The sequence below is a fragment of the Treponema berlinense genome, assembly GCF_900167025.1.
Classification (GTDB): Bacteria; Spirochaetota; Spirochaetia; order Treponematales; family Treponemataceae; genus Treponema_D; species Treponema_D berlinense.
In genome coordinates this window covers 1-57671 of sequence record NZ_FUXC01000014.1, presented here as the reverse complement: position 1 = coordinate 57671, position 57671 = coordinate 1, and the positions used below count along the sequence as shown (strand labels likewise).

Annotated in this window: 51 protein-coding genes; 37 read left to right on the top strand and 14 right to left on the bottom strand. The window is 39.0% G+C overall.

The features are described from left to right. Positions 1 to 385: 385 nt before the first annotated feature. The gene (locus B5D47_RS10315) at positions 386 to 1846 is read right to left on the bottom strand and encodes an MATE family efflux transporter (protein WP_078931768.1); all 1461 of its coding nucleotides are present in this window, start codon (positions 1844 to 1846) and stop codon (positions 386 to 388) included. Positions 1847 to 1974: 128 nt separating this feature from the next. On the opposite strand from B5D47_RS10315, the gene B5D47_RS10310 reads away from it, so the two are divergent. The 5 genes from B5D47_RS10310 to B5D47_RS10290 all read left to right on the top strand — a co-directional run bounded on the left by B5D47_RS10310 (position 1975) and on the right by B5D47_RS10290 (position 9170). Further along, positions 1975 to 3516 (top strand): pallilysin-related adhesin, encoded by a 1542-nt coding sequence (locus tag B5D47_RS10310; protein ID WP_078931767.1) that lies wholly within the window; start codon positions 1975 to 1977, stop codon positions 3514 to 3516. Positions 3517 to 3707: 191 nt separating this feature from the next. Continuing rightward, positions 3708 to 5534, top strand: a complete 1827-nt coding sequence (locus B5D47_RS10305; RefSeq protein ID WP_078931766.1) for an alanine--tRNA ligase — start codon at positions 3708 to 3710, stop codon at positions 5532 to 5534. A 185-nt stretch (positions 5535 to 5719) separates the two neighbouring features. After that, positions 5720 to 6799 (top strand): MOSP complex formation periplasmic protein, TDE1658 family, encoded by a 1080-nt coding sequence (locus B5D47_RS10300; protein WP_078931765.1) that lies wholly within the window; start codon positions 5720 to 5722, stop codon positions 6797 to 6799. A gap of 18 nt (positions 6800 to 6817) precedes the next feature. Continuing rightward, complete coding sequence (nusB, locus tag B5D47_RS10295) at positions 6818 to 7252, top strand: transcription antitermination factor NusB (protein WP_078931764.1); 435 nt, start codon at positions 6818 to 6820, stop codon at positions 7250 to 7252. Next, a complete protein-coding gene (locus B5D47_RS10290; RefSeq protein WP_143592691.1) occupies positions 7197 to 9170 on the top strand; it encodes a tetratricopeptide repeat protein in 1974 nt (657 codons plus the stop codon). Before nusB ends, B5D47_RS10290 begins: the two co-directional genes overlap by 56 nt. Positions 9171 to 9220: 50 nt before the next feature. Here the strand turns inward: B5D47_RS10290 and B5D47_RS10285 are convergent, their stop codons facing one another. Further along, the gene (locus B5D47_RS10285; RefSeq protein ID WP_078931762.1) at positions 9221 to 9493 is read right to left on the bottom strand and encodes a co-chaperone GroES; all 273 of its coding nucleotides are present in this window, start codon (positions 9491 to 9493) and stop codon (positions 9221 to 9223) included. 709 nt (positions 9494 to 10202) lie between these two features. Between B5D47_RS10285 and B5D47_RS10275 the strand changes: the two genes are divergently transcribed. Further along, the gene (locus tag B5D47_RS10275; RefSeq protein WP_078931760.1) at positions 10203 to 11042 is read left to right on the top strand and encodes a sigma-70 family RNA polymerase sigma factor; all 840 of its coding nucleotides are present in this window, start codon (positions 10203 to 10205) and stop codon (positions 11040 to 11042) included. Positions 11043 to 11090: 48 nt separating this feature from the next. Here the strand turns inward: B5D47_RS10275 and recG are convergent, their stop codons facing one another. The 3 genes from recG to dnaE all read right to left on the bottom strand — a co-directional run bounded on the left by recG (position 11091) and on the right by dnaE (position 17978). Further along, complete coding sequence (recG, locus tag B5D47_RS10270; protein ID WP_078931759.1) at positions 11091 to 13304, bottom strand: ATP-dependent DNA helicase RecG; 2214 nt, start codon at positions 13302 to 13304, stop codon at positions 11091 to 11093. A gap of 36 nt (positions 13305 to 13340) precedes the next feature. Continuing rightward, positions 13341 to 13949, bottom strand: a complete 609-nt coding sequence (locus B5D47_RS10265) for a YggT family protein (RefSeq protein ID WP_078931758.1) — start codon at positions 13947 to 13949, stop codon at positions 13341 to 13343. 315 nt (positions 13950 to 14264) lie between these two features. After that, positions 14265 to 17978: a DNA polymerase III subunit alpha gene (gene dnaE / locus B5D47_RS10260; RefSeq protein ID WP_078931757.1), complete on the bottom strand. Its 3714-nt coding sequence runs from the start codon at positions 17976 to 17978 to the stop codon at positions 14265 to 14267. A 234-nt stretch (positions 17979 to 18212) separates the two neighbouring features. On the opposite strand from dnaE, the gene B5D47_RS10255 reads away from it, so the two are divergent. The 11 genes from B5D47_RS10255 to aroA all read left to right on the top strand — a co-directional run bounded on the left by B5D47_RS10255 (position 18213) and on the right by aroA (position 32535). Continuing rightward, entirely contained in the window at positions 18213 to 19649 is a 1437-nt protein-coding gene (locus B5D47_RS10255) for an SH3 domain-containing protein (RefSeq protein ID WP_078931756.1), read from the top strand. Positions 19650 to 19662: 13 nt separating this feature from the next. Beyond that, positions 19663 to 21618, top strand: coding sequence for an ABC-F family ATP-binding cassette domain-containing protein (locus B5D47_RS10250; protein WP_078931755.1), 1956 nt, complete (start codon positions 19663 to 19665; stop codon positions 21616 to 21618). 115 nt (positions 21619 to 21733) lie between these two features. After that, entirely contained in the window at positions 21734 to 23803 is a 2070-nt protein-coding gene (locus tag B5D47_RS10245; protein ID WP_078931754.1) for a methyl-accepting chemotaxis protein, read from the top strand. A 217-nt stretch (positions 23804 to 24020) separates the two neighbouring features. After that, on the top strand, positions 24021 to 25004 hold the full coding sequence (gene galE, locus B5D47_RS10240; RefSeq protein ID WP_078931753.1) for a UDP-glucose 4-epimerase GalE: 984 nt from the start codon (positions 24021 to 24023) through the stop codon (positions 25002 to 25004). 495 nt (positions 25005 to 25499) lie between these two features. Further along, on the top strand, positions 25500 to 27161 hold the full coding sequence (locus B5D47_RS10230) for a class I adenylate-forming enzyme family protein (RefSeq protein WP_078931751.1): 1662 nt from the start codon (positions 25500 to 25502) through the stop codon (positions 27159 to 27161). 58 nt (positions 27162 to 27219) lie between these two features. Next, complete coding sequence (locus B5D47_RS10225; protein WP_078931750.1) at positions 27220 to 27555, top strand: hypothetical protein; 336 nt, start codon at positions 27220 to 27222, stop codon at positions 27553 to 27555. A gap of 20 nt (positions 27556 to 27575) precedes the next feature. Then, positions 27576 to 28160, top strand: coding sequence for an RNA polymerase sigma factor (locus B5D47_RS10220; protein WP_078931749.1), 585 nt, complete (start codon positions 27576 to 27578; stop codon positions 28158 to 28160). After that, on the top strand, positions 28150 to 28605 hold the full coding sequence (locus B5D47_RS10215) for a hypothetical protein (RefSeq protein ID WP_078931748.1): 456 nt from the start codon (positions 28150 to 28152) through the stop codon (positions 28603 to 28605). The genes B5D47_RS10220 and B5D47_RS10215 overlap by 11 nt, the downstream gene beginning before the upstream one ends. A gap of 146 nt (positions 28606 to 28751) precedes the next feature. Further along, positions 28752 to 29993 (top strand): M20 family metallo-hydrolase, encoded by a 1242-nt coding sequence (locus B5D47_RS10210; RefSeq protein ID WP_078931747.1) that lies wholly within the window; start codon positions 28752 to 28754, stop codon positions 29991 to 29993. Positions 29994 to 30105: 112 nt separating this feature from the next. Further along, positions 30106 to 31176 (top strand): MraY family glycosyltransferase, encoded by a 1071-nt coding sequence (locus tag B5D47_RS10205; protein ID WP_078931746.1) that lies wholly within the window; start codon positions 30106 to 30108, stop codon positions 31174 to 31176. Positions 31177 to 31179: 3 nt separating this feature from the next. Then, entirely contained in the window at positions 31180 to 32535 is a 1356-nt protein-coding gene (aroA, locus tag B5D47_RS10200; RefSeq protein WP_078931745.1) for a 3-phosphoshikimate 1-carboxyvinyltransferase, read from the top strand. Positions 32536 to 32731: 196 nt separating this feature from the next. On the opposite strand, the gene B5D47_RS10195 is transcribed toward aroA, so the two are convergent. Beyond that, positions 32732 to 33832: an aminotransferase class IV gene (locus B5D47_RS10195; RefSeq protein ID WP_078931744.1), complete on the bottom strand. Its 1101-nt coding sequence runs from the start codon at positions 33830 to 33832 to the stop codon at positions 32732 to 32734. A 350-nt stretch (positions 33833 to 34182) separates the two neighbouring features. On the opposite strand from B5D47_RS10195, the gene ychF reads away from it, so the two are divergent. Together ychF and B5D47_RS10185 are read left to right on the top strand one after the other, a co-directional pair. Then, complete coding sequence (gene ychF, locus B5D47_RS10190) at positions 34183 to 35313, top strand: redox-regulated ATPase YchF (protein WP_078931743.1); 1131 nt, start codon at positions 34183 to 34185, stop codon at positions 35311 to 35313. A 79-nt stretch (positions 35314 to 35392) separates the two neighbouring features. Beyond that, the gene (locus B5D47_RS10185) at positions 35393 to 36772 is read left to right on the top strand and encodes an MATE family efflux transporter (protein ID WP_078931742.1); all 1380 of its coding nucleotides are present in this window, start codon (positions 35393 to 35395) and stop codon (positions 36770 to 36772) included. A gap of 19 nt (positions 36773 to 36791) precedes the next feature. Here the strand turns inward: B5D47_RS10185 and B5D47_RS10180 are convergent, their stop codons facing one another. From B5D47_RS10180 to B5D47_RS10155, 6 genes are all read right to left on the bottom strand, one after another. Then, positions 36792 to 37091 (bottom strand): type II toxin-antitoxin system YafQ family toxin, encoded by a 300-nt coding sequence (locus tag B5D47_RS10180; RefSeq protein WP_078931741.1) that lies wholly within the window; start codon positions 37089 to 37091, stop codon positions 36792 to 36794. After that, positions 37088 to 37360, bottom strand: a complete 273-nt coding sequence (locus B5D47_RS11320) for a type II toxin-antitoxin system RelB/DinJ family antitoxin (protein ID WP_143592689.1) — start codon at positions 37358 to 37360, stop codon at positions 37088 to 37090. Before B5D47_RS11320 ends, B5D47_RS10180 begins: the two co-directional genes overlap by 4 nt. A 341-nt stretch (positions 37361 to 37701) precedes the next feature. Further along, the gene (locus tag B5D47_RS10170) at positions 37702 to 38400 is read right to left on the bottom strand and encodes a DUF5680 domain-containing protein (RefSeq protein WP_078931739.1); all 699 of its coding nucleotides are present in this window, start codon (positions 38398 to 38400) and stop codon (positions 37702 to 37704) included. A 272-nt stretch (positions 38401 to 38672) separates the two neighbouring features. Next, positions 38673 to 39305 carry a GyrI-like domain-containing protein gene (locus B5D47_RS10165; protein ID WP_078931738.1) on the bottom strand — a complete coding sequence of 211 codons (633 nt, stop codon included), beginning with the start codon at positions 39303 to 39305 and terminating at the stop codon, positions 38673 to 38675. Positions 39306 to 39429: 124 nt separating this feature from the next. After that, on the bottom strand, positions 39430 to 39558 hold the full coding sequence (locus tag B5D47_RS11550) for a cytidine deaminase (RefSeq protein WP_200806579.1): 129 nt from the start codon (positions 39556 to 39558) through the stop codon (positions 39430 to 39432). Then, positions 39555 to 40010: an Rrf2 family transcriptional regulator gene (locus B5D47_RS10155; protein WP_078931737.1), complete on the bottom strand. Its 456-nt coding sequence runs from the start codon at positions 40008 to 40010 to the stop codon at positions 39555 to 39557. Before B5D47_RS10155 ends, B5D47_RS11550 begins: the two co-directional genes overlap by 4 nt. A 471-nt stretch (positions 40011 to 40481) precedes the next feature. Here B5D47_RS10155 and B5D47_RS10145 point away from each other — a divergent pair, with 471 nt between their 5' ends. The 7 genes from B5D47_RS10145 to B5D47_RS10120 all read left to right on the top strand — a co-directional run bounded on the left by B5D47_RS10145 (position 40482) and on the right by B5D47_RS10120 (position 45766). After that, positions 40482 to 41801, top strand: coding sequence for a tyrosine-type recombinase/integrase (locus B5D47_RS10145; protein ID WP_078931736.1), 1320 nt, complete (start codon positions 40482 to 40484; stop codon positions 41799 to 41801). Positions 41802 to 42002: 201 nt separating this feature from the next. After that, on the top strand, positions 42003 to 42227 hold the full coding sequence (locus B5D47_RS10140) for a helix-turn-helix domain-containing protein (protein WP_078931735.1): 225 nt from the start codon (positions 42003 to 42005) through the stop codon (positions 42225 to 42227). Between the two features lies 1 nt (position 42228). Beyond that, the gene (locus B5D47_RS11470) at positions 42229 to 42396 is read left to right on the top strand and encodes a hypothetical protein (protein ID WP_159443527.1); all 168 of its coding nucleotides are present in this window, start codon (positions 42229 to 42231) and stop codon (positions 42394 to 42396) included. Beyond that, positions 42389 to 43009 carry a hypothetical protein gene (locus tag B5D47_RS10135; RefSeq protein WP_078931734.1) on the top strand — a complete coding sequence of 207 codons (621 nt, stop codon included), beginning with the start codon at positions 42389 to 42391 and terminating at the stop codon, positions 43007 to 43009. The genes B5D47_RS11470 and B5D47_RS10135 overlap by 8 nt, the downstream gene beginning before the upstream one ends. Then, positions 42993 to 43961, top strand: a complete 969-nt coding sequence (locus B5D47_RS10130) for a ParB/RepB/Spo0J family partition protein (protein ID WP_078931733.1) — start codon at positions 42993 to 42995, stop codon at positions 43959 to 43961. The genes B5D47_RS10135 and B5D47_RS10130 overlap by 17 nt, the downstream gene beginning before the upstream one ends. A 75-nt stretch (positions 43962 to 44036) precedes the next feature. Then, positions 44037 to 45260, top strand: a complete 1224-nt coding sequence (locus B5D47_RS10125) for a relaxase/mobilization nuclease domain-containing protein (RefSeq protein ID WP_078931732.1) — start codon at positions 44037 to 44039, stop codon at positions 45258 to 45260. After that, entirely contained in the window at positions 45257 to 45766 is a 510-nt protein-coding gene (locus B5D47_RS10120; RefSeq protein WP_078931731.1) for a type 2 periplasmic-binding domain-containing protein, read from the top strand. The genes B5D47_RS10125 and B5D47_RS10120 overlap by 4 nt, the downstream gene beginning before the upstream one ends. Before the next feature lie 181 nt (positions 45767 to 45947). Here B5D47_RS10120 and B5D47_RS10115 read toward each other — a convergent pair whose 3' ends face one another. Then, the gene (locus B5D47_RS10115) at positions 45948 to 46757 is read right to left on the bottom strand and encodes a hypothetical protein (protein WP_078931730.1); all 810 of its coding nucleotides are present in this window, start codon (positions 46755 to 46757) and stop codon (positions 45948 to 45950) included. 161 nt (positions 46758 to 46918) lie between these two features. Here B5D47_RS10115 and B5D47_RS10110 point away from each other — a divergent pair, with 161 nt between their 5' ends. The 11 genes from B5D47_RS10110 to B5D47_RS10055 all read left to right on the top strand — a co-directional run bounded on the left by B5D47_RS10110 (position 46919) and on the right by B5D47_RS10055 (position 56331). Continuing rightward, positions 46919 to 47707: a hypothetical protein gene (locus tag B5D47_RS10110; protein ID WP_078931729.1), complete on the top strand. Its 789-nt coding sequence runs from the start codon at positions 46919 to 46921 to the stop codon at positions 47705 to 47707. Positions 47708 to 47804: 97 nt separating this feature from the next. Next, positions 47805 to 48413 carry a hypothetical protein gene (locus B5D47_RS10105; RefSeq protein WP_143592685.1) on the top strand — a complete coding sequence of 203 codons (609 nt, stop codon included), beginning with the start codon at positions 47805 to 47807 and terminating at the stop codon, positions 48411 to 48413. A 346-nt stretch (positions 48414 to 48759) separates the two neighbouring features. Continuing rightward, complete coding sequence (locus B5D47_RS10100; protein ID WP_078931727.1) at positions 48760 to 49134, top strand: hypothetical protein; 375 nt, start codon at positions 48760 to 48762, stop codon at positions 49132 to 49134. 143 nt (positions 49135 to 49277) lie between these two features. Beyond that, positions 49278 to 49556, top strand: a complete 279-nt coding sequence (locus B5D47_RS10095; protein ID WP_078931726.1) for a hypothetical protein — start codon at positions 49278 to 49280, stop codon at positions 49554 to 49556. 32 nt (positions 49557 to 49588) lie between these two features. Continuing rightward, the gene (locus tag B5D47_RS10090) at positions 49589 to 50122 is read left to right on the top strand and encodes a hypothetical protein (RefSeq protein ID WP_143592683.1); all 534 of its coding nucleotides are present in this window, start codon (positions 49589 to 49591) and stop codon (positions 50120 to 50122) included. A gap of 235 nt (positions 50123 to 50357) precedes the next feature. Then, the gene (locus B5D47_RS10085; protein WP_078931724.1) at positions 50358 to 51194 is read left to right on the top strand and encodes a hypothetical protein; all 837 of its coding nucleotides are present in this window, start codon (positions 50358 to 50360) and stop codon (positions 51192 to 51194) included. Between the two features lie 778 nt (positions 51195 to 51972). Continuing rightward, positions 51973 to 52218 (top strand): hypothetical protein, encoded by a 246-nt coding sequence (locus B5D47_RS11315; RefSeq protein WP_143592681.1) that lies wholly within the window; start codon positions 51973 to 51975, stop codon positions 52216 to 52218. 840 nt (positions 52219 to 53058) lie between these two features. Beyond that, complete coding sequence (locus B5D47_RS11310; protein ID WP_143592679.1) at positions 53059 to 53442, top strand: hypothetical protein; 384 nt, start codon at positions 53059 to 53061, stop codon at positions 53440 to 53442. Between the two features lie 486 nt (positions 53443 to 53928). Continuing rightward, positions 53929 to 54852 (top strand): SLOG family protein, encoded by a 924-nt coding sequence (locus B5D47_RS10065; protein ID WP_078931720.1) that lies wholly within the window; start codon positions 53929 to 53931, stop codon positions 54850 to 54852. Continuing rightward, positions 54852 to 55679 carry a metallophosphoesterase gene (locus B5D47_RS10060; RefSeq protein WP_078931719.1) on the top strand — a complete coding sequence of 276 codons (828 nt, stop codon included), beginning with the start codon at positions 54852 to 54854 and terminating at the stop codon, positions 55677 to 55679. Before B5D47_RS10065 ends, B5D47_RS10060 begins: the two co-directional genes overlap by 1 nt. Before the next feature lie 7 nt (positions 55680 to 55686). Beyond that, complete coding sequence (locus B5D47_RS10055; RefSeq protein WP_078931718.1) at positions 55687 to 56331, top strand: metallophosphoesterase; 645 nt, start codon at positions 55687 to 55689, stop codon at positions 56329 to 56331. Between the two features lie 205 nt (positions 56332 to 56536). On the opposite strand, the gene B5D47_RS10050 is transcribed toward B5D47_RS10055, so the two are convergent. Next, the gene (locus B5D47_RS10050; protein ID WP_078931717.1) at positions 56537 to 57160 is read right to left on the bottom strand and encodes a hypothetical protein; all 624 of its coding nucleotides are present in this window, start codon (positions 57158 to 57160) and stop codon (positions 56537 to 56539) included. Positions 57161 to 57671: the final 511 nt, after the last annotated feature.

Below are 57671 nucleotides of genomic sequence, written 5' to 3'. Positions count from 1 at the left end.
TGCAATGAGAATATGCAGTTTATAATGAAGTTTGCAACGCAAACTTGTAAATAAAAACTTTGACGCTATTTGAGGCAAAGTTTTTATTACATCTTCTGTAAAAAGTCAGACTGTAAATTGTTTTTTTTCGGGCGGTCCGGCAACAAGTTGCCGTCGGGCTTTCCGTGGTTCCGGCTTTCGCCTCCATTGCTTCACTTCGTTCCGCAACAAGCCACTTCAATCCCTACCGCTTTTGTAAAAATATAATTTATTCTACAAAAAACTTAGTATTGCGTAAAGTGAAATAAAATAAATTGAATATTGCGTTTTGTGCAATATAAAAAATACCTTATTTACAAAAAAAAGACTGTCCTTTACGAACAGCCTTTATATTTATTTTTGTATTTTATTCGTTTGTTTGAGAAGAAACTGTTTTTTCTTCAGCTTTTAGGTCTTTGAGCAAAAACAAAAACATTCCTACGGCAATTAAAACCGCAACTGCATCGGCAAAAGGCTGTGCAAAGATAATTCCGGTAAGTCCAAAAAGTTTTTGCATTATAAGGATTGCTGGTAAAAATACAAAACCCTGACGGCTTACGGCAAGAACAAGCGACTGCAAGCCCTTTCCCATTCCCTGGAAAGTAAAATTTAAAACGAACATGATTCCGATAAAAGGAGCCGATGACATAAGCGCGTAAATAATATTTACGCCCATTGCAACAACAGCCGGATCTTCCGAGAAAATATTTATGATTGGTTTTGCAAAAATTATATAAAGCACGGTTAGAGTAACACCAAGCACAACATTTACCAAAATCGAAAAATTGACGATTTTTTTAACGCGCATAGAATTTTTTGCGCCGTAATTGTAGCCGATTAACGGAGCGATTCCGATTCCGAGCCCAAGCTGAATAAAAATTGTGAGCATGTTTGCCTTGAGCGCAACTCCCATTGCGGCAACAGGAATATCGCCGTAAACTGCTGTTCCGTCGATAAATGTCTTTATAAGCGGCAAGAGTTTTTCTGATACGACAGGAACGCTGTAATACGAAGCGAGAAGGTTGTTTGTCAGAATTGAGCTTAAACTCATCAAAATGTTTGTAAGGCTTGCAGGAAGTCCGATTGCAAGAACGCCGAGCAAAATTCCGTTTGAAATTTTAAAATATTTCGGGTTTATTGTGAGAGTTGAATTTTTTGAAAGGACATGCGCAAGATAGATTACAATCGTAATGATGTTTGCAATTACAGTTGCAATTGCGGCTCCTTTTACACCGAGCCCAAGCCCTGGAATTCCTAAGAATGAGTCGAGAATAAAAATCGGATCAAGCACAATGTTTACGGCTGTTCCAGCGATAAGTCCGACCATTGAGTTTTGAGAAGCGCCTTCTCCGCGGATTATGTTTGTGTAGGCTGTCGAAATAACAATTGCAGGTCCGCCGTACGCAATGTATTTTAAGTAATCGCATGCAAACTGTGCGGTTGTCTGAGTTGTTCCAATCATTTTGAGAATTCCTTCCATATTAAAAAGAATCAGGAACAAACCTAGAAAACCTGTAAAAATTCCCGCGTAAAAACAAAAAGAAGCAATGTTTTTTACTTTTTCGTAGTTTTTTTCGCCAAGCGCGCGGCTTATAAACGAAGAGCCGCCCATACCGAAGATGTTTCCTGCCGCCATAAGAAACAGAAAAATCGGGGTTGCAACGTTTACCGCCGCAAATTGACTCGGATCTCCAGTTTGACCGACAAAGAAAGCGTCAACCATGTTGTACAAAACTGTAACAATCATGCTTAGCACTGTTGGAAGTGCAAATTTAAAAACCGCCTTTGGAACCGGCGTGTGTTCAAAAATTTCAATATTTTTTATCATAGTACAGGAATTTTATAGAAAACAGAAAAAATGTCAATAAATGGTATTATATGGAAGAGTTTGTAACTATTTGCAGAGAATTTTGTTTTATTGAGCGAAATTAACTGATTTGGTAAACTTTACAGATTATGAAAAAACTTATTCCAGTGATTTTTATTATTGTTGCCGCAGGACTTGCATTCTTTTTTCTCGGAAAAAATCTTTTTATAAAAGACAATTCATATTCGCGTGCAAAAATTGTAAAACCGGTTGTTGAGACAGAAGCAACGGAAGAAGAAAATTTGGAAAATGAATACGAAGATTATGAGCAGACTTCGTTTATTGAACTTGCCAACGACGAAACTCTCCTGAACATCGTTACTATGGATATTGACGATGACGGTTATGATGATCAGATAAATATTGTAAAAACGTCAAGAAGTCCTTTCTTGGCGCTGATTGTCGGTCTTTATAATCCTTCGACTTCTTCTTATGTCAGGGCGGCTTGGATTGCAACTACGGTAAGCCAGATTCGTACTTTTGCCTGTACTGCGCTGGATGTAATAGGAAATCACAAAAATTCACTTGTTTATCAGGGAATTACGGACGAAGGTCATTCTGTTTTGTGTATTTTTAACGGAAGCCGCACCAAAAAAGGCGACTTTGTTTTGACAAAAATCGGAGACTTTGAGTCTGACGGAACAGTTTTTATTCAGCAGACAGAACGAAACGAAGCGTACGAATTGAGCCAGACAAAGGCTAGCAGTTTTCCTGTTTGGGTCTATGCTTCGGATTCGGCGGAAGACAGCGCCCGGCTTGACCAGATTCAGACAATGTACGATTGGAACGAAAAAGAAGGAGTTTATACTCAGGTTAAGCAGGTTCGTGTTACCGGAAACCGCATCGCCGCAAAAGAACTTGCCAGAATTCAGGATGGAACTGTCGCGACTTTTTCTAAATTTCTGGAAGGCTTGTGGTATAAGACCGAAAATTCTGGCGGAAACGTACGTTATATCTTTTTTGACCCTCAGACGCACGAAATTATTTTTCATTATCAAGACAGCGAGGAAGTTTATTCGTGGCTGGATGCAAAACTCCGCAGAAACGGAATGTATTTTACTTCGATAAACCAGTCAATCGAAAATCTTCAGAGGCGTTTTGATATTTCGCTTGTAAATGTTGATGAAATAAGAATCCGAATTCAAGATGACGTCCGGATGATTATCAGCGAAAGCACTCTCTGGGACGGAAATTATAAAAAAGTTTCGGCAAAATTAAATCAAAAAACTGTTGCAGGCGAATCTGAAAAAGCGCTAAAAAGGCTTGTCGAAGGACCTGCATGGACTTCTTCCGATGGAAAGTATTTTGTTTTTGCAAACGGCGAGTATCTGGTTGAATCTGAAAATTTTTCCGACAAGGGCCGTTTTGTATTGAACAGCATTTCTGACACAAAATTGATTCAGTTTAGAAGCGACACCGCCGTAAAATTTTTTAACGGATATTATTCTGCAAGTTTTGGCAAAATTAAAAAAACTGAAAGAAATAAGCGTGGAAAAACAACAGAAATTGTTGTGGATGACAACGACACAATAATTTTGCAGTCGGTTGATGTGACTCCGAACGGATTTTTTCAGAATGAAGTATTGCCTTTGACTCTCAAAAAAACAGAGCTTAAAAAGACCGAAGAATAGAAAACGTGCTGATAAAAGGGCGCGTAAAAAGTAGCTTGAAAGAACCGGAAATCTTAACCCGGATTGCGCGGAAAGACCGGACGAGCGGAGCGAAGGAGGACTTGCAGCAAAAGCCGGTCGCGGTAAGGCTTTGTGCTCCTTGGGTTTAAGATATTGAAATTCTGCGGTCAAATCTATAGAATGATTTAATTATGACTGCAAATGAATTACGTTCGAAGTATATCGAATTTTTTAAATCAAAAAATCACGTTGAAATTTCTGGCCAGTCTTTGATTCCGGAAAATGACCCTTCTGTTTTGTTTACAACTGCCGGAATGCATCCGCTGGTTCCTTATCTTCTTGGCGAAAAACATCCTGCTGGAACTCGTCTTACTGATTATCAGAAATGTGTACGCACTGGCGATATTGACGAAGTTGGAGATCCGAGCCACCTTACATGTTTTGAAATGCTCGGAAACTGGTCTTTGGGCGACTATTTTAAGAAAGAATCCATTGCCTTTTCTTATGAATTTTTGACAAGTCCGAAATGGCTTGGTCTTGATCCGCGCAAAATTTCTGTGACTGTTTTTGCCGGCGACGAAAATGCTCCTCGCGACGAAGAAGCTGCGGAAGCATGGAAAGCTAATGGAATGCCTGAGGACAAAATTGCTTATCTTCCTGCCGAAGACAACTGGTGGGCTGCCGGTCCGACAGGTCCTTGCGGTCCTGATACTGAGATTTTTTATTGGGTTGGCGAAGGTTTGCCTCCTGAAGGTTCTAATAAGGGAACTGACAGCGAAAACTGGCTTGAAATCTGGAATAACGTTTTTATGCAGTTTAACCGCGTTGACGAAAAAACTCTTGAGCCTCTTCCAAAAAAGAATGTTGATACTGGAATGGGACTTGAACGCACAAACTGCATCTTGCAGGGAAAGACTTCTGTTTATTTGACCGAAGTTTTCCAGCCGATTATTAAAAAAATCGATGAGCTTGCTGATTATGTTTATGGAACGGACGAAGAAAAAGACCGTTCTGTCAGAATTATTGCTGATCACAGCCGTGCTTCTGTATTTATAATCGGCGATCCAAAAGGCGTTTCTCCGTCGAATGTTGGCGCAGGTTATGTTTTGCGTCGTTTGATTCGCCGTGCTGTTCGTCATGGAATGAAGCTTGGAATCGAAAGAGCTTTCCTTGCAGAAATTGCTGATTCTGTAATTGATAATTTTAAAATCGCTTATCCTGAGCTTGAACAGAATGCTGATAAAATTAAGGGTGAATTGACTGCTGAAGAAGAAAAATTCCGTCAGACACTCAAAAAAGGCGAGGCTGAATTCCAGAAACTTCTGCCGAATTTGATGAAAAATCCTAAAAAAGTTATTTCTGGAAAAGTTGCTTATAACCTTTACGAAACTTATGGCTATCCGCTTGAGCTTACTCAGGAACTTGGTGCTGAGCATGGTTTTACGGTTGATGTTGAAGGATTTAAGGAAGCAGAAAAAAAACATCAGGAAGCTTCTAAGACTTTGGATGCAGGAAAAGCAAAGGGCGGTCTGGCAGAGCAGTCTGACGTTGCAACAAAATACCACACTGCGACACACCTTTTGCAGCAGGCTCTGGTAGAAGTTCTTGGCGACAAAATTGCGCAAAAGGGCTCGAATATTAACAACGAACGCATGCGCTTTGACTTTACTTTTGACAGGCCAATGACAAAAGAAGAAGTTCAGAAAGTTGAAGACATTGTAAACGAAAAAATCAAGGAAGATTTGCCTGTTACAATGGAAATTATGACTTTGGACGAAGCTAAAAAACAGGGCGCCCGTGCTCTTTTTGCAAGCAAATACGGCGAACAGGTAAAAGTTTATACGATCGGACGCGATTCAAAAAGTGACTGGTTCTCGAAGGAAGTTTGTGGCGGACCTCATGTTCAGCACACTGCTCAAATCGGCGAATTCAAGATTGTAAAAGAGCAGTCCTCGTCTGCCGGTGTAAGAAGAATCCGTGCTGTGATTTCTGGCGGACTTCCGCTCGATCCTCAGTAAATTGCACAAAAAATAAAAACCTCTGAAAACGTCTATTTTTGGAGGTGATTTTTTTTATTTGAATGTAACTGACTGGTTTGACAGTTGTTTATATTCGTTAAGGGGTTTTGGAACTTTTTAAGTTTTTACAAAACCTCTGCATGTTCTCGTTTTACGGAACTAAAAAGACAAGTTAAGGAAAGTTTATGAAACGTTTTGCACTTTGCGTATCTTTGATTTTAATGGCAGGTACAGGAATCTTTGCTCAGGCGGATTTACAGCCTCTTGCTACTGTAAAACTCAATAAATCAGAGACAATCACCTTAAAGCAGCTCAAAAACAGAGTTGAAATTTATGGAAAACAGAATGGAATTTCTTCTTTTACTGTTGAGCAGAAAAAAGAAATCCTTAATGCGATGATTGATGAAAAACTGGTTGTACAGGCTGCGACAAAAGCTGGAATGGTTCTTACTGATTCTCAGGTTAATCAGTATTTTATGCAGAACGTAAGCCAGCAGTTTGGAAGAAACGTTACAGAAGCAGAATTTGAGGAAATCATAAAAAAACAGACTGGAAAATCTTTTGAAGATTACATGAAAAATACTGTAGGAATGGGAGTTGCTGAATACAAATCTTATTTGAAGAATCAGTTGATTGCCCAGCAGTATGTTTTGCAGCAAAAACAGGAAGAAATTCAAAAAGCCGCTCCGAGCGATGAAGAAATCCGTGCTTTTTATGAATTGAATAAGGCAAGTTTTGTTCAGAACGATATGCTTAAACTTTTCCTTGTGCTTTTCCCTAAAAAAGATGATCCTGCCGCTGCAAAAACAAAGGCGGCAGCCATGCTAAAAGATTTTAAAGATAAAAAAATTACTACTGAAAAAATCAAGGCAGATGCCGCAAATTCAAAAGACTATCAGGGCGGTGATTTATTCATAAGCAAAACCGCTCAGCATGCTCAGCAGCTTGGCGTTTCATACAATGAGCTTCTCGAACTTTTTGGAAAAGAAAAAGGATATATTTCTTCACTTACAGAAACAGAAAACGATTTTCAGTTTTATGCGGTTCGTGCAAAGTACAGCGCAAAAATGCTTGGTTTGAGCGATTTAGTTCAGCCGGAAACGACAATTACTGTCTATGATTACATTAAATCTAATCTTACACAGCAGAAACAGAGCCAGGCAATGATTGCGGCAGTTCAGGACGTGACAAAAGCGCTTGATACTCCAGAAAATGTAGAAAGAAAGAAGACGGGTGCAGCTTTAGACAAGTTGCTTAATTGGTAGTTTTACAGGAAAGATAAAGTGTCAAGAAGAAGAGGAAGAATTTTGGCTTTTCAGGGACTTTATTCCTGGGAAGTAGGCGGAATGCCTAAAGAAGATGTTCTTGAATTGTCTTGGGCGGATGGAGATTCTGAAAAAGACGCGGTTGATATGGAAACTGCAACTTTTGCAAGAGTTTTGATTGCCGGCGCGATTGAAAATCAGTCTCAGATTGATGAACGTATAAAAGAAAATCTAAAAGGCTGGGATTTTGCCCGCCTTAATAAGGTTACTCTTTCGATTTTGCGTATGAGCGTTTATTCTCTGCTTTTCCAGAAAGACGTTCCTGCTTCTATCGTAATTGATGAAGCCGTTGATATTGCAAAAGAATATGGACAGGATGATTCGTTTAAATTTATAAATGCGGTTTTGGACAGCATTGGAAAATCCTGCAATTCTCAATCGTCAGAAAAATAATTTTGGTCTGCGTATGAAGAAAAACTGGAAAATTTTGTCCAGCCGTAAGAATCTGGCAGTGATTTTTTTAATTGCCGGATTTTTGTTTTTTTCGTGTTCGCAGAATTCAAAGCAGTCGTCTTTTTTGTCTGCCCTTGATACAGTTGATTCTTTTATTCAGCTTGGGCAGACTGACGATGCTTTAAAACTCTTAAAAAAAACTTCAAAATCAGCATACAGCGCTTATGCAAGGATTGGAATTTACCGGCGTTTTATGACGCTTGGAGAAAAAAGCCTTGCAGAAAAAATACTTTCCGACAGTTTAAAAAAAATTCCCGGCAATATTGAAATTTCCGCAGTCTATTCTCATTTTTTGTTGCGGGAAGGGCAGTTTGACGAAGCCTTAAAAATTGGTTCCGTTTTGGAAGGCTCAAAATATGGTTCGATTTATGCGGAAGCGGTTTTAAAATCTCAAAAAGAAAAAAATCTTCTTTTACCTCAGTTTTCCAGAATTTACGAAGCCTGTTATTCTTCAACTGGAAACGAAAAATGGCTTGTAAACGCGGCTCTTCCGTTTGTAAAAAATGGAAACTATTCTGCGGCGGCCGCCTTGCAAAAATCGGTTCAGAGTGATTTTAATTTATTTTGGGCTCAGGTTCAGTTTGACGCAAAAAATTATGATTTGTGCGTTGAAAATTACGAGAATGCGCAGTTAAAAGGCTTTTCTTCTGAAAATTTTGAACTGACAGATCTTGCAAGCGACGCTTTTTTTATGCTTGGAGATTACGATTCTGCGGAAAAAGAGCGCGAACGTTTGATTTTGCAGTCGAAAACTGAAAAAAATGCGGATATTCCAGAACTTATTTATGTAAACAGCGCGCTTTGGGCTTATAACGCTGCCCAGTATTCAAAAGCATACGATTTATTGATGACAGTTATAATGCGTGATTCAAAAAATATTCCTGCACTAATAACTTATGGAAAATTTGCACGCGCAGATTCTGTTTTGGAAAAACAGGATTTGTTTGAGCGGGAATTGCGAAAGACTTCTTTGCGCACATATTCGATGAGGCAGAAAGATGAGCGGCCGAAATTTTTGATAAGAGATGCGATTTTTAGAATTGGGCAAATGCTTGAGTGGCAGAAAAAAAATGCGCAGGCTTTAAGCGATGAGCTTTTGGTAGAAAAACTTTCGTTGTGGCTGGCTGAAAATTCTTCTTTGCCGCAAAAAAAAGTTGAAAGCGAAATTTGGAAAAATCTCGAGATTAACGAAATTGAAAAAAATATGTATCCTCCAGCGCTTTTGCACTTTGCTGTAAACGAATTTTTAAATTTCGGAAAAAAAGAAGATGCCCGGCTTTTGTTTGAAAAATATTTAGACGCCCGTTATAAAATGAAAAAAACGGATATTCAGGACGAAAAAGTTGAATATGATATTTTTGGCGGTGAGAAAACATATTCTGCTCCGACGGTTCCTGAGTTTGTAACAAGAGCGGCTTTTGGCGACAGGGCGGCGGATTATGCAAACACAATGGAAACCTGGGAAATTGAAACTGCCGCGTATTTTGCTCTTCTCGACAATAATATTTCCGCCGCCCGCCGTCTGTACGAATATGCGCTTTTTGAAACCGGAGGCGCTCGCACGGTTGAAGCTGACGGACAGATTGTCTCTTTTAGCAGGCTTTGTGCTGTAAATTCGGCTGTTAATCTTGCTGTGATTTATGCTTCTGACGGTGAGTTAAAAAGAGCTCTGAACCTTTACGGACTTGCTTCCGGCAGAACTAAAGATAAAAAATTAAAATCAAAGATTCTTTACAGGACTGCTCTTGTCCAAAGCGATTTGCAGAATAAGGAAGGTGCGATTCTTTCGCTTGAATATGCCTTAAGCTTAAATCCAATGAATGCTGATGCAAGGCTTATGCTCAGAAAACTAAAGTGACATAAAAAAACGGTCATTGAGTTTTTCTCGAAATGACCGTCTAAAATAAATTATTCTACTACAGCGATGATGTCTGAGTTTTTAACGATTAAATAATCTTCGCCGTCCATTTTTACCTGAACGCCTGAATATTTATCGTACATTACACGGTCGCCCACTTTTACAGTGATTTTTTCTTTTTCTGTGCCAGGTCCAACAGCCTCTACTTTTGCAGTCTGTGTTTTTTCCTGGGCAGATTCTGGAAGAAGAATGCCTGATTTTGTTGTTGTTTCTGCTTTTTCTTCCTTGAGAAGAACTCTGTCTGCTAATGGTCTGAGTTTCATATATATAACCTCCAAAAATTTTTTAATTCCTACTTTAAATATATAAATTTTAGTTCTTAATCGTCAACAAAAATCGTTTTAATTTGATTTTTTTTCAAAAAACAAAAAAATGTGTCAAAAAGACGCAGTGCCAGCTTGAGTAGTTGAAACTGTGTCAAAAAGAAACAATGGAAAATTAAAAAGAGGAGTTTTTTACCCGAAAAAAATGCGCCCAGGGCCGGAAGGGAACGCAAGTTCGTCCGCAGGACCGAGGGTTACCGAGCCTGTAGGCACTGTTTTGAAGAAAAAAAAGGAAAATAACCGGAAAATGGGCGTCTTTTTTGGCAAGTTGTGGCGCAAAAAGTAAAAAAGATTGAAAAAAGTTGGCATAGTTCTTGCTTATATATAAGTGTAAAAATTAAAAATAAGCACCGTTTCGGCGATTTTAAGGAGGCATGATAAAAATTACATCCCTGTAATTTTTATCATTACAGTTTGTTCAAGCGTTGCTTTCACAAACTGTGATTCTCGCCATCCGTGGCTCGCCGCTAACGCGGTGTTTTATGGGAGTGTAAGATAAAAACAGCCGAAAATGGCGTCTGTTTTTATCTTTAAAAGTTTGCGTTGCAAACTTTTTTATAATAAGTTGTTTCTCACTTCGTTGCGGAACAACTTAAAAAGTCAATCCTAAAACTGAAGTTTTAATCTTGACTTTTTATGGGAGCATTTTATGACAAATTACGACGAAAACTTGGGAATTTACCTGAAAGAAATAAACAAAATTCCGCTCTTGAATCATGAAGAAGAAACAGAACTTGCAATTAAGGCTAAAAATGGCGACAAGGCTGCAAAAGATAAGATTGTGAATGCGAATCTTCGGTTTGTCATAAATGTTGCAAAAAAATACCAGAATCGCGGACTGGAACTTGGCGATTTAATCAGTGAAGGAAATATCGGTCTTTTGACTGCGATTGAAAAATTTGACGTTACAAAAGGCTATCACTTTATTTCGTATGCTGTCTGGTGGATTCGTCAGACAATTTTGAAGGCAATTTGCGAAAAAGGACGTGCAATCCGCATTCCGATGAACCGCATGAACGAACTTGTTCAGATTGAAAAGGCTAAAAAGCTTGTTCACGGCAAAAAATCTGAAAATGAAGAAATTGAAACGATTGCGAAAATGCTTGGAATGGAAAAACAGCACGTAAACGAAATGCTGGAAATCAACCGCGATATGATTAGTCTTGATGCTCAGGTTGAAAATAAAGACGGCGATATTGGAACTGTCGGCGACTTTGTTAAAGATGAAAAGTATTCGAATGTTGATGAAAAGGTTATAACGGAAAATCTTCAGAAAGACATTGCGAATGTTCTTGGAACTCTTAAGCCGGCGGAAGAAAAGGTTATTCGCCTTCGCTACGGTCTTGACGGTGAAAAACCTATGTCTTTGGCTCAGGTTGGCGAAGAATGCAATCTTACTAAGGAAAGAATCCGTCAGATTGAAAAAACTGCAATCTGCCGTATGCAGCATCCTGTTCGTGCAAGACGGCTTGAGGCCTATGTTGCTTAACGTTTAGCACGTTTTGCGGACTAAATATTGAGTTTTGAAAGTTTGCCGCTATTTTGCGGTGGACTGGACGTAATTGAATGCGTCGGCTCTTGCTTTTGTCATGATTTGCCGGTCTTTGAAAAGATCGGCGAGTGCAAACGTTAATTCTCCACTTTGTGCGGTTCCGGTGATTTCGCCGGGACCTCTTAGTTTTAAATCTTCTTCGGCGATTGCAAATCCGTCGTTTGTCTGGCGGATTGCCTTCATTCGGGCAATTCCATTTTCTGTTATATTTTTTGAATAAATCAAAAAGCAGTAGGATTGTTCGCTTCCTCTTCCGACTCTTCCTCTGAGCTGGTGGAGGGCTGCAAGTCCAAAGCGGTCTGCCTGCTCGATTACCATGCAGCTTGCGTTTGGAACGTTTACGCCGACTTCGACTACTGTTGTTGCGACGAGAATATTTATTTTGCCGTTTTTAAAATCTTCGAGAATTTGTGCCTGTTCGTCTTCGCTTATTTTTCCGTGGATTAGCGCGCATTTGTATTCTGGATAAACCTGGGTTTGGAGAAAATTGAATGCGTCTTCTGCGGCTTTTAATGCCTGTTTTTTTTGACCGCTTTCTTCGAATAATTCTTCGTTTGCGGAAAAATCGTTGTTTTCGGAAAAATTTTCTTCTTGCGCTTCGTTGAGTCCAATTGCCGGATAAACAAAATATGCCTGATGTCCTTTTTTTAATTCTGTCCGGACGGCTTCGTAAGCATTTGACTCGTTGCCTTCTTTTGTCAGGTAGGTTTGAATTGGTTTTCGCCCTTCCGGCATTGTGCGGATTGTAAGAATATCTAGGTCGCCGAATGCTGTGAGTGCGAGTGTTTGCGGAATTGGCGTTGCGCTCATCATAAGCAGGTTAGGTTCTGTGAGTTTTGCGTCTGAACTTGTGCGCGCCTTGTCTAAAATTGCGGAACGCTGCATGACGCCGAATCTGTGCTGTTCGTCGATGATTGCCAGCGCCAGGTCTTTGTACTGGACATTTTTTGAAAAAAGCGCGTGTGTTCCGATTACAAGGTTGATTTTGCCTTCTTTTAATGCTGTTAAAAGCTGAATCCGGCCTTTTGCGTTTACGTTTCCGGTCAGATATGCGACAGAAACGTTCAGCGCTTCGAGTTCTTTTGCGGCATTTTCTGCATGCTGTCTGGAAAGAATTTCTGTCGGCGCCATAAGCGCTGCCTGACTTCCATAATCGATTACCCGGAGGGCTGCAAAAAAAGAAACGAGTGTTTTTCCGCTGCCGACATCGCCCTGAAGCAGCACCCTCATTGAAAACTGTCTTTGTTTCTGTTTTTTTGAAACTAAGGGAGAAGTTTCGTAGCTTTTGTCGATGTCGCGGTTCATCTGATAAATTACATTTTTTTGGTCTTTTGTAGGGTTAAATGGAAGCCGGTTGAGATATTGTTTTTGCCGTGGAGAAAGTGATTTTGTAAACTGCTCGTCTGAAATTTGCGGCTGTTTTTGGTCTGAATTTTGCGGTAAAAGTTCAATCGAAGGAAGAAATCCACGGTGTTCGATTGACTGTCTTGCTATTGCGCACTGAAAAAAGAAAAATTCTTCGTAGACGAGGGTTTTTCGTGCTTCGTTGTATTCGGCAGAATTTTGCGGATTGTGAATGAGTTTTATTGCATCGCGTTTGTGCAAAAGATGGTTTTGAGAAACGAGATATTCCGGCAAATCGTCTTCGATTCCGAGCGCAAATTGTGAAATTGCGGAATTTACGGCTTTTCGGACAATTTTTTGGCTTAAGCCTTCTGTCAGGCTGTACACTGGAAAAATTTTGCTTTCTGGAGGCATTGTGTTTTCGTAGTCCGTCAGATTTCCTTCGTCTGCGATTTTTTGTGCTTCAAAAGAAGATGACTGAAGCTTGCCAAATTTTGCTTCAAACTTGCCTGTTACGGCGATTATTGCTCCCTGAGGCAGTGTTTTTTCTAAAAACGGACGGTTAAAGGCTACGAGTTCTGCGCTTGCTGTTCCGTCTGTTATTATGATTTTGAGGGTTTTCATGTTGCCGTAGCCGAACCATTCGTGGCCTGTTACTTTTGCAATTGTGTGGACTTTTGAAATTTTTAATGAATCCTTTAAGACTATTTTTTTTGTGCGGTCGTCATAAGTTCGCGGATAAAATTGAAGCAAATCTCCGACGGTAAAAATATTAAGACGTGAGAAAAGTTCTGCTGTTTTTTTTCCAACTCCGGAAAGCGCGGAAATTGAATTTTTAATTTCGGAAATTTTCACTTTTGCTACCGTTTATCCGCAGATTTTTAGGACATTTTAAAAAGGAAGATGTACGAGAAGGTTGCAGACTATTGAAACTAAAAAATCTGCAAGTTTTACCGTAATCAGTGAAAATACAGTTGAAATTATAAGCGCCGTCGTAAAAGGAATGAATTTTTTTGTGAAAATTCCTGAGATTTTGTAGGCGAATGGCGAAATCAAGCTGTCGAGCTGATCCCAAATCGGGCTGTAAGCGCGGTAACCGTTTTTGCGGGAAATAAGGCGCATGATTCCCATTGCGACAAGGCGAATTATTAAAAGCACGATTAAAAATTTTGTGACTGAGGAGATTAGCGACCAGACAAGGCTAAGTACGACTGCCAGAAGATATCCGACTGTTATTGGCTGTCCGTGCGAAAGGCTTGAAAGAATACCGGAAACGGCATAAAGGGCACAGAGCGCAAGTGCCGGACTAAAGTCAAGTCCGCGGAAATTTAAAAAGCGAAGCTTTCTGAATATGTTGAGATAAGGGTCGCAGACAGAAGATAAAATTCTTCCAGCCGTTGAATAATTTGCCTTTGGAAACCAGGTTAAAAAAATTCTGATTAAACAGATAAAAGAATAAAAATTAACAGTCATAGCAATAATTTGAAAAATATTTCTCATTTTATCTCCCGTAAAAAGTCAATTCTAAAACTTCAGTTTTAGAATTGACTTTTTAAGTTGTTTCGCAACGAAGTGAGAAACAACAGATGATAAGAAAGTTTGCAACGCAAACTTGTAAAGATAAAAACAGACGCCATTTTCGGCTGTTTTTATCTTATTTTCCTCCAAAAATGCCACGGATGGCGAAATAAAAGCACGCAAGTGCTTTGTGTCAAAAAAAATACAGGAAGTATTTTTTTGACACTACCTCCAAAAATGTCCAACTTTTGGGGTTCAGTTCAACACCCGACGGCGTAAGCCGGGACGCCCGAATTTTTAGAAAAGCCACGCGTCTTTTACGAACGACATTGATTTTACTTTTTCCAAAAATTCGTTTGTGCCCGGGGCGGAAAGTTGTGTGTTTGCTTTTATTGTATAAGAACTTTCGCCTGCATTTATATGAAAATATACTGAACAACTGCCAGAATTTCCAAATAAAAACTCTTTTAAACTGAAAATTTGCTGTTCTTCCTTAAATCCGTCGTCAAGCTGAATGTGGATTTCCTGGATTGCACGGTTTTTGAGCATTTCGGGGTCTTCGATGGCTTCGATTATAAACGACGGTTCTTCCCGGTCTGGACTTGTATCGAGCCGTCCGCGGAATGCATAGACTTTGTCGTTTTCGATTTTTTTAGACAGCTGTTCCCAGGTTTTTGGAAAAAATGTTAAATCGATTGTGCCTGTATAATCCTGCAATTTTGCAAATGCCATTGTTGTTTGTTTTTTTGTGACGATTGGGCGCAGTTCTGTAATCATTCCAATCGCAACGTATTCTTTTTCGGTGTTTTTTAGTTGCCAAGGTTTTGCACCGGATTCGATCGCTGCTGCGTGCTGGCTTTTTGCGGCCTTTGACTCGCGGGTTATATTCTGTGAGTTGAGTGTCGCTTTTTCGCAGGCTTTTTGGTAGTCGTCGAGCGGATGTCCAGAAACGTAACAGCCAATGAGTTCTTTTTCCATATTCAATTTTTCCATTTTTGTTGAATCTGGAATTACTTCAAATTTGTAGTCGGCAAATTCTTTTTCGCCTGTGTTCTCAAAAAGGCTGATTTGTCCGTCGCTTCCGCCGGAAACTTTTTTTTCGGTATATGTCCAGGCAGGGTCGAGGTTTGCAATGAGGGTTGGACGGTTTTGGTCGAGGTTGTCGAATCCGCCGCATTTTATTAAAACTTCGACAGCTTTTTTGTTTATGGCAAGTTTTTCGCCTTTTTTCTGACCGGTTTCTTCGTCGACAATGTCTTCTTTTACGGTTATCATTCGTTCAAGAAAGTCCATGAAGTTTTTGAACGGGCCGTTCTGGGTGCGTTCTTTTACGATTGCATTTGCGGCTGAGTTTCCCATGCCTTTTATTCCGCGGAATCCAAAGACAATGTGTCCGTCTACAACGTCGAAATTTGAGTCTGAGCGGTTTACGTCTGGCGGATCAACTTGAAGTCCCATTCTTCGCGCTTCTGCAATGTAAACAGGAAGTCCGTCTGTCGAGGTAATTTCGTTTGTAAGGTTTGCAGCCATAAATTCTGCCGGACAATTTGCCTTTAGCCAGCCTGTCCTGTATGCGAGAACTGAATATGCCGCTGCATGAGATTTGTTAAAACCGTAGCCTGCGAACGGAACCATTATGTCGAAAATTTCGTCGGCGTGTTCTTTTGTAAAACCCTGTTTTATTGCGCCTTCTTCAAATTCAACTTTTTTGCTCATCATAACTTCAGGTTTCTTTTTTCCCATGGCACGACGGAGCATATCTGCGCCGCCGAGAGAGAATCCCGCAATTCTCTGCGAAACCTGCATAATTTGTTCCTGGTAAACCATAACGCCGTAGGTTTCTTTCAAAATCGGCTCAAGACAAGGGTCGGGATAGTGAATCGTCTCCGGCTTCCATTTTCCGTCGATGTAGTTTGGAATAAACTGCAGCGGACCTGGACGGTAGAGCGCGTTTAACGCTACAAGGTCTTCGATTTTTTCTGGCTGGAACTGGCGCAGAATTTTTTGCATTCCCGGAGATTCAAACTGGAATACTGCGACTGAGTCGCCGCGTTTAAAAAGGTCGAAGGTTTTTTTGTCTGTTTCGCTTACTTCTGCACAGATAAATTTTTTTTCGCCGCTTTTTTTGTGCTTGTTGATGATGTCCTCTGCGTATCGAATTAGTGAAAGTGTTTTGAGTCCAAGGTAGTCGAACTTTACAAGTCCGCAAGGCTCAATAATGTCCATTGTGTATTGAACGCCGACTTCGCCCGTTTTTGAATCTTTAAAAACCGGTGCCCAGTTTGGAAGCGCGGTCAAGCCGATTACCATGCCCGAAGCGTGCAGACCCGTGTTTCGTTTGCAGCCTTCGAGTTTTAGCGCGAGGTCGAAGAGTTTTTCGTAGCGAGGATCGTGGCGGAATTCTGCAAGTTGTCCTCCGTCCGGAAATTTTTCGTTCGGCGGGTCAAAGCAGTTTTTGAGTTTTGTCTTTAGGTTTTCGGATACCTTCGACTTAAGCATGTTTACCTCTGCAAGAGGAATTCCAAGCGTGCGTCCAACATCGGCAATGCAGTTTTTCGGCTTTAAGGTTCCAAAAGTAACAATGTGTCCGACCTGCGGATCGCCGTACAAATCGCGTGTGTGCTGTATTATATCCTGTCTGTAGTCGAAATCCATATCAACGTCAAAATCCGGCATGGAAACGCGTTCAGGATTCAAAAATCGTTCAAAAATCAGCTTAAAACGGAAAGGGTCAATGTCCGTAATTCCAAGCGAATAGGCAACAAGAGAGCCTGCGCCCGAACCTCGTCCCGGTCCAATCGGAATATACGGTTTTGCGCAGTTGTTTACGTTGTCCCAGGTTGATTTTGACCAGTTGATAAATTCCCATACGATTAAGAAGTAGCCGGAAAAGCCCATCTTAAAAATGATTCCAAGCTCGTATTCGGCACGCTGTCGGATTGTCGGCGTAATTTTCGGATAGCGTTTTCTCAATCCTTCTTCGACGAGATGACGCATGTAATCGTCCTGATTTTTTGTGTATTCGTCGCCATGTGTCTGGAATTCTTTCGGAAGTTCAAATCGCGGAAGACATTCTTTTAATTCCTGCGTTTTGTACTGCTTAATCGTCAAATTGCACATATTCGCAATTTTTACTGTATTTTCGTAGGCGTCCGGACAGTCTGGAAAAAGCTGGCGCATTTCCTGTTCTGTCTTAAAATACCATTCGTGTTTTTCCGCGCCCATTGTCTGGTGCGGTTCGTTCATATTCTTTTTAAAGCCAATGCATCGCAGACAGTCCTGGGCTTCCCAGTCTTCTTTTTCGATATAGTGAATATCATTTGTAACAACGAGCGGAATATCGAGTTTTCGCGCCATTGCGATCAGCATTTTATTGACAGTTTTTTGGTCTTCAAGACCGTGGTCCTGCAATTCAATGTAGTAATGGTCAGGTCCAAAGAGATTTTTGTATTTTAAGGCGAGTTCTTCAGCTTCGCTTTCCCGGCCGGCAAGAAGCAGCTGCGGCAATTCTCCGGCAATGCAGGCAGAACAGCAGATTAAACCTTCGTGGTATTTTTCCAAAAGTTCAAAGTCGATTCTCGGTTTTCCGTAATAAAGTCCTTCCTGATAAGCAATCGACGAAAGCCAGCTCAAATTTTCGTAGCCTTTCTGGTTTTTGCACAAAAGAATCAGGTGAAAATAATGGGCCTGCCGGTCTCCGTCCTCTCCTTTGTGCGAATAAGGAACATCGTTTTTTTCGAGGTGGCTTCCGTATGCAACGTAAAATTCTTCGCCGACAATCGGATTTATGCCGTTTACGTGGCAGAGTTTTTCAAAATTGAGCGCACCGAACATATTTCCGTGGTCAGTCAGCGCAAGTGCCGGCATATTAAGGCGTTTTGCCTTTGCAACAAGGTCATCAAGTTTTGCACAGCTGTCCAAAAGCGAGTAATCCGAGTGAACGTGCAGGTGAACAAAATTCGCCGGTGGAGTTCCTTCCGGGGCTGCCTCAAAAACGTGATAATCTGCCATAATTCCTCCCAAAAACAGAGCTCAACCGGAACAAAAAATTCCAGCGTTTTAGAAATGCTTCGATTTTATCATTTTTTTCGTAATTTGGGCACTACCCGCTTACGCGGGTCGCTACGTTCCAGGTTCCGCTTACGCTACATTTCCAAATAAATTTGGAAACGCTTCGCGCCTTGCACATCGCTAGTGCAGGGCAGGGCTTTAAATTCAAAAAAAATTGTGGGATAATTCAACACTATGAATAAAAAAATCGTATTTTTATTGTCGGGACTTTTAAGTTTAATTCTTTTTACTGGTTGTGGAAAACTCGGCTATTCACTTGTTCTTTGGAATAATCCGGAAGTTGGAGTTCACGAAGGGCAGATTGTAAAAGTTTATGTAAAATCAAATATTTCCCATTCTTATATTATTATGGGACTTGAAAATACACACAAAGTCGAAATTCCTCTCTGGCAGATTTCCGAGCCTCAGAGCAAGTCTAAAACCGAAAAACTTGCTGCCCGCTATTCGAACTACGAACACACTTACGCAAACGTAAAACTCGACGGACTTCCGATTCGCTCTGGAACAGAAAACGGCTCAAAACAGGTTTACCGTCTTCGCAAAAACGAAGTAATCCGTGTTTTATATCAGGGAAAAGGCGTAAAACCTACGAACGGTCATGGAGAACTTCCTGGCGAATGGCTCCGCGTTTTAACCGAAACTGGAACTGAAGGCTGGTGCTATTCATACAATCTCAATCTTTTTGAACGCACAGAAAACCAGATTGCTGTAAAAACCGAAGTTGTAGAAGAAAAAATCGACGAAGAAATCACAGCCGCTTTCTCAAAAAAATGGTATCCGGAAGAATATAAATCAATGCTTTCGAGCGGACGTCTGGATTTGTCAAAAATGGACGAAAGTTTTGGATTTGATTTTGGACAGGTTGAATGGAAGTATCCGGAAAAATCACCGGAAGAAACTTCGGATTTACCTTTGGACGAAAATCCGGACGAACAGATTGAAGTGGAACTTCCGGAAAAAATTCCTGTTCCAAAAGTTGCAAAAGAAGGCGAAACTTTAACTTTTACGGCAACCCTGCGCACAGAAAACCTCGACAAAAGATGGACTTATACAAAAATCAAAAAGAACGAGGACGGAGCTTATCAGCTCGATGACCACGGAATCTACATCACTTTGATCGGAAAAAATTCGCTTACCGTTCAATATATGGACACGGACGGAAAACTTAAAAGCGAGAATTTTGTTGCGCTTTCTCAAAATATTCAGGCCGCAATCGAAACAGAAATCGAAAGGCGGAATCTTGAAATCAAGAGTTTTGTGGACGAAGGACCTGTTTATCACAGTTCAAACTACGGAACAATTATTTTTAGCGAAGACAATACTGCTGTCTGGAACAATTTTAAACTGCTTGTTCCAGGCGTAATTTCGAACCGCGCGCACGGAAATATAAAAGTTTCTGTCAAATACTATTTGAGCAATCAGTTAAAGAAAGAATTTGACGGAATTTTGACATTCTCGTTTGAAGGAATGGACGAAGATGTAAGTTTCTTCTATAAAAAAGATCCAGAAGGCTTGCGTCTTGAAGATGCAAAAAAAGCGACAGCCCGCGGAAATCTTGTTACAGCACGCGGTTCTTCTCCGCTTGTTATGTACTTTAGCAAAAATCACTAATTTGGAAAAATAAATGGCATTTGTTCAGTTTTCTCAGGTTTCCCTTGCGTTTGGAGACCGTGATATTTTAAAAAATGTTTCTGTAAACTTGCAGGCAGGCTCAAAAGTCGCCCTTACCGGAGCAAACGGAAGCGGAAAATCTACGCTCATAAAGGTTATGGCAGGTCTTGTTCAGCCAGACGGCGGACAGCGGGTTGCGCAAAAAGACGCCAGAATTGCATATCTTCCTCAGAGCGGACTTACTCACCACGGCTGTTCTTTGCGAGAAGAGGCGGACAAGGCTTTTGGCTTTGGATATGAACTTCAGGCCGAAATGGAAAAAATCGGCGACAAACTAAAAAACGGCGAAGGAAACGAAAAACTCCTTTTGGAACGGCACGATGCTATTTTGACCGAGCTTGAGGAAAGCGGCTGGAATCGCCGTCAGGTCATGGCGGAGCAGGTTTTGGCAGGTCTTGGTTTTAGCCGCGAGGACTTAGACAAAAATTGTGAAGAATTTTCCGGCGGATGGCAGATGCGCATTGCGCTTGGAAAAGCTTTGATGGTAAATCCAGATATTCTTCTTTTGGACGAACCTACAAACTATCTTGATATTGAAGCCCGTGGCTGGCTGGAAAAATTCTTAGACAACTACAAAGGCGGATTTTTGCTTGTAAGCCACGACCGTTATTTTTTGGATCATACCGTAAACGAGGTTTATGAACTTTTTAACGGTGAATTAAAGCGTTATCCCGGAAATTACACTCACTACGAAAAAGTCCGCGAAATCGAACTCGAAACTTTAATTCGCGAATACGAAAAGCAGCAGGCAGAAATTGCACATCTTCAGGAATTTATAAATCGTTTTGGCGTTCAGGCAACAAAGGCGGCTCAGGCTCAGGAACGCCAGAAAATGCTCGATAAAATTCTCGAAAAACAGATTGTAATTCCTGAAAGCCTGAAAAAAATTCATTTTAAATTTCCGCCGGCTCCACATTCTGGACGGCTGGTTGCAACTCTTTCAAAAATTACAAAATCTTACGACGGAGAGCACAACGTTCTTCAGAATTTGGATTTGGTTCTCGAAAACGGCGAGCGTTTGGTTGTTGCCGGACATAACGGCGCTGGAAAATCAACTCTCTTGCGGATAATTGCCGGAGCAGATTCTGATTTTTCTGGCGAAGTAAAACTTGGAAGCGGAGTAAAAATCGGATATTTTAGCCAGGACAATGCCGAAACTCTAAAAGGCAGCGCATCTGTTCTGGAAACTGTCGAAAGCGAAGCTCCTCTGGAACTTATTCCAAAAATTCGCGATATGCTCGGTGCTTTTTTGTTCCGTGGAGATGATGTCCATAAAAGTCTTGATGTTCTTTCCGGTGGCGAAAAAGCGCGCGTCGCACTTTTAAAACTTCTGCTTCGTCCTGTAAATTTTTTGATTTTGGACGAACCTACAAACCACTTGGACATGCATTCAAAAGATGTTCTTCTCGATGCGCTGAAAGATTTTGGCGGAACTGTTATCTTTGTAAGCCATGACCGCGGATTTATCGAAAATTTAAGTACCCGTGTTCTTGAATTAAAGCCGGGACAGTTCAGGTTGTTTCCTGGCGATTACAAATATTATATGGAGCGTCTTGAACGCGAAGCCAACGGCGAATTTTCTCAAAACGATGAATTAAAATCGGCTGCTCAGCCGGAAAAAAATTCTCAAAAAGAAGAAAAAACAGAAACAAAGCGTTCGTGGGAAGAACAAAAAAAACTTGAATCGGAAAGGCGCCGTGCAGAAAAAAACGTAAAAAACCTTGAAGAACAGATTTTAAAGCTTGAAGAAGAAAAATCTTCTCAGGAAGCGCAAATGGCAAAGCCGGAAGTCTATTCAAACGGTGAAAAAGCAAAAGCCGTCCAGAAAAAAATCGACGAGCTGGCGGAAAAACTCGAAGAACTTAACCTTCAGTGGATGGAAGCCGCCGAAGCCCTCGAAAAATTTTAATTTTTTTGCGAAGAAGGTTTATAAAAAACAAACTGAAGACAAAAAAACATAAAAAAATCTGACAAAATTTTTTTTATGGCTTAAAATATTTTATAGTCTAAAAAGGGAGTTTTTTATGAAAAAGCGTTGTTCTTCAGTTTTTAAATATTTGTTTTTTTGTTTGCTTGCGGTTTTTGCCGTTTTTTTTGTTGTTGCTGGAACAAGATTTGTTTTCTTTTCAAAAACAGAGTCAACTTTAATACAGGTTGCCAGAATCAAAGAACTGGAGTTTTCTTCCAATCTTGACGGTCAGCTTTTGCTTGCGACTCAAATGGCAAAATCTCCTTTGATTTCTGCTTATATGGAAAATCCTTCTGACCGGGAACTTTCTGAACGCGCTGCCGAAGAAATTCATTCTTATCAGGAAATGTTCAAGGGGAAAAATTCATTTTCTATTTCTGACAAAGACTTGCTTTATTATTCCAACGGCAAGGTTCTTTACACTCTTGATAAATCTGACCCTGCAAATTCATGGTTTCCGACTTGCCTTGAATTAAAAGACGACTACACTTTTATCGTAAGTTACGACATTGCGCTAAAAAAATCCATGCTTTGGGTTGACGCGATTGTGCGCGACGGTCTGGGCAATGGAATTGGTCTTGTTGGAACTGGAGTTGATCTTTCTGATTTTGTCGATATGATGTATCAAAATCTCGGACACAATTATCAGATGTTTTTTTACAACAAAAACGGAGAAATTACAGGTGCCGCCGATACAAAACTTTTGGAAAACAAGGCGAAAATTTCAGAAACGGTTCCTGCGCTTGAACAAAAATATATGTTTTCGACAGACGAGCTTTTTTTTAAGAGCCGGAGCGGAGCGTTTGTTGTATCGCCGATTCCGTCGGTTGACTGGCAAATGGTGCTTTTTGTTCCGTACAATTTAAAAACTGCGCTGCCATGCGCGGCTTTTCCGGTTGCGATTGTCTTGATTTTTGTGCTTGCGCTTTGGGGATTGATGACGGCAAGACACTTTTTGCTGCCATTGAGCGCACTGAACAAGGCTGTTGGAGATTTTGCCTCGAGCGATGCTGATTTGACAAAAAGACTTCATTCAAGCGAATCCGGCGCAAAATCCAAATTGATTTTGGATATAGAAAACGGATTTAATGCTTTTATCGGAAAACTTCAGCAAATGGTTTTAAACCTCAAGAATTCTAAAGATGAACTTAGTTGTGCTCTCGAAACTCTGCGTGCTTCAATCCAGGGAATTGTAAAATCGATTGAGGAAATCAACCGTCATATTGGAGCAGTAGAGGCTTCGATAAACGAACAGGGCTCGAGTGTAGATGAAACTTCGGAAACTGTTGCTCAAATTTCTTCAAAAATAAGTTCTCTCGGAAAGATGATTTTGCAGCAGAACGAAGGCGTGACAAATGCCGGTTCTTGTATTTCGCAGATGATTGAAAATATCGATTCTGTAAATGATTCTGTTTCAAATCTTTCTCAGTCTTTTGTAAATCTTGAGGCAAATGCCGGAAAAGGACTTGAAAAACACAAGCAGATGAATTCAAAAATCGCAGAAATTCAGACGCAGTCTGGAAAACTTTTGGATGCAAACAAAATAATTTCGTCGATTGCGAGCCAGACAAACCTTTTGGCAATGAATGCGGCAATCGAAGCGGCGCATGCGGGCGAGGCTGGAAAAGGTTTTTCTGTTGTTTCCGATGAAATCAGAAAACTTTCGGAAACTTCTTCCGGACAGTCAAAGGTTATTGGAGAGCAGTTGCGTGCGATTGGAGATTTGATTTCGGAAATTGTTTTTGTTTCCGGCGATTCTGAAAATGCGTTTAATTCGGTTTTTGAAAATATTCATAAGACTGATGGATTTGTAAAATCGATAAATTCGACTATGGAAGTGCAGAAACAAGGCTCGAGCCAGATTAGCGAAACCTTGGCTTTGTTAAAAGAAAGTTCCGATTCTGTAAAGAATGCGTCTGCCGAAACCGAGGAAAACAACCGCACTATCTTGTCAGAAACAAAAACTTTGCAGGAAAGCGCTGCAAAAATGCGCCGGCTTGTGAGCGAAATGGCCGGTTTTGCAAGCTCGATAACTTTGGAAGCCGAAAAACTGAACGGACTTTCGGACGGAGTTGGCTCTTCTCTCGAAAAAATCAATGAGGAAGTTGAGCTTTTTAAGGTTTAGTTTTTTGTTAAAAAACTTTTCTGGACTTGCTAGCGTTCTTTTTTGGTTTTATACTGTTTTTTGAAAATTTGCGGTAGCGCTGGTAGCCCCGAAGTTGTTTTTGGGCGGCGGTTGAGATTTTGTCGAAACTGCCGTCAAAAAACAATGAAGCGTAAGCGGAAGGGCGGACATAGCGACGGCGAAAGCCGGACCGCCGAAAAAAATTACGGAGACAAAAATGAAAGTTTTGGTTATTGGCGGAGCCGGTTATATTGGTTCGCACGTTGTAAAACAGTTGATGAAGAATGGGCACAAGGTTACGGTTTTTGATAACCTTTCTTCGGGATTGAGGCAGAATCTTTTTAAGGAAAATGATTTTATTTACGGAAATATTCTGATTGAGCGCGATCTGGATAAGGCTTTTGAGCAGGGATTTGACGCTTTTATTCATCTTGCTGCTTTTAAGGCTGCCGGCGAGTCTATGGTTGAACCGGAAAAATATTCAATTAACAACCTGAACGGAACTATCAATATTTTGAATTCGGCAGTAAAGCACAACTGCAAGTATATGGTTTTTTCTTCGAGCGCGGCGGTTTTTGGAGAGCCAAAGTATCTTCCGATTGATGAAGCTCATCCGAAAAATCCAGAAAACTACTACGGTTTTACAAAATTAAATATTGAAGAAATTATGGCGTGGTATGACAAGCTTCGCGGTTTGAAATTTGCGGCTCTTCGTTATTTTAACGCTGCGGGTTACGATCCTGAAGGTTTTCCATGCGGACTTGAACAGAATCCTGCCAATCTTTTGCCGGTTATTATGGAAACTGCCTGCGGAATGCGTTCAAAAATGAAGGTTTTTGGTTCTGACTACGACACGCGCGACGGAACTTGTATCCGCGATTATGTCCACGTAACGGATTTGGCGGTAGCCCACGTAAAAGCACTCGATTATATTTCTAAAAACAACGAAAGCCTGATTTGTAATCTTGGAAGCGAAACTGGTGTTTCTGTAAAAGAAATGCTCGAAGAAGCAAGAAAAATCACCGGAAAAGAAATTCCTGCTGACTTTGTAGAGCGCCGTCCTGGAGATCCGGCAGAACTAGTTGCAACTTCCGCTTACGCAAGAGAAAAACTTGGCTGGAAACCTGAATATTCCGACGTTCACACATTGCTGGATTCAACCTGGAAAGCATATCTGGCAAACGGAAAGTTAAAAAAATAAAAAGCAAGCGAAGCAAAAACGTCTTGGAGCAAAGTGACAGCACGGATTGTGGGAAGAATTTTTTTTGCAGCGGCTTAAAAATTAAAAATCTAGTTGAAAAACAGAGCGGAAAATGGTTGAAGCCGCGGAGAAAAAGCAAGCGAAGCAAAACCGTCTTGGAGCAAAGTGACAGCACGGATTATGGGCAGAGTTTTTTTTGCAGCGGCTTAAAAGTTAAAAATCTAGTTGAAAAACAGAGCGGAAAATGGTTGAAGCCGCGAAAAAAAAGCAAGCGAAGCAAAACCGTCTTGGAGCAAAGCGACAACACGGTTTTTGCGAAGTGCTTTTTTGTAGCGGCTTCAACACTTTTAAGAAAATGATTTTTTTAGAGAGAATTTTTTAGAAGATTTTTTTTTAATTTTTAACAAACCCCGCAACTTTTTTCTCTTTTTTGTGTCTATTTAAAAGGAACGCATTTATGTGCGAAATTTATGATTTATAAGGACGCAAAATTCAATGGCAACAACCTATGATGATTCAATGTTCCGGGACACTTTTGAACACGAATATACTTGGCTTAACGGCTTTATGCGGAATGTCCGCAGATTTTCTAAAAGACCGGCAATAATTGATCCTGATACAGACCGCAGCTGGAATTATAAACAGCTTAATATTGAAGCAAACCGCCTTGCAAATGCCTTAAAAAAATTAGGAATAAAAAAAGACGATGTTGTTATGGGCGCTCTCCGGAATTCTCCGGAATTTGCCTTTATGTACACAGGTCCCCGAAAAATAGGGGCAATTTTTCTTGCCGCAAATTTTAACCTCGCAAGTGGCGAAATGGCGCTTTTGATAAACCATAATAAGCCAAAAGTTGTAGTTTATTCTGCGAATGTTGCAAAAATGATGGAAGAAGCTGCGGCAATCTGCCTTTGGAAACCAAGCCTTTTTATTATGGCTGACAATATTGAAGGCGTTGATTTGCCAAAAGGGCATATTTTGTACGAAGATTTTGTAGAAAACTCTAGTGTTGATGAACCAAAAATTGATTTTAGGCCGCATATTTACGACGAAGTTTTGCGCCTTTGTACGAGCGGAACGACAAGCCTTCCAAAATTTGTTCCCGTAAACGATATTAACGAAGTTCTTTCTGCGCACGATGTAATTATGCATTATCCGATGAATCCTCATGACGTTACTTTGAATATGACTCCGTGGTTTCATAGAGGAGGTTGTCATTCTGGAGGTGTATGTCCTGTTCTTTACGCTGGGGCCGCTGCTGTAATAATGCGTTCATTTAGGCCTCAGACTTCGTTGGACTGGTGTTCAAAATACAAGATTACTTTTATGATGGGCGCTCCTGCAAATCTCGAAATGCTTACCCGTGCTCAGGAAAAAAGTCCGCGTGATATTTCCAGTTTGCGTGGAATCGTAACAATGGGTGCTCCTTTGAGCCGCACCGACTGCATTCGCTTTAGAACAGTTCTGACAGAAAATATTTTTAACGGTTATGGAACTACAGAAACTTTCTGGAATTCATTTTTGCGTCCGTACAATCTTCCTGACGGAGCAGGTTCTGTTGGCGGAAGCTGCACAGACGACGAAGTTAGGGTTGTCCGCCTGCCTGCTGACGGGTCAAAAGCCGAACCTGACGATTTGGTGCCTACAGACAGCGAAACAGAAGGCGAAATCATAATTCATTCACCGGCAAAATCAACTTATTCTTATTACCGCAATGACGAAATGACAAAAGAAAAGTTTTACAAGGGCTGGATGTATACAGGCGACACTGGCATTTGGAACGAAGATTGGGTTGTGACGGTAAAAGGACGCAAAGACGATATGATAGTTGTTTCTGGCGAGAATATTTATCCGGCACAAATTGAAGAAGCTATTATGGAAAACGAAAAGGTAAAAGACTGCATTGTAACATCTGTTCCTGACAAGGTGCGCGGACAGTCAGTCTGTGCCTATGTTATTGCAGATGATCCTTCGCTTACTGTAAAAGAGTTGAATGAATTTTGCGCAGAAAGTAAAATGCTTAGTAAATACAAAAGACCGCGTTATTTTGCAATTGTAGAAAAAATTCCTCTTACGGCGACTGGAAAAAAACAGCATTCAAAAATAAAGGCTCAGGCCAAAAAAGATTTGGAAGATGGAATTCTCGTGCGTGTATAAGATGGCATGATATTCGTGGCTCGCCGCTAACGCGGTGTTTTTATAAGGAGGCATAAAAATGGAAGAAAAAATTATAAGCAGTGCGGCTCAGGTTATTATTGCAATTACTCCGATTGTTGGAATTGCGATTGGCGGTGTGGTTGTGTTTTTTTCGCTGCTCTGGCATCATTTGGAAGTGCGCAGACAGATTTTGAGCGGAACTTACAAACGCGAAAAATTTAATTTAAAAGCGTATTCACTTTTAATCGGCCTTTTGCTGACCGGAATTGGTTTTATGCTGACTGTGGTTTTTGCTTTGCTCGGCGGAATTTCTATATCTCTGCTTGGCGGTTTGATTCCTTTTTCGATTGGAATTTGCGCAATAATTTTTTATAGGGTGAATGACTGGGAATAAATTAAAAAACAGTCATATTCATGGCAGGAAAAACTCTTAACGGCATTGAAAGATTACTCATAAACAAGCGTGATGAATTTTTAATAAAAGAAACCTTGAACGGAAACGAAAAGGCTTTTCAGACGCTTATAAAACTGTATAAAAAAAGGGTTGTTGCGCTTGGAATGAGTTTTTTTAGAAATCCTGATGATACAGACGACTTTGTGCAGGAAGTTTTTGTTAAGGTTTATATGAACCTTTCAAAATTTAACTACAGATCGAGTTTTGCCACTTGGATTACAAAAATTGCATATAATTCGGCTGTAAATTCTGTTACGCGCCGGCAGGAATATGTTCCGCTTGCAAACGAAGATATGTTGCAGTCAAAAGCCCTTGGTCCGGAAGAAGAAGAAATCCGGAAAACCACGCTTGATACGATTAGAGAATGTGTTTTGTCTTTGCCGGAAAATTACGGCAGGTGCGTGGAAATGTATTTTTTTCATGGCTTAAAATATGAGGAAATTTCTGAAATTACGGGATTTCCTGTAAATACAATAAAATCTTACATATTCCGTTCAAAAAAACTTATGGCGGACAATCTGCGAGGTGTAATTTATGAACAGTAAAAAATGTGAAAAAGTGATGAATTCGTTTTTTGAGCTCGACAAAGGCGAACGCCTGGAATTGCACGATTCTTTGCATTTGATTTTTTGTAAGGAATGCCGCACAAAAGTAAGGGTTCTTTCAAAAGCAGAAAAAATTGTCCAAATGCCGCTTTTACAGAAGTCGGAAATGCAGGATTCGCTCTTGAGCTCCGCGATAAAAAGCACAAATCCTTCCTGGATGGAAAATTTAAAGCCTGTTTCGATGGTAAGATGGGTTTTGAGCGGTTTTTTGATGATTTTGCTTTTTGTGCTTTCGGGCATTTTTCTTGAAAAAAGTCAGAATCCGGACTATTTAACCTGGTTTTACGTGATTGTCGGAGCGGTTGTAACGGCATATTGCGGGGCTTTTATGGCGATAAATATGGATTTTTTTATAAAAAAGATTGATACAAGTTCTCTTGCATAAAATGGCGCCGGATAGAAGAGGCCGCGGAAGCGGGTGCAGGGCACCGAAGGCGCGTTAGACGCCGTAGCCTCGGATAGCCGTTAGTGCAAAAGTTGCGCGCGGCAAAAACTAATGAAAAACTATTTTTTTTGTGCTAGGATATTTTTATGAATGAAAATTTTGAACTTTTAAAAGAAAATCTTGAAAAAACAAGACCGGAAATTATTGAATTGCAGACGCTTTTGTCGTCGATTCCGGCTATGGCTCCTGAAAGCGGTGGTGACGGCGAGTCGAAAAAATGTGCCTCCCTTAAAAATTGGCTTATTGGACGCGGTTTTAAAGAAAATCAGTTTAAACAGTTTGATGCTCCTGATTCGCGAGTTTCTTCTGGTGTTCGCCCGAACCTTATGCTTACGATTCCTGGAAAAAAAGAGCAGTCGATTTTTGTAATGGCTCACATGGACGTTGTTCCGCCGGGAAATCTTTCGTTGTGGCATTCTGATCCTTGGAAAGTTGTCTATGACGAAAAAAATGACAAAATTACCGGCCGTGGCGTTGAAGACAATCAGCAGGGGCTTGTGAGCGGAGTTCTTGCGGCTCTTGAGCTTATTAAAAACAACATTGTGCCTGAATATACCGTAAAATTGTTTTTTATGGCTGATGAAGAATTTGGTTCTGAATACGGAATGAAATTTCTTTTGAAAGAGCATCTCGACCTTTTTAAGAAAGATGATTTGATTTTGATTCCTGATGGCGGCGACCCGGAAGGAAAAACAATTGAAGTTGCAGAAAAAAATATTCTCTGGTTGCGTCTTCATACGATTGGTTTGCAAAGCCACGGTTCAATGCCTCAAAAAGGAAAAAATGCGCATCTTGCTGCCTGCGACCTTGCCTTGCGCTTAAATGACCTCGAAAACTTTTTTGATGCGGAGGATGAGCTATTTTCGCCTTCAAAATCGACATTCCAGCCGACAAAAAAAGAAACCAACGTTGATACGGTGAATATAATTCCGGGCGATGATGTTTTTTATATGGATTGCAGAATTTTGCCTTGCTATACTTTGGACGTGGTCCGGGCAGAAATTAAAAAGCGCGTTGCCGAAATTGAAGAAAAATACGGCGTAAAAGTTGAGATTAGCGAACCTCAAAAATCTCAGTCGCCGGCTACTCCTGTTAATGCTCCTGTTGTTGAAAAATTAAAGCAGGCGATTATGGACGCACATGGAAAAGAGGCTGTTCCAATTGGTATTGGAGGCGGAACTGTTGGCGCTGAATTGCGTAATTTGGGTTTTAACGCGGCAATCTGGTCTACGATTGATGAAGTTTGCCACCAGCCTGACGAGTACAGTTATTTGCACAACACGATTGCAGATGCTCAGACTCTCTGCGCCTTGTTTTTGCAGAAATAATTAAAAAAAATGCGGCTAAAAACGGCTAAAGCAAATAAAAATTTTGCAAAAAAAATCTGAATCAGTGTTAAATCTTGTAGAATTGGACCGTCTGCGGTAAAATAAGAGCACTATGCTTTATACTATTGGCGGTCTTTTGAACCGATATTTTGGGCCTGCGCGTCTTTTGCAGTCGTACACAGTCCTTATTGTTTTGTCACTTTATACAGGATTTTTGCTTGTTCGTTATTTGATGCCGCATTTTTATACTTATATGCCTCACGACCGTGGCCGCGAGTTTACAGTGAGTGCTGAAGCGGCAAAAGGCAAGCCGACTGGTGTCGGAGTGTTTTTTATTACGGTCTTTGTTTTGCTCAGCCTGATTTTTGTTCCAATGGACTGGTTTAAGGCATGTGCGCTTGGTTTGACCTGGCTTATGATGCTGACAGGTTTTCTTGATGATCGCAGCGTAACAAGTTGGGGCGAATACCGCAAGGCTGTTCTTGATTTGGTGATTTCCGTTGCTCTTTCTGTTTTAATGGCTGTTTATCTTATTCAGCAGAGTTCCGATGGAAAAATTTATTTTTGGCTTCCTTTTTTTACGCACAGAATTTTTGTCTATCCGTGGGTTTTTGTTCTTATTTCTACGGTTATGCTTTGGACTTCTGTAAACACAACTAACTGTACGGACGGAGTTGACGGACTTAGTTCAACTCTTGTTTTGATCGCACTTTTGACGCTCGGCGTAATTTTTTATTTTATCCTCGGACACAAAGACATTGCAGCTTATCTTTTGGTTCCTCATTTTGCGCAGGGAGCGGGCTGGGCGGTTATGACGTTCTGTTTGGCTGGCGTTTTGATGGGCTATCTTTGGCATAATGCTTTTCCGAGCAAGTGTCTTATGGGAGATGCCGGAAGCCGCGCCTTAGGTTTTTACATTGGAATTTGCGTAATGCTCAGCGGAAACCCGTTCATGATTTTTGCAACTTCGACAATTATTTTTATAAACGGCGGAATGGGATTGATGAAAGTCTTTTTGAAAAGATTCTTTCATATCAGTATTTTTTCAAAAATTCGATTTCCTTTGCACGACCACATGCGCGTAAACCACGGCTGGTCGCCGACTCAGGTTTTGATCAAATTTATGATGCTTCAGCTTTTGATTACGCTTGCCGTTGTCGGAATTATATTTAAGGTCAGATAACAAATGAATATTAGAGCTTCAAAACATAATCTTTCTGGAAAAATTACAGTTCCAGGTTCAAAATCTCATACAATTCGTGCTCTTATTCTTGCGACACTTGCAGACGGAGAATCTGTAATTAGAAATCCACTTCCAAGCGCAGACTGTCTTTCTACGGCGGCAGCAGTTCCTTTGATTGGTTCAAGTGTTGAATTAAATCTTTCGGAAGAGGGTGAGCCAGGAACTCGCTGGCTTGTAAAAGGTGCTGGAAAAAACATCCATCTTCCGGTCGATATTGTGAATGTGGGAAATTCCGGCTCGCTTTTGTATTTTTTATCGCCAATTGCCGCAACTTTTGAAGGAATTAGTATTTTTACTGGCGATGAGTCAATCCGAAAAAGGCCAGTAGCTCACGTTGCCGATGCCTTGAATCAACTTGGAGCAAGGGCGGAAATGGCAATTCCCGGTCACAACGGCTGTCCGCTTGTTGTAAAAGGTCCGGTTCGTCCCGGTGTTGTAAAGACTGAAGGCGAAGTTTCCAGCCAGTATATCTCTGGTCTTATGATGGCTGGAATTTTAATGAACGGAAAACTTTCTTTGGAACTTTCCAATCCAAAAGAAACTCCATATCTTACAATGACGCAAAAATGGCTTGAAAAAGTTGGCGTTCCGTGTTCAATTTCTGATGATTTTAAAAAGATTGAAATAAATGGACCAAAAAACTTAAAGGCTTTTGACGTTACGATTCCGAGCGACTGGGAAGGTGTTGCTTTCCCGTTGATTGCGGCTCTTATGACCGATTCTAAAATTACAATCGAAAATGTTGATTCGAGCGGAACTCAGGGCGATGATGCGATTGTTGAAATTTTAAAATCAATCGGAGCGGATATTGAATGGGATAAAGAGCAGAATACTTTGACAGTCTGTGGCGGAAAATACGCAAAAAACGGACATGGAAAACTTTCGACAAAATCCCTTCCAAACGGCGAACTTCATGTAAATATGAATTCGTTTCCGGATGCCGTTTGTGCCCTTGCCGCGATTGCAACAAAAGTCGAAGGAACAGTTGTTCTTGAAGATGCGGCTGTTTGCCGCCGAAAAGAAACCGACCGCCTAAAAGTTTTGAATATTGAACTTTCAAAACTGGGGGCAAATATCGAGGAAAAAGAGGATTCTCTTATAATTCACGGTGGAGCAGAATTACACGGCGAAACAGTTGAAAGCTATAAAGACCACAGAATGGCAATGTCTTTGGCCTGTCTTGCGCTCGCTCTTCCTGCCGGAGAAAAAATGACGATAAAGGACGCAGAGTGTTGTTCTGTAAGTTTTCCGCACTTTTTTGAATTGATGAATAATCTTGGCGCAGGATTTTTAAATTGATGCGTTAAGGATTGAAGCGGTGCCGGAGGCAAACAAATGCGAAGCATTTGGTCGGAGGCGAAAGCCGTAGCCGCGCAAAGCCTGACCGGTTGCCTGCAACCGGGAACGCCCTTTTATATTTGAATAAAAAAATGGCTGTCAGAAAGCGAATGTTTTTTTCTGACAGCCATTTTTATTTTAAAAACGAAAAATCAAACTATTTGTTTCCTGGAATTACAACTGTGTTCCAGTGGTTTGGATCTTCGAGCGAGCCGTACTGGCGGCCTTTTAATTCGTGCTGGAGTTCTTTTGCAACTGGTCCAAAGCCTTCGCCGAATACTGTTTTTTTGCCGTTCAAATCTGTGATTGATGACATCGGGCTGATTCCGGCAGCTGTTCCTGTTACGAAACATTCAACGGCCTTTTTCTGGACTTCTTTTACGGAAACAGGGCGTTCTTCTACTTTGTAGCCTTTTTCTTTTGCAAGGGCGATTACTGATTTTCGTGTGATTCCTGGCAAAATTGTGTCGCCGAGTTCAGGTGTAACGATTGTCTTGTCTTTGAGAACAAAGAAAATGTTGCAGCTTGAGCCTTCCTGGAAGTATTTGTGATGAACTGCATCGAGGTAAACGCATTCAACAAAACCTGCCTGTTCGGCTTCTTTTTTTGCAAGTGCGGAAATTACGTAGTTTGAAGCGCACTTGATGTAGCCTGTTCCGTGTGGTGTTGCACGGATGCGGTTTGTGATAACTGCGCCGTCAAGACCTTTTTTGAAATATGCAGAAACTGTTGTTGCACAGATTACGACATATGGCTGTTTTGAACAGCCAACACCGATTGCGCCTTCAGAATTCATAAACGGACGCATGTAGATTGAATCTGCGTCTGCATAGTCGGTTTTTTCCCAGTCAGGATTGTATTTTGGAACATAGCCGAGGGCTGCGTTGCGTTTTACAAATTCGACAGATGCCTTTACATACTGATCTACTGGAAAAGCCGGGCAGTAAAGACCTTTCATGGAATTGTTAAAGCGTTTTCCGTTTTCTTCTGGACGGAAAATTGCAACTCCGCCGTCTTTTGTTGGAAAGCCTTTCATTCCTTCAAAACAGCTGTATGCGTACTGAGAAGTGTAAGAAACAGAAGGAAGTCCCATCTGATTGCGTTTGTCCAAAACTGCTTTGCGGTCAGCTTCCGACATTGCCATCAATTCGTCATAAGTTACTTTGTCGCTTTCGAGCCATTCTTCGTCCCATTTTTCTGTTTCAGGATTGTAGCGCGCAATGTAAGTAACTGGATAAAGGTTTAAAGCAAATGCCATTTATTTTTCCTCCACCAGGTGCGATAAAAATCGTATCTGTAAATGTTTTCTTATAAGAATATTACTTTTTTAATTATATGTAAATAAATTAAGGCGCGCTAAAGTTTTTATTTAAATTTTATTGATTGACGCTTTGTTATATTAAAAAACGTGCTCCGAAGTTTTTTGCAAGTTTTGATGATTTTATGCCGAGGTTTATATGTTTTTTTTGCGCAGTTGTGCATTTTTTAAAATAAGAGTAAGATTTAGACGGTTTTTTTGAGCGAAAACTTGTTTTTTTGAAGTTGTTTTGAATTGTTTTTTGGAACAGCTCTATTTTGCTCTCAATTAAAATTTAAGGAAACATAAAAATGAAATTAACTTGTGGAATTGTCGGTCTTCCAAATGTCGGAAAATCTACTATTTTTTCTGCTCTTACACGTGCTCCTGCAGAAGCAGCAAATTATCCTTTTTGTACAATCGAACCGAATCACGGCGTTGTTGAACTTCCGGACGCGCGTCTGGATTTTATGGCCGGCGTTTTTCAGCCAAAAAAGAAAATTCCTGCGACTGTTGAATTTGTAGATATTGCCGGACTTATTAAAGGCGCTTCAAATGGTGAAGGTCTTGGAAACCAGTTCCTTGCAAATATCCGCGAAACTTCGGTAATTGCGCATGTTGTCCGCTGTTTTGACGATCCTGATATTCAGCATGTTCGCGAAGATGCAAAAACTGACGCTCCGATTGATCCTGAGAGCGATATTCTTACTATTAATTATGAACTTTGTCAGGCGGATATAGACACAATTACAAAACGCGAAGACAAGGTTACACGTCAGATTCGCGCAATGGGTAAGGCGGAAGAAAAAAAGTTTGCTGGCTATCGCAGTGCCGTAGATAAAATTTTGCCTTTGCTGCAGGAAGGAAAATGCGCACGTCAGGCAGATTTGACAGATGATGAGCTTGAAGGAATTTATGATCTTCATCTTCTTACAATAAAACCTCAGCTTTTTGTCTGCAATATTGATGAAGATACGATTGCAGAAGGCACAAATAAATATGTTGAAGCTGTAAAAAAAGTTGCCGCTGAAGAAAAGAGCGAAGTAATCGTAATCTGCGGAAAATTTGAAAGCGACCTTGTAGATATTGATACTCCGGAAGATAGAAAGGAATTTATGGACAGCGTTGGATTGAAGGAATCTGGCCTTACAGTTCTTGCGCGTGCAGCTTATCATTTAATGGGACTCCGTACATTCTTTACCGGTGGTGCGGATGAATGCCGTGCCTGGACAATTCATAACGGAGATAAAGCTCCTCAGGCGGCTGGCGTAATTCACACGGATTTTGAAAAAGGCTTTATTAAAGCAGAAGTTTATTCTATAGAAGACCTTAAAAAATACGGTTCAGAAGCGGAAATAAAATCTGCCGGGAAATACCGCCAGGAAGGAAAAGATTATGTCGTTCAGGACGGCGATGTAATGTTCTTTAAATTTAACGTATAACAAAATATCATTATAAAACATAGAAAAATCCCGGGCTTTGTTCGGGATTTTTTTGTATGCTTGGGGATAGATTTTTTTTATGCAATCTTCTTTAAAAAATAAAAATAGAGATTCTGCTCTGGGAACGGACGGAATTTCGCGTCTTATGCTTAGGCTTGCGCTTCCTTCGGTGCTTGCTTACCTGATTAACGTTCTTTACAACATTGTTGACCGAATTTATATTGGTCATATTTCTTCTGAAGGAGCAGATTCTTCGCTTGCTCTGACTGGGCTTGGAATTTGCCTTCCGATAATTCAGCTTGTTTCTGCTTTTAGTGCTTTTGCTGGAACAGGAGGCGCGCCTCTTGCCGCGATTGAACTTGGAAAAAGTGAGCTTGACCCTTCTGCCAGAAAAACTGCCCAGAAAATTTTAGGAAATGCGGCTTTTATGCTGGTTATTTTTTCTGTTGTGCTGACTTCGTTTTTTCTGGTTTTAAAAACGCCTGTTTTGACCTTTTTTGGGGCGAGTGAAAAAACTTTGCCTTTTGCGGACAGTTATCTTTCGGTTTATCTTTTGGGAACGATTTGTGTCCAGTTCTCGGTCGGCTTAAATCCGTTTATAACTTGCCAGGGACACGCAAAAACTGCAATGATTTCGATTTTAATTGGTGCAGTTTTGAATATTATTCTTGATCCGATTTTTATTTTTGCGCTCGGAATGGGCGTTAAAGGCGCTGCTTTTGCTACGATTATTTCGCAATGTGTGAGCGCGGTTTGGATTGTGTCGTTTTTGTGTTCCAAAAAATCTGAAATTCGTCTGACTTTTGCTATTTTAAGACCGAGATTTGCGATTATAAAAAAAATCAGTTCGCTCGGAGCGTCTCCTTTTGTAATGCAGGCTACGGAAAGTGCGATTTTTGTCGTTTTTAATTCGGGCTTGCAGCGTTATGGCGGCGATATTTACGTCGGAGCGATGACGATTATGCAGAGCGTGATGCAGATTATTTTTATTCCGACCCAGGGGTTTGCAAACGGTGTGCAGCCGATAATTTCGTACAACTTTGGCGCAAAAAAATTTGAGCGTGTAAAAGAAGTTATCCGCAAAATGCTTTTTGTGAACGGAATTATTACGGTTTGTCTTGTTTTGAGTGCAAGTGTTTTTCCGACCAGATTTGCTTCTCTTTTTACTTCGAGCGGAGAAATTTTACAGATTGAGCAAAAACTTCTTCCAGTTTATATCGCAGGGCTTTGGCTTATGTGGATTCAGAATTCTGCGCAAACAACTTTTGTTGGTATCGGAAATGCGAAGGTGTCGGTTTTTATTGCCTGTTTAAGAAAAATAATTCTTTTGATTCCGTTGGCTCTTGTTTTGCCAAAATTTTTTGGTGTTGAAGGAATATTTTTTGCTGAGCCGATTGCGACAACATGTTCTGCGCTTACGAGCACTGTGCTTTTGATAAGGGCATATAGGAAGATGTGAAGTTATAAGGTTTAAAATTTTACAGACTGAATAAATCTGAGTGGGTTCCAGTATCAAGAAGTTCAAGAATTAAAATGTCGTTGAAAATTCTGTAAATGAGCAGCAAGTCAGGAAGAATATGACATTCCCGGTTTCCTTTTAGATTTCCTGTAAGTTCGTGGTCGCGGAAGCGTTCGGGGAGCTTTTCGCCTTTTGCAAGAAGTTCGATAGTATTTTTCAGTTTTTCGGAATCTTTTTCGCTTCGTTTTTTTACGAGTTTAGCGTGTTTTATAAACCGTTTTGTGGCTCTTGTTTTGAATTTGTAAGGATTTTCACTCATATGCCGATTTCATCCCAAAGTTCTTGTAAATTATTATATGTTTTTGCATTCGGGTCTTTCATGAGCTGGTCGGCTTCTTCTACGGCAAGTTCAATTTCGCTCTTGCGTTTTGTGCGCTGCGGCTTGAACGGAAATCCGTTGTCCCTTACAGACTGCCGCAAAAACATATTTATCGCGCTTGAAAGAGAAAGTCCTAAGTCGTTGTAAAGTTCCGTCGCCTGTTCCTTGAGATTTTTGTCTACTCTTATATTCATTGCTACTGTATTCATGTCTACAATATATGTTAAAAAGTTGCATTTGTAAAGAAAATGATTGCAAATTTTCGTTTTTTTATGCGTTAGGGATAGTAGCACCTGCGAAGCAGTTCCGAAACGAAGTGAAGGAATGAGCCGCGAAGACGGCGAAGTGTGGATATGAACTTCGCTCACGCTCTAAGTCCTCGCCGTGCAAATCGCACGGCTGCGGTCTTTGGCTTCGGTTGTTAAAACAACCTTCGCCAGTGCTCCATGCCCTAAGCTTTAGCTTAGGACGTGCGCGTGAGCGCACACGTAAAATAAAAGAGTTTTCGAAGAAAACTTTAAGCATGCCGTCAGGTATGCAAAGCCCTAAGCTATCGCACGAATCCGCCGTGAAAAACACACTCATACACCTTATTTTCTCCGTGAAAAATCGCCTCGCTTCCGCTGAACCATTCAAAGCCGCCGCAAACCTTGCAGATGTATGTTCTGTCTCCGTCACGGAAAAATTCCGGCCCGCGGAAAGGCAGCTTAGGCTCAACCGCATGGAGCGCGCTTTTCAGAAAGTCGCCTGAAAATGAATCGTCAAGCACACGCCCGCAGTAGTTCATTGCCCAGAACGGAATTCCGTTCTTCCACAGAGCCTCCTCGCCGCTGAAATTCTTTCCGCCTAAGTACGTGTCGTAATACTCAAGCCTGCCAAAATCTGCGCCCAAGTCCTCCGAATAAAAAAGGTCGTGCGAATTCTTTCGGCACGGCTGAATCTCGCTTCCTTTTCCAGCGTAGGTGACGCGCTTTGCCCGGCAAAGAAATTCTCTTATTTCTGCGGAATCAGAAAAAGCCGTTCCGCCCATCATTTCAGTTTCCGCCGTTCCGCAACCGTCCTTCACCATAAAATCCACCGAAACACCGAACAGAGCTGAAATCCGCACAAGGTTTGCGATGTCGGGCACGGATTCCGCCGCCTCCCACTTGGACACTGCCTGCCGCGAAACGTCCAGCCGCTCCGAAAGTTCCTCCTGCGACAGAGAATTCCTCTTTCTCAAATACGCGATTTTTTCCGCCAAAGACATATCCGCACCTCCCAGACATAGCTAAAAAATTCCTGACTGCACGAGCCAGTTCAAAAATTGTAACCTAGAATTTTCCGAAAATCCACCAGCCGAACCTTGCACAAACGGCAACCGCAAGTTTCTGTAAGAGATTGCTGACCGAGTTTGCTGCGCAAACGTCGAAGGTCAGTCAAGCCAGGCAATGACAAAAAAATCAAGCAAGGGAATGACACGGAATTTGTGTCGGGTCATTGGAATGACATAGGAGCACTACGGGCAATGACCGTCAATTCCTACTTCTTCCTGACCGGATGCCTGATTACTGTCTTCAGTTTGTCCGCGGCGGTTTTTCTCGGGTCGGAAAGATAGATTTCGTGGTGAAGGCGTTTTCCGTCAAAGTCGTTTTCGTAGCCGTTCTGTGCCAAAAAAGAATCCATCAGCGCGATTGTCGCAGGCTCGCCGTCGTAGCTTCCTGTGTGCATGACCTGAACGCAAATCCCCTCTTCAACCGTAAGATATTCCGCATCCGAGCAGTCAAGCTTTTTCTTGCGGACCGCAGTTTCCACCGCCCAGTCAAAATTTTTCTTCGTGATAAAATCCGGCAGTCGGATTGCGGAAATCCAGTTGAAATCCTCTTTCCGCGAATAGTCCACGCCGCACCTTCCGTCCTGCCACCAGAAGCCTTCGAGCGGAGGCACGACATATTCAAAAAATCCGTCGATTTTGTAGTCAGTCTTGTAGCTCATTTTGAGCGTGTATGCCACAGCGTATAAAATGCCGATTGCCTTTTTGTACGCGCCGCCTTCCTCGTTCGGGTCCCCCTTGCCGCGGACCGCAACATAATTTATGCGCGGAACATTCACGATTTCCGGCCTGCACTTCGGCAGATAAAATTCCTTGTATTCCTTTTTGAAGTCAAAAGCCATTTTCCTTGTATTATCCCCTTTATAAAAAATTTTGTCATTCTTCCTCAAACCGCGGCTTTCCCCACCAGTCGGGAAGCAGTACCTTGAGGCGGACAGTTTTTCGCGTTTCGTAGTCCACGAGGATTTAGATTTCGCCGCTGTCCTTGTCGAGCTGCATCATGTATTCGCGGCACGCTCCGCACGGTGAACCGACTTTTCCGTCGGGCGTTATGGCGACAAGCTTTTCAATCTGGCTTTCTCCGTTCGTAATCATGTTCGCAATTGCGTTCCGCTCCGCGCAGATTCCGCCTTTTTTAGTTCTGCCGCAAGGTCGGAAAATTTTACCGTCGCAAGCTTTTGCTCAAACGCTTTCTGCGCGTCCGCAAGGTGGGAGTCGAGTATGTTGTGGATATTTTTTCCGACAGGGCACGCGGGATTCGGCTGCTCGTGAAAACCAAAAATATTTTCTTCCATGCTGCCCGAAGCCTTGTAAATGTCAAAAAGTGTAAAATCCTCCGGCTTTACCGCAAGCTCAGCTCCGCCTGTTCCTGCCGCAACGTTCACAAGACCCGCCGCCTTGAGCGAAATTAGCGTCCGCCGTATAATCACAGGGTTTACGCCCGTGCTTCCGGCAATAAAATCCGAGGTAACCTTGTATTCTTTTTTAAAACGGTAAATGCACAACAACGTGTGAACCGCCACCGTAAATTTGCTGCTTATTTTCATACGCCAACTTTAACAGATTTTTGATGTAACTTCAATTATTACAATTTGTCTTGCAGAAATGACAGACCCGGATGTCTTCAGTTTCCGAAAACACCTGCCCAAGGCCAAGGCTTATCATTTCATGGTCGTCAACGCTGATTACGCTGATCATTCTCATATTTTATCTTAGAAAAACTCAAAAATATATAGAGAAAACACACAGGAATAAAGTGAGTTTTTACTGACTACAAGAAAAAAGTCTGATTGTATAATTTTGCTTAAATACAGAGGTTTTGCCTCATAACCCGGAAGCCGCAGGTTCGAGTCCTGCCCCCCCCGCTATACTGCTAAATCCTTATGTTATAAGGGTTTAGCACACTACCAAAACCTATTAAGTAAGGTTTGGCGTGAAAATCACCTTGATATTGAGCAAGGATGTTGAGCAACTTTTTTAAGACTCATACTTGCCAGTTTCAGAAAAGGAAGGTTTTTATGACCAAACCTTATTCTATTTTTAAACGCCATACTGGAATTTATTATGTGCAATTCCGTATGAGTGATGGTTCCCGTTCTACAAGTAAAAGTACAGGCTGCCGTACTAGAGTTGAAGCTGAAAGAAAAGCAATGGAATGGGTTGTCAATGGACAGATTCCCGCAAGAATTAACAGCAAACAAGATTCTGATGCTTATAGCTCTGTTGATAAAATCAAAATCTTAAATGATTTGCGAACTACTGATTTTTCAACTGAAGAAATAAAAAGCATTATCAAAATTCTAAAAGAACGTAATTACATTACTTCAGCTGTAATTCATAAAAGCCCTGAAGACAGACCAATTGAAGATTTTCTTCTTAACTTCTGGGATTTTGAAAACTCTCCTTATGTAAAAGAAAAGAAACTTAAAAATCAAAGTATTCATCAATCATACTGTGCAACCATGAGAAGCCGTGTAATGATTTATTGGCTTCCAATGTTGGCGGGAAGATCTGTTGGAAGTATTACCAGAAAAGATGTTCAGGAAATATTTAATAACGAAGATGTCTTAAAGCTTGCTCCAAAGACAATAAACTCGATTGTAAGTTCAATTACGGTTCCATTAAAATGGGCATTTTTTAATGAACTGACTGAAAACAATTGTTTTGATGGAATCTTAAAATGCGGTCAAAAATCTAAGAAACGTGATATCCTTACTCTTGAACAGGCCGCTGCTGTTTTTAGAACTCCATGGGAAAATGATTCTGCGAAGCTTGCAAATGAACTGGCTTTCTATACAGGAATGCGTCAGGGTGAAATTGCAGGTCTTCAGCTGCAGGATATTGGTATTGATAGAATTTACATTCGTCATTCATGGAGCAAGTATGATGGACTTAAAGAAACAAAAACAAATGAGTCTAGAGAAATAAAAATCCCTCCAAAGGTTCGAGATGCACTTCTTATGCAGGCAAGTTTCAATCCTTATAATGAAGGTCAGGCAGGTTTTGTATTTTTTGGTCTTCTTCCTAAACAGCCAACAGACCCTAAAAACTGGTTAAAGTATTTCAGACGAGCATTAAAAGAATCTGGTCATCCAGATCCGGAAAAAATCTGCTTTCATGCCTGGCGTCATTTATGGTGCAGCCGTGTAAAGGATTTGATTCAGGATAATCGTGTAATTATGACCGGTTCTGGTCATAGAACCGAAACTATGCTAAATCATTATGCTGAACATGTGGCAGTAGAAAATGCTTTGGATAAACTTGAAAAAGTGCAGGAGCAATTATTCTTACCTATTATCGAAGCAGCAGATGTTGAATATTCTGTTTGCAATGAATAAAAATGAAATGAAAGGCGATTGAGTAAAACTCTTTCGCCTTTTTTTTAAAAAAAACGTCAAAGCTACACTAATCAACACTTTTTAACACTTTTTGACTACACCTGACTTCAATTAACATTGCCTACAGTTAACTATACCACCTTGTGGTGAGTAATATTTCTAAACTCTGCAGGCGCGCATACAGAGTCAAGGAGGTCCTTTATGAAGGAACCAAAATTATCAATTGTTACGGAGAATCCGGAACAGACTTTGTTCGATAGATTTACAACAGCAAAAATTTTAGGGATTTCAATTTCATGTCTTGATAGTTGTATAAAAGCAGAAGAACTGCCACGAATCAAGATTAAAAAAAGAACATATTTTTTACGTTCTGATATTGAAAAGTTTATTCTTGCTAATCGCGTTACAACGTCGGGAGAAAAATAGTATGGATGAACTGATCAAACTTATAAGAGATGAAACTTGTAGAACTCGTTACGGTGAAATTATCTGCACAATAACAATGCATGATGGTGAACCTCGGGTAATTACAATTTCTACCAGTAAGAAACATTTAATAAAAAACAAAGAGAAGGGAAAAGAAAGATATGAATGATGATGAAAAAGAAAAATCATGCACAATCTTTGTGCAGACGTGGAAAACTATTCAGTCTTTCAGAAATCCTAATACCAGGCTGGAATTGTTTGAAGCTTTATGTGCTTATTCATTTACAAATTCAGAACCTGAATTTCCTGATTCAGAAGACGGAGATGTAATGAGAGCATTATGGAGCCAATTAAAATTCCCTGAAGACCGGAAGCGAAAACGTTCAAAAATAAATTCGCTGAATGCTAAAAAGCGAAATACAGCAAATATCAGCGAATTAAACGAAATGAATACTGTTACTATTACAGGTACTAATACAGATGTAAAAACTGCTTCTTCTACTACTACAAATATTAGTTTGCAAAAAATAATAAGCAGTTTTTTAGAACGAAATTTTGCTTCAAGTTTTTCGCCTGATTTAGTTCAAGATTTAGAATCATTACTTTCAAAGTATGACATTTGTAGTAATGATGCAGAAAAATATCTTGAATATGTATTGGAGTATTCGAAGAGAAAAGCATCGGATAATCCAATGAGCTATTTTTATAAATCTGTAACTCAGGAAAACTTACTTGTTTCCTGGTTGCAGTCAAAGGAGTTTACAAATGAAAGTAATAAATAATTTAAAAGAGAAATTGCAAAGTGCAAAGGATTCGATTCTTTCTACTAAAGAAAAGTTTGTGGAAGGATTAAACCAGGTTATTTGGGTTGATATTGATAAAATTCACACAGATGAGTATAAGGATTTTCTAAAGCTCGATAAAAATCGTGTTTCAGCAATTGCCAATTCGATGAAAAAAGAAGGTATCAAAGTTGAGCATCCTTTAATTTGTGTTTACAAAAATCACAAGTTTTATTTAAGAGATGGGCAACATAGGTTAAATGCCGGGAAAATAATTCATGCAGCGAAACTTCCTGTAATTGTAAAATCATTTGATTCTAAAGAACAGGAAGCGGCTTACATATCTGATATTGAGTTGTTATCACGCCATTTAACAGATTATGAATTTCTTGTTTTATTGGAACGTAAATACAAAGCTATGGAACAAACGGAACAAAGTAAGGCTGCATTCATTTCTGAAATGGCAACATTATTTGGAAAGAGTGAAAGATCCATTTATAACGGCTTATCACTTTTAAAGAATTGTGATGATAATATTCGTTCTGAAATACAGGCAGGAAAACTTACTATAAATGCTGCAATTTCTCAACTTAAGAAAAAAGCAATTACTGAAGATGCAAACGAAAGAAAACCGAAAGTATCCAAAGATGCAAAAGATTTACGTAGATTTTGCAATTTTGCATTACGGAATTTATATTTTAAATATTCTTATTGTGATATTACAACTGCGTCTGAGAGTATTATTGATGTTTGGTTCAAAAATAGAACAAACATCGATGATGACGGCTACATTATTGATTACAACATTGTTGAGAAAGGTCATTTTGATTATTTACGGTGCCGTGTAGATGATGAGTCAGAAACAGATGGTCTGTCTGAAGTCTTTGGTCTTAGCGATGAAGATGACGATCCTCCTCCAATTATGCCTACATACAATCTGGACGATTTTTAATAAAAAACTGAATTGCAGACTTGCAAGTTGTGATTTTTGCATTTTGCAACTCTGCAAATTTGTAAGGAACTGAATATGACTAAAGAACAACGTGAATTATATGACTATTTTGAGCATTTTTGGGATGATTTAAAGAAAAAAGCGCCCAAAAAGCCAAAAAAAAGAGATGCCGGAAAGGAAATGGCAAATTTTCTGCGGGAATTAGACTTTTCTTTTCATCCCTTAAAATCGAAGGAAGAAAAGCAGAAGAATTATATTAGAGGAAGTGGCTCGGCAAAATCTCAAAACTGTATTTTAAAAATGCATTATGTTCAGGACAAACATAAGCATCTTGCATTTCTTACAGAGTACATGACACAACTCGATAAAAACGATATCGACGAAAAGCCGTTTTTATTTTCTGATATTGAGGTTGATAAAACTTTTTTCGACTCGTATCAAAAAATAATGGCTGATTTACATTTCAGGTTCATTATCTCGCCTGAATCTCAGGATGTTGATTTGCATGTAGCAACAAAAGTTTTTATCGAAAAATTAAACTCTTTATACGGTTATCAATTAAACTGGGTTGGATGTATACATGAAAATACAAATCACCGGCATGCACATGTTTTGATAAATGGAGTTGATAAGAATGGACGAAGTGTCCGTTTCCCAAAATCTTTTGTAAAAGAAACCGGACGTATGATGGTCCAGAATATTTGCACAGGTTTAGTTGGATTTAGAACTTCAAAGGAGATTCTGCAGAAGAAAGGACAAGAGCCATTCTTAGAAAGGTTTACTTCAATCGATGAAGATCTGCTTAGTATTGAACAAAAACTCGGAGTGCAAAATGAACACTTTTCTACCTTTGTTTTAACACGAACAGAAAAGCAGAATGAACGCTGTGAGAAACTTGTTGAATTAGGTCTGGCAAAGAAACTTCAATCTAAGGAAAACTGTTTTTGGCTTGAAAACAATTGGAACGAAAAGCTGCGTATTCTGGGGAAAGTGAATGTCTATAAAAAAGCTCGTGCTAATATGAAACTTGTACATCCTGGCAAACTCGAATTATGGGATGATACCAAGCCAGAAATGGATGGTATTGTTACTCAGCTTCTTTATAAAAATGATGAAGAAAACTGGATTAATGCTGTTGTTGTAGAAAATGCCAGACTGCAAAAAGCTTATTTAATACCCTTTCCTGATGAAATGCCGGATTATAGAGTTTATACGCAGTTCGTTCATTGCGGAAAATATATTTCTAAAAAAGGCAGAACGTATCCAAAATTACAAGTATACAGGGAGGCAAACAGATGAAAGAGAATAATAAGATTTATAACCGCCAGCTGCGTGTGCGCTTGCCGGATAACATTTGGGGTCAGATTGAAATATATGCAAAGGCCACTAACAGAAGTGTCAACAATGTTATTCGTGTAGCAGTTGAAGAGTATCTTTCAAAAAATACACAGAATGAAACTTTATTTTTAGAAGCAATGCATAAAATGACAGAAAGCTTTAAGCAGCTTACAGTTCAGGAAAAAGAAACTGCAGAACTTGTTTCGTCTGTTCATGATAGTTTGGATTCAATTGAAAGCGGATTAAATAAGGTTGAATATGAAGGCCAGATTCAAATTGTGCTCTTCCTTGATTTTCTGAGACACTCTTATTCTTTATTCCGCAAAGAAGTTGATTCTAAAAACAGAACACAACAGGATATGGAAGCTTCAATAAATTTCATGAATGATTATCTTCAGGAATTTGTTGCTTTTAGAAACAACTATGGAAACAACTTTTTTAAGAAAGCCTTGGATGCAAAAAGTTAGTTCTATAATTCTGTAATTTTCATCTCCTCCGTAAGGGGGAGATGATTGTTAAATAATCCCCCGTAAGGGGCAAGATAAAGAAAGTGTGACGTTTAGAAGATTGTTCAAGTTTCTTCTATAATAAATAGATTGTTGCCTTGTGACATATTTTTGTATTTGTCACAGAGTTGAGACATATATGTTATTCAGACTGAACAGAGTTTTCATCAGTATCATCAGAAATCAATTCTGGTACATAGTGCTCGAGGAAGACAATTGGATTAAAAAGGGATTCTCGTGTTTCTTCGTGAAAATCAATTTCAATTAGGTCTTCAAATGGTTTATTCAAAATCCATGAAAGTTTATAAATATCGCTTATTGTCCATTCTGTCTTATTATTTCTTCTGTTAGTTATAGACTGCGTGTTGTTAAGGTCAAGTAATATTGTTAACTGTTTATCTGAAAATTTGTATTCATCAAGAAAAGAAAATATCTTTTTAGAAGTCTTTTCACCGTTTACATAAGGAATATGATAAATAATTTTTCCTTTAACAACGCTTTCATAAGAATCATATTTTGTTCCATAAAAATGAAAATCTGAATATTGAGAAGGATCCGGTTCTTCACGGAGTCGTCTAACAAAAGTAACATAATTATATTTCCTCTCATATGCTTTATCTGAAGGAACTATGTAATAGGTGTCTTGAAATACTCCAAAAACTCTTTCTGGTGGAAAATCTTCTATTTTGCAATTAATTTCACATTCCATCCATTTTGGATTTGCTGACAAAATAACATCGGGGGAAGAAGTAAAAAATCTACAGATAGTCAGGAAGGTATCTATTTTTGGAATTGCACCGTTTTTATATTTATTAATTCTTTGTGGGCAAATTGTTTCTGCTCCTATTTCGCTTAGCTCTTTTGACTTTAATTTAAAAATACTCAATTCTTCCTTAAATTTTTCGGCCCATCGTACTTTATCAATTTCCGGAACAAGAAATTTTACCTTCATAGTTTAAAAATAGTAAATTTTAAGTTTAATGACAAGGTAATCTGAAGTCGTGTAAAGTTTACTGAAGCCATATGGTGTTAACAGCAGTATTCAAGCACAAGTTTAATGAATAAAAATCAGGCTGAATTTATAATTATTAGAAATAAAATGCGAGGTGGAGTATGAAACTTAGTAAGCTGACTTTTAAAACAGAACATGTTGATATTGAACAAGGAAGCGGTCTTGGAAAATATCTTGCATTTTACTTTTATATTGATGGAAAAGAAATTGGGAAAGAAGAATACAATCCTGCAGATTATGATGATATATTGGCTTCTGACAAAGATATGATTTTTATACAACATTGCGGATGCGGAATAAGAGAATGTTCCGCCTTAGTTGCAAATGTAAAATCAGTTTCAACTGATGTTGTTGAATGGAGCATTAATGAATACCGATATGATGCCGGTGCTGAGATATATCATTTTGCCAAGGCTGAATACGAAAAAACTATGGCGCAGGTTTACAATGAGGCATATTTAGAAGGAGTTGAACAAAACAGTTCGCGATACGCTTCTATTTTAAAAATGGAACCGGAAGATTCATTATCACTTTTTTGGGATATAGAAGGAACATGTGTTGGGAATGCTGAACATATTTCATTAAAAAATGATACTTATAACTTAAAATTTGCAGAGCTGCAGAAATGGGCAGATAGTTATATGTTGCAGGTTTTAGTTCCATCTGAATCAGGCGAAATTACTCTTGAAGAAACAAACAAGATCTTTGACTGGAAGAGTTTTCACAAACAGGGAATTGCAATTGCAGTCGAGGTGAAAAGACTTCTTCCTAAGGATGTCGTTCTAAAATATTCAACTCCTTTCGAGGACAGAAGCGGCATTTTTCCAAACGAAGTTCTGATAGATGATGATGAATGGTATGTAAAAAATGTGCTGGAGAAGATTGTTTAATTTTATACCAAGAGAAAATTATGGACAATGAATACAAACAAACACCTTGCGTCACTGGTATCTTGGTGAATATGAAAGTAATGGTGAAAAAAGGCCGATGGCATTCGGGCAGTTTTTTAATCGAACAGGATTCTATGAGGGAATGAACGGACATACTTCAATTGTTCAGTCTGTAACTATAAATCATGAAGAAAAGGAGTTTGAAATTCAGACAAAGAATACTTTGTACCACTGCCCTTTTGATTCATGCTTTTTTGAACGGCAGGATGATTCTCCTTATAAACTTCCTGAGTATGAAGGAATAAAAGCTGAGTATTACAAGTCAATTGATACTCAAGGACTTTCTAAAAACGATATGCTTCTTGTTGTTGCTGATTACTGTGAATATTATTTCGAAAAGCTGATATATCAAAACCCGGACGGATCCGAGGGAGACTTTTCTGGTTATCCTCATATTGGAACGTATACAGATACATACCTCATAGAAGGAAGCCATGATTATTATAAAGAGCATTCTCAGAACATCGATATCCGCTATTATGTAAATAACGGCGGTTTTGAATTTTATTCTCTTGGTACGGGGGGAAGAAATCTCTGGATTGAAAATCGTGGAGATTCAACCTTGGATATTTATGGTTGTGGTTCGCCAATAGAACTTAAACCTGGAAAAAGAATTCTTGCATTAAAAAAGGATAAAAGTAAATAGAGACTTAGAGTTTAAATTTTAAGTTTAATGTTTTTTTGAAAGACCTATGTTACATTGTAATTAAGTTACCAAGAGCAGAAAGGACTATGCCGGTGATGATGTTTAGGGCGAGGAAAGCCATGCTGTTGCGTGTCTCACCGTTTGAGTGGGTGGCTATGTTGGTGAATTGGATGCCAGGGTAGACCGTGCTGAGGTAAAATATCATTGACTGATGATGGGGTCTCCGTCCATCGGTGACTTTTTTGAGCCTGAGTAAGACACAACCTCTATTCGATTCCTTCCGCTTGGAATGCTATGAGAAATAAGTTGCTGTGTCAGGCTCATTTTTTTTGGGGAGAATATTTGAATGAGTTTTTATGTGGCAAATCACCAAGTTATAAAAATAAAGCAAGAATTTCAGACGGACTTTTCCTTTCTCTTTAACGGAGATTATGAAAAAATTGAAAATCCTGCTATTCGAAAATTTTCAGATGACTATTTTATACAAGGAAAAGCAGCTGGTTATTATTCTAAAGAATTAAAGCAATGGTATCACCATGATTATGTAGACGAATGGAAAGGTAAATATCCTACAACATATGAAGATGGATTATTTTCGTATTCAAATTATTATAATGCAAATGGATTGTTAAGGGCTTTCTACTTAGATTTTGAAAACCAAATACTCCCACTGATAACCGAAGAAATAATTGAAGAAGATTATTGGATGGAGAATTTTTAAACTTTAAAGAGGAATACTTATGGCAAAAGTATTATCTGTTCCAGATGTACACGGTTCTCACGAATGGGAAGTTGTAAAGAAACTTCCTGCAGGCAGCTGTGATTTCATTGTTTTTCACGGCGACTATTTTGACTCCTAGGAAAATGAATGGCCAGACCAGGGAGAAAACTTTAAGAATATTTGATTTTGTTCGGGAGGATACTGAGCATAGAAAACTTTTGATCGGAAATCACGACTGGTCGTATTTGTCGCAGTCTCGTGAAGGACAGAATTGTTCTGGACATCAGAGCGGTTCAATTTACAGTGAAGGAAAAATTACTGTAATCAGGGAACTTTTGCTTGGTGCAAGAGATATTCTCGAACTTGCTTTTGAATGTGACGGATGGGTTTTTAGTCATGCAGGTTTTTCAAAAACTGTGTGAATTACATGCAGGAGATTCTTAAAAACTTAGGAATGATTCAAGACGAAAAAGAATATTCCATCAGCCTTTTAAACTCAGTTTTCAAAAAGCGGCTTGAAGAATACGACATTTTCAACTTTTCAAAGTGGATTCCATTTGATGAAAAACTCGACTGGGACGGCTGCTTTAGCGGAAGCGGCGATGAACCTTCTCAATTCTGTTTGTGGATTCGACCTGATTCCCTTCTTGAAGATGCATATTACAATAACCAGGTCGTGGGCCACACAGAGTTTTGCATTTACGACAAAATTTATTTGCAGCAGGAAGAGAACAAAGTCATCGTTGTAGATTCGCCGGATCATGAAGTTTACGATGTGTTTGATACACAAAAAGAATATGAGTTTTTCTCCGTACCAGAGATAAACAAACAACGAAAGAAGCATTTCAAAGTTGTAAATGATATTAAAAGTCAGCTTATCATGCACAACGACACAGAGGATTTTATCAGAAAGTCGCTTAAGGAACACTTTTCTGATGAGGTTGTGGAAAAACTGATAAAACTTGCATTTAAGGAATATTTGGAATAAGGAGAGAAACTTGAGATATTGAGAGAGGAATTTCAATTGCTATGGCTTGAATGATTTTAAATTTTAAGTTTAATGCAATTTAGAAAAATGTATGTTAACGTGTAATTGATTGAGCCTGAGTAAGACACAACCTCTGTTCTATCCCTTCCGCAAGGAATGCCGTGTGAAAAAAGTTGCTGTGCCAGACTCAATTTTTCATTAAGTTGAAAATCTATATAAATATCAGGAGAAATCTATGAAGAAAATTTTATTTGCATTAAGCGTATTATCGTTATTTACTTTTATTTCATGTCAGCAGCCAACTGATTCTACTCATGAACCTGCATGGAAAAGTTTTGAAGGATGGGGAAGCGAGAAAGCAAAAGAAAAATATGCAGAAATACTAGGTTCTTGGAAGTCTGTATCTGATAATCCTACATGTGGAATAAATACACTTGTTTTTACAAGTGATTCTGTATTCATAAACTCTACAAGATATGAAATAAATCAAAACACAGATATAATATATGTATATAATGAAGAATATGATGGAGACCCTTTTGAAAGTCCTGGAATCTTTGTAGAAGATCCTGGTCATTATTATGTGGGATTTTATGTAAGAATTAACGATAAACTTTTGTCGCTTGAAAAGTTTTCTTCATATTATAGAGGCTCAGGTTTAGATGTAAATTGGGAACCTGAAACCGGTTATGTCAGCCCAGATGTATTTAAACTAGATACATCTAGTTCAGAAAGTGATGAAGGTGATACATCTTCCGTAAACGGTACATATTCCTTCAGCAATGCAAACGGCACACAGAAAAACGGTTCAATTACTTTATCAGACGGAAACTGGACTTATTCCGGTTCAAAAACTAATGCTCCCTCCGGCGGTACATATACTGTAAGCGGTTCTGACATTACATTCAGTTGGACTGCAAACGGATATGCAGTAAGTACAACAGTAACTGTAAGCACAAGCGGTTCTTCCGTTACTTTAAGTTCTAGCGAAGTTGTATTCTTCAGTACGTTCTTTAACAGTACGACACAATCTGACGGTAAGTATTCTCTGACCTTCAATTATTCAGAATAGAAGTTTTTGAATATGTAAAAAGAGAAGCCCTGTCCGTGTCTAGCGAGCAGGGCTTTTTTGTAGGAATAACGCACCTTATTTTATTGGACGTTAAAAAATCAAAAAAACGAATGAGACTTAAAGATATGAGTAATGAAGAAATGACAAATCTTTTTAAATTTTAAGTTTAATGATTTTTTGAAAAACCTATGTTACATTGTAATTAAGTTACCAAGAGCAGAAAGGACTATGCCGGCGCTGATGTTTAGGCCGAGGAAAGCCATGCTATTGCGTGTCTCACCGTTTGAGTGGGTGGCTATGTTGGTGAATTGGATACCAGGGTAGACCGTGCTGAGGTAAAACATCATTGACTGATGATGGGGATGTCCGTCCATCGGTAACTTTCTTGAGCCTGTTTCTCCCGACTCATCAGTTGGGCAAAGTTACAGGCTCATTTTTAGAGGTGCAGAATGGCAGAAGGATTAAACTTAGGAAGATTTGACTAAAGAAGATGTCTAAAAATCATTATACTGAATACAAGAATTACTCTTCTCTTGACTTAATCAGTAAAGTAAATCGCTGGTGCAGCGGATTATATTTAAGCTCAAAAAAGTTTGCAGAAATGAGGGAGACTTTACGAATACGAATTAAGTTCCTGAATAATTACAATAGAAATAAATCAGTTTTTCAAAATAGCATTCATAATGAAGTATTCAGTGTCTTAATAGATGATTATAAACTTTACTGTAAACATGAATGTAATGATTTTACTGTTGAACTCAGCCCTGAAAATCAGCACATGAATAAATATTTTAAGAACCTTCAAAAGCAGCTCTTATCTGCTTTAAATCAATTGGATCGATGCTGGGGTTTTTACGGCGTTTGGGGATACGGAATGAATTACGGCGAGTGTCATATCGAACAGGAATCGGATGTAATCAGAATTCATAGAAAATTAAATACTGCAATTGAATGCTTAAAAAAAGTTGCAGAAGAAACAGGAAATGAAGAGTGCATAAAAACACTAGCAGAATTAGAAAAATGAGACAAATCTTGTTCATTTAATGATTCTTAATTATATGTTATAATTAATACATCGTTATTGCGGATGATCGCAAACGAGTAGCGGACAGTTCTTCTGCAAAACGAAGGGCTGATATTGTAGGTGCAACTCCTACCCTTTAGCGGAGTTTTATTTATAATTTAATACACCGTTGTTGTAGATGCCCTCAAAGCAGTAGAGGAGACTTTTGGTTCAAGAGTTTGTATTGTGGGAGCAACGCCCACCTCAATAACGGTGTTTTATTTATATTGTTACCCAAAAATGCAGGTTGCTGAAAAAAAAACACGTAAAGGAACTTAAATAACTATGTGGGTTTATATTGTACCATCAGGCTGTTCTTTAGTCGGCTTATTGATAATCTTAATTTCAGTCATTTTATTTTCAGAATATTCAGCAGATCTAATTACCGTATGTGTATTGTTTATACTTTCTTCTATAGCGATTTTTATAATACTCGACTTAATTTCATATAGAAAAAATAAGAATTATTTTTACAGAAAATTATTATTTTTTCTAACCGCCGGAATATTATGTTTTCTTAATACAAAACTTTTCCATATGGTAATACCTTCTGTTTATCATATACACTCATTTTTTCATTTTCACTTAAACATTCCTAGAATTCTTCAACTGGCGGTTATTGGATTTTATATTTATATTCGTATACATTTTAAAGAAAAGCTAACATTGACTCAGAACGATTCTTATGATGAAAGAATGCCGTTGTGGATTTTTCTTTTATCATTATATACAGTCTTTTGGTTTCTTATAATAATACATATTCCACAAATACAGCTTTGGTTTAATAATTTGTCAAATCAGATGTATGAAAATATCACTTTCAAGATCTTATTAAAAGAATCCTGGAAGTTTTTAATTTTATATGTCTCATTCATTTGGTTTCTTTTGTTACTTATTATAAAAAATAAACATACTTTTACAAACACGCTTGCTCTTGGTCTCATTCCTTGCATAATAATCCTTGATTTTTCAATTTTTAATGAAGGAATTATTCAAAACTTCTTATACAAAAAAGAAGCAAATACAATAAACATAAAAACTTTCTTTGAAATGCTAAAATATTTTTTATCAAATTTTGATTTTGAAATTTTGATACCGTATGGAATACTCGTTATAATTGTTTTAATTATTCCAGCTATTATTGGAATAACTAATTCCATCAAAATAAAGCGATATAAAGCATGATAAAGTTTCAGAAAGAATCAGCGGGTCTGTCAAATCCAGTAAGAGCATTATATATACGGTCACGAGCAAACTGTTTTCTAGCTTGCTTAGCATAATCTCTGCAAACCTTATCTGCTCTTGCAACAATATTTTTAAATTTTAAGTTTAATGAAAAATACTTAATCCAATAGTATATTAAAAATTGCCGGGCGAGATTCCGTTAAATCGGCCAAGCTGGGCAACGCGGTGTTTAGTGTTGGACGAGGAAAGCCATGCTGTTGCGTGTCTCACCGTTTGAGTGGGTGGCTATGTTGGTGAATTGGATGCCAGGGTAGACCGTGCTGAGGAAGATACTAAACGATTCGCTTGGGGCAAAGAAGACAGCACCCACCTGTACGCGGAGAAGAGAGTGTTCAGGTTTGTAGCCATACTGTGCGTTGACCGTCTTTATGGTTTCTGTTTTCTTCCCCATTTTTTGTTTATTGGGGGCTGAAAGAGAGTAAGTTCATGAATTTATTTATATGTGGAAGCAGGTCAATAACTGATAGAAAATGGATTATTTCAGAAATTGAAAATTGTATTACAGAAAAGCAGTTTCACAATGTCACGATTCTTGAAGGCGGTGCGCGCGGAGTAGATTTAGTTGCGAAAGAATACGCGGTGAAAAATAATATTCCACTGGATGAATATCTTCCCGATTATGATAAATATCACAATAAAGCCTGTCATCAGCGAAACGAGGCAATGGCTAAGGATTGTGACTTTATGCTCGACTTATGGGATGGTGAATCTGGCGGCAGTTTACACGATATCCTGATGGCAGAGAAGTATTGCAAGCCGTATAAGGTAAGAATATACAGCAGTAGATTATATGAAGAAGCTGTTCAAAATGTCTTAGATAATCATAGAGAAATATTTCAAAGCTCTGATGATTTAAGAGTAGTATTACCTAAATATAAAACAGCAGTTTATCAATATTTTCTAAAAGATGTATTTGAACCGTGGTGGGAAGAGGGGCATAATTCAGGTTCTTGTTTTTGGATATATCCAGTAAGACAAACTAATGACAAATCTCCAGAAAGCTATAGTAATTGTTATTGTTACTTTGAAGAACAAATCTCAATAGAAGAAGATGTTGTCTATTATTATTTATATCATCAATTTCTGCATCGATACTTTAACAAATCTATTTCATATCTATGTCGTGTGCAGAATTATGACTCAGAAGATGAAATTGAATTCGATTGGTATGATCATAATCTTTACACATACGAAACCGTAAGAAAAATTGCCGAAGAAATGAAACGTTTTGCAAAGGAAGTCGATTTAGGAAAATGTGTTTCTGAATTTTATAATACCTTAGCCAATCGTCTTATTTTGATGATGGAACGTCAGCCAAACTGGGATTATATTACTTTTGAAGGACCATAATGACTTTAAACCTAACTAGCGACCTGCACGTAGATCACTATGCAGAAAACAGAACAGAAATCTCAAATTTTATGGAGCGCTATCTTCCTTCATGCGATGTGCTTTGCGTTGCAGGAGATACAGCTGACAATCCAAAAATTTTTATTGATTTTTACAGGCTCGCTTCCCCTAAATACAAGCAGATTTTTCTAACTTTTGGAAATCACGATTTAACGGTAAAGCATGACGACTGTTTTCTTGCAAATCCTTTTACTCAGACAGAAGAAAAACTGAACTGGATAAAAGAAAAACTTTCTGAACTTCCGAATGTAACGCTACTCGATGGAACAACTGCAAAAATCGGCAAGATTAAAATCGGCGGTTGCATGGGCTTTAATGATTTTTTAGTCGGTTCAAAAACCTGGCCTCATTCTAAAGAATGGCTAAAAAATGAATGGCAGTTCTGGTATGACAACGTGCACTGGCGCTACAAGAATAATGATCCGGATGCAATTTTTAAGGATGAAATGCAAAAACTTGAAAATGTAATCTCTCAAAAGCCTGATATAGTCATGACACATTTTATTCCCACCGCATTTGGTATACCACGAAAATATGAAGATGAAATCTCAAATGCATACTTTTATTTTAATGCGGATGAATATCTTGCAAAGATGAAACATAAATCTATCTGGCTTGCAGGTCACACTCACGACACGGGAAGAAAAGTTATTCAGCTTGGTTCCAAAAAGATTACCCTGCTTTTAAATCCGATTGGATATCCAATGGAAACAAATAGGCTTTATGATTTGAAAAACAGAGGCCTCTTTGCGATGCTGGATTTTTAAATTAATTATGGGAGCAAATATGTTCACACAAATTACAACTGATGATTTCTCTTTAGGTTATTCGCCAGAAAAGATATATCTCACAAGCGATTTACATCTGTTTCATATAAACATAATTAAATATTGTAACCGCCCTTTTGAATATTCAGCAGAAGGTTGTACTAAAATGAATGAGTTCATTCTTAAAAAATTTGATGCACTTCCAGAAGACTGCTTAATTTGGAACTTCGGTGATGTATTTTTGAATCTGCGTTTGGGAAATGATCGGATAATGCAAGACATTATGCGGATGAAAAAGAACCGGAAGATGTGCCTTATTCTTGGAAATCATGATTTTAGGGCACGAAAAAAGCCTTTTCCAAATTATATTGAATACTTTAAATATCTCGGTTTTGACGAAGTTTATAAAGGACCTCTCCAGTTTGGAAATTATATTTTTTCGCATGAGCCAGTATTCATTGAAAAAGAAAGCGGTCTTGTGAATATTCACGGACATACTCACGAAAAAATGGTAACAGAAGATTATTTTTTAAGCGAGTACAACAAATCTTTTTCTCATAAGAAAGTGAATCCAGAACAGTATAAAAACATCTGTATGGACGCGAATGACTTTCATATTTTGAAATGGGAAGAGATTATAAAAGCCTTTTAATATCCTACATACTCTACCAGCAGGGGTTGGAAATCTTTTAATTCAATAATTCAGAAGAATAGAAAATGTCTCAAAACTTCACTTATACCCTTATAATCTACTTAAAGTGGTTAAAATTTAGAGATTAAGTAGATTATAAGGGTGTTTTTATGATGGTTGCTCTTAGTGAGACTTAAATGTGAAACTTAGAATTTGTTAACGCTGGCTATTTTTCTGCATTTTTATCATCGGAGGCGACAATCTTATGTTTTTCGCATTCATCTAAAATTCTTTTTATAAAGTCTTCTGTTTTTTTCTGGTTGGACTCACGTTCTATATCATCATCACCTTTGTAAGTTCGTTTTCTAGTTAAACGACTGTTATTATCAATGGTATGAGCATGTTTGATATTTGAAAAATATTTACTATATTCTTGTGATTTTATCCCTGGACACTTTGACATGAAAAAACTTACTGTATCTGTAATATTTTTTGTTTTAAATAGCTTTGTTTCTCTATCAAATTCAAAAATGCCTAGTTCTTGAAATACATTAATAATATTCAAAGGAAGCTTTGAATTTTCTTTGCGAATTCTTGCCACAAATGGAATCGTAGGGTCGTCTATATTATCATAATCAAATTTAAAATTATTGTTGTAAACAAGTTTAAATTGTTGTCTTAAGGCCATTTCCAGTTCATCAAGCCTTTGAAAACAGCATTTGATATTAATAAAAAATCGAGATTTTACCTTGATTGATTTTACTTTTCCGTGAAGAATAAAATAAGATAGACTGCCTACTATAAGTGACAAAACAGAACCACCTATAAAAGCAATGCCCAAATAATTCATTGGATATTTACTTTCAATACGAATATAAATTAATAGTCCTGAAATAGCTGTTCCAAAAACACCAAACCAAAATATAAGAAAAAAAATTTTGTTTAATATTGCATTATGATGAGATTCAACAATTGAAAAGAAGTCATTAAAAAAATCATTTTTATTATCTTTTAAAAACTTTTTTTCATTTTTGTCTAATTGATTATTTCACAGAAAATGAACCATCAATATTCATCTGAGCACCACCAATATCAATAAGAGCACCAATTAAATATTTCTAAAATATAACACCTTAAGTAAGATTTTTATGAACTTGATAAAAGTTCAAATCTTATTTTAAGGAGGCCTGCTTATGGCCAAAATCAATCCGAAGCTCATTCTTGAGCTAATTGAAAGTGGCATGTCACGAAGGCAAATCTGTTCCAGTCGACATGTCAGCCCCCACACTGTCAGCGAAGTAAAACAAATCGCTGAGAAAAACAATATCACGACAAAAGACATCAAGAACATGTCCGAAGAT

Excerpts from the sequence above, each read along its gene's own strand:
- B5D47_RS10315 (WP_078931768.1), bottom strand. The coding sequence starts at position 1,846 with ATGATAAAAAATATTGAAATTTTTGAACACACGCCGGTTCCAAAGGCG.
- B5D47_RS10310 (WP_078931767.1), top strand. The coding sequence starts at position 1,975 with ATGAAAAAACTTATTCCAGTGATTTTTATTATTGTTGCCGCAGGACTT.
- B5D47_RS10305 (WP_078931766.1), top strand. The coding sequence starts at position 3,708 with ATGACTGCAAATGAATTACGTTCGAAGTATATCGAATTTTTTAAATCA.
- B5D47_RS10300 (WP_078931765.1), top strand. The coding sequence starts at position 5,720 with ATGAAACGTTTTGCACTTTGCGTATCTTTGATTTTAATGGCAGGTACA.
- B5D47_RS10290 (WP_143592691.1), top strand. The coding sequence starts at position 7,197 with ATGCGGTTTTGGACAGCATTGGAAAATCCTGCAATTCTCAATCGTCAG.
- B5D47_RS10285 (WP_078931762.1), bottom strand. The coding sequence starts at position 9,493 with ATGAAACTCAGACCATTAGCAGACAGAGTTCTTCTCAAGGAAGAAAAA.
- B5D47_RS10275 (WP_078931760.1), top strand. The coding sequence starts at position 10,203 with ATGACAAATTACGACGAAAACTTGGGAATTTACCTGAAAGAAATAAAC.
- B5D47_RS10265 (WP_078931758.1), bottom strand. The coding sequence starts at position 13,949 with ATGAGAAATATTTTTCAAATTATTGCTATGACTGTTAATTTTTATTCT.
- dnaE (WP_078931757.1), bottom strand. The coding sequence starts at position 17,978 with ATGGCAGATTATCACGTTTTTGAGGCAGCCCCGGAAGGAACTCCACCG.
- B5D47_RS10255 (WP_078931756.1), top strand. The coding sequence starts at position 18,213 with ATGAATAAAAAAATCGTATTTTTATTGTCGGGACTTTTAAGTTTAATT.
- B5D47_RS10250 (WP_078931755.1), top strand. The coding sequence starts at position 19,663 with ATGGCATTTGTTCAGTTTTCTCAGGTTTCCCTTGCGTTTGGAGACCGT.
- B5D47_RS10245 (WP_078931754.1), top strand. The coding sequence starts at position 21,734 with ATGAAAAAGCGTTGTTCTTCAGTTTTTAAATATTTGTTTTTTTGTTTG.
- galE (WP_078931753.1), top strand. The coding sequence starts at position 24,021 with ATGAAAGTTTTGGTTATTGGCGGAGCCGGTTATATTGGTTCGCACGTT.
- B5D47_RS10230 (WP_078931751.1), top strand. The coding sequence starts at position 25,500 with ATGGCAACAACCTATGATGATTCAATGTTCCGGGACACTTTTGAACAC.
- B5D47_RS10225 (WP_078931750.1), top strand. The coding sequence starts at position 27,220 with ATGGAAGAAAAAATTATAAGCAGTGCGGCTCAGGTTATTATTGCAATT.
- B5D47_RS10220 (WP_078931749.1), top strand. The coding sequence starts at position 27,576 with ATGGCAGGAAAAACTCTTAACGGCATTGAAAGATTACTCATAAACAAG.
- B5D47_RS10215 (WP_078931748.1), top strand. The coding sequence starts at position 28,150 with ATGAACAGTAAAAAATGTGAAAAAGTGATGAATTCGTTTTTTGAGCTC.
- B5D47_RS10210 (WP_078931747.1), top strand. The coding sequence starts at position 28,752 with ATGAATGAAAATTTTGAACTTTTAAAAGAAAATCTTGAAAAAACAAGA.
- B5D47_RS10205 (WP_078931746.1), top strand. The coding sequence starts at position 30,106 with ATGCTTTATACTATTGGCGGTCTTTTGAACCGATATTTTGGGCCTGCG.
- aroA (WP_078931745.1), top strand. The coding sequence starts at position 31,180 with ATGAATATTAGAGCTTCAAAACATAATCTTTCTGGAAAAATTACAGTT.
- B5D47_RS10195 (WP_078931744.1), bottom strand. The coding sequence starts at position 33,832 with ATGGCATTTGCTTTAAACCTTTATCCAGTTACTTACATTGCGCGCTAC.
- ychF (WP_078931743.1), top strand. The coding sequence starts at position 34,183 with ATGAAATTAACTTGTGGAATTGTCGGTCTTCCAAATGTCGGAAAATCT.
- B5D47_RS10185 (WP_078931742.1), top strand. The coding sequence starts at position 35,393 with ATGCAATCTTCTTTAAAAAATAAAAATAGAGATTCTGCTCTGGGAACG.
- B5D47_RS10180 (WP_078931741.1), bottom strand. The coding sequence starts at position 37,091 with ATGAGTGAAAATCCTTACAAATTCAAAACAAGAGCCACAAAACGGTTT.
- B5D47_RS11320 (WP_143592689.1), bottom strand. The coding sequence starts at position 37,360 with ATGAATACAGTAGCAATGAATATAAGAGTAGACAAAAATCTCAAGGAA.
- B5D47_RS10170 (WP_078931739.1), bottom strand. The coding sequence starts at position 38,400 with ATGTCTTTGGCGGAAAAAATCGCGTATTTGAGAAAGAGGAATTCTCTG.
- B5D47_RS10165 (WP_078931738.1), bottom strand. The coding sequence starts at position 39,305 with ATGGCTTTTGACTTCAAAAAGGAATACAAGGAATTTTATCTGCCGAAG.
- B5D47_RS11550 (WP_200806579.1), bottom strand. The coding sequence starts at position 39,558 with ATGATTACGAACGGAGAAAGCCAGATTGAAAAGCTTGTCGCCATAACG.
- B5D47_RS10155 (WP_078931737.1), bottom strand. The coding sequence starts at position 40,010 with ATGAAAATAAGCAGCAAATTTACGGTGGCGGTTCACACGTTGTTGTGC.
- B5D47_RS10145 (WP_078931736.1), top strand. The coding sequence starts at position 40,482 with ATGACCAAACCTTATTCTATTTTTAAACGCCATACTGGAATTTATTAT.
- B5D47_RS10140 (WP_078931735.1), top strand. The coding sequence starts at position 42,003 with ATGAAGGAACCAAAATTATCAATTGTTACGGAGAATCCGGAACAGACT.
- B5D47_RS11470 (WP_159443527.1), top strand. The coding sequence starts at position 42,229 with ATGGATGAACTGATCAAACTTATAAGAGATGAAACTTGTAGAACTCGT.
- B5D47_RS10135 (WP_078931734.1), top strand. The coding sequence starts at position 42,389 with ATGAATGATGATGAAAAAGAAAAATCATGCACAATCTTTGTGCAGACG.
- B5D47_RS10130 (WP_078931733.1), top strand. The coding sequence starts at position 42,993 with ATGAAAGTAATAAATAATTTAAAAGAGAAATTGCAAAGTGCAAAGGAT.
- B5D47_RS10125 (WP_078931732.1), top strand. The coding sequence starts at position 44,037 with ATGACTAAAGAACAACGTGAATTATATGACTATTTTGAGCATTTTTGG.
- B5D47_RS10120 (WP_078931731.1), top strand. The coding sequence starts at position 45,257 with ATGAAAGAGAATAATAAGATTTATAACCGCCAGCTGCGTGTGCGCTTG.
- B5D47_RS10115 (WP_078931730.1), bottom strand. The coding sequence starts at position 46,757 with ATGAAGGTAAAATTTCTTGTTCCGGAAATTGATAAAGTACGATGGGCC.
- B5D47_RS10110 (WP_078931729.1), top strand. The coding sequence starts at position 46,919 with ATGAAACTTAGTAAGCTGACTTTTAAAACAGAACATGTTGATATTGAA.
- B5D47_RS10105 (WP_143592685.1), top strand. The coding sequence starts at position 47,805 with ATGGCATTCGGGCAGTTTTTTAATCGAACAGGATTCTATGAGGGAATG.
- B5D47_RS10100 (WP_078931727.1), top strand. The coding sequence starts at position 48,760 with ATGAGTTTTTATGTGGCAAATCACCAAGTTATAAAAATAAAGCAAGAA.
- B5D47_RS10095 (WP_078931726.1), top strand. The coding sequence starts at position 49,278 with ATGAATGGCCAGACCAGGGAGAAAACTTTAAGAATATTTGATTTTGTT.
- B5D47_RS10090 (WP_143592683.1), top strand. The coding sequence starts at position 49,589 with ATGATTCAAGACGAAAAAGAATATTCCATCAGCCTTTTAAACTCAGTT.
- B5D47_RS10085 (WP_078931724.1), top strand. The coding sequence starts at position 50,358 with ATGAAGAAAATTTTATTTGCATTAAGCGTATTATCGTTATTTACTTTT.
- B5D47_RS11315 (WP_143592681.1), top strand. The coding sequence starts at position 51,973 with ATGAATAAATATTTTAAGAACCTTCAAAAGCAGCTCTTATCTGCTTTA.
- B5D47_RS11310 (WP_143592679.1), top strand. The coding sequence starts at position 53,059 with ATGTATGAAAATATCACTTTCAAGATCTTATTAAAAGAATCCTGGAAG.
- B5D47_RS10065 (WP_078931720.1), top strand. The coding sequence starts at position 53,929 with ATGAATTTATTTATATGTGGAAGCAGGTCAATAACTGATAGAAAATGG.
- B5D47_RS10060 (WP_078931719.1), top strand. The coding sequence starts at position 54,852 with ATGACTTTAAACCTAACTAGCGACCTGCACGTAGATCACTATGCAGAA.
- B5D47_RS10055 (WP_078931718.1), top strand. The coding sequence starts at position 55,687 with ATGGGAGCAAATATGTTCACACAAATTACAACTGATGATTTCTCTTTA.
- B5D47_RS10050 (WP_078931717.1), bottom strand. The coding sequence starts at position 57,160 with ATGAATTATTTGGGCATTGCTTTTATAGGTGGTTCTGTTTTGTCACTT.